51 protein-coding genes and 1 tRNA gene (1 of these 52 running past the window's edge) are annotated in these 57,326 nt (G+C 69.0%); 34 read left to right on the top strand and 18 right to left on the bottom strand.

The genetic code is table 11. The features are described 5' to 3' along the window. The 5 genes in view from HMPREF0043_RS01430 to HMPREF0043_RS01410 are tightly spaced (at most 48 nt apart) and all read right to left on the bottom strand, a layout consistent with a single transcriptional unit that may run on beyond the window. A protein-coding gene (locus tag HMPREF0043_RS01430) for a phosphoribosyltransferase (RefSeq protein ID WP_021601000.1) crosses the window boundary here: on the bottom strand, positions 1-242 show its 5' portion. The gene continues 250 nt to the left of window position 1, outside the view; the window shows 242 of its 492 coding nt (coding positions 1-242); it begins with the start codon at positions 240-242; its stop codon lies beyond the left edge, outside the window. Between the two features lie 48 nt (positions 243-290). Continuing rightward, complete coding sequence (hisN, locus tag HMPREF0043_RS01425) at positions 291-1,097, bottom strand: histidinol-phosphatase (protein WP_040317570.1); 807 nt, start codon at positions 1,095-1,097, stop codon at positions 291-293. A 2-nt stretch (positions 1,098-1,099) separates the two neighbouring features. Continuing rightward, positions 1,100-2,299, bottom strand: a complete 1,200-nt coding sequence (gene rsgA / locus HMPREF0043_RS01420) for a ribosome small subunit-dependent GTPase A (protein ID WP_021600998.1) — start codon at positions 2,297-2,299, stop codon at positions 1,100-1,102. Further along, positions 2,296-3,744 carry a 3-phosphoshikimate 1-carboxyvinyltransferase gene (gene aroA / locus HMPREF0043_RS01415; RefSeq protein ID WP_021600997.1) on the bottom strand — a complete coding sequence of 483 codons (1,449 nt, stop codon included), beginning with the start codon at positions 3,742-3,744 and terminating at the stop codon, positions 2,296-2,298. Before aroA ends, rsgA begins: the two co-directional genes overlap by 4 nt. Then, positions 3,741-4,223 (bottom strand): DoxX family membrane protein, encoded by a 483-nt coding sequence (locus HMPREF0043_RS01410; protein ID WP_021600996.1) that lies wholly within the window; start codon positions 4,221-4,223, stop codon positions 3,741-3,743. The genes aroA and HMPREF0043_RS01410 overlap by 4 nt, the downstream gene beginning before the upstream one ends. 300 nt (positions 4,224-4,523) lie before the next feature. On the opposite strand from HMPREF0043_RS01410, the gene HMPREF0043_RS01405 reads away from it, so the two are divergent. From HMPREF0043_RS01405 to rsrA, 5 genes are all read left to right on the top strand, one after another. Further along, complete coding sequence (locus tag HMPREF0043_RS01405; RefSeq protein ID WP_156897469.1) at positions 4,524-4,823, top strand: hypothetical protein; 300 nt, start codon at positions 4,524-4,526, stop codon at positions 4,821-4,823. A gap of 86 nt (positions 4,824-4,909) precedes the next feature. Next, the gene (locus HMPREF0043_RS10505; RefSeq protein ID WP_021600993.1) at positions 4,910-6,481 is read left to right on the top strand and encodes an alpha/beta hydrolase; all 1,572 of its coding nucleotides are present in this window, start codon (positions 4,910-4,912) and stop codon (positions 6,479-6,481) included. Positions 6,482-6,591: 110 nt separating this feature from the next. After that, positions 6,592-7,140: a hypothetical protein gene (locus HMPREF0043_RS10910; RefSeq protein WP_156897468.1), complete on the top strand. Its 549-nt coding sequence runs from the start codon at positions 6,592-6,594 to the stop codon at positions 7,138-7,140. Positions 7,141-7,483: 343 nt separating this feature from the next. After that, entirely contained in the window at positions 7,484-8,140 is a 657-nt protein-coding gene (locus HMPREF0043_RS01395) for a sigma-70 family RNA polymerase sigma factor (protein ID WP_021600991.1), read from the top strand. Further along, complete coding sequence (gene rsrA / locus HMPREF0043_RS01390) at positions 8,137-8,439, top strand: mycothiol system anti-sigma-R factor (RefSeq protein ID WP_021600990.1); 303 nt, start codon at positions 8,137-8,139, stop codon at positions 8,437-8,439. The genes HMPREF0043_RS01395 and rsrA overlap by 4 nt, the downstream gene beginning before the upstream one ends. Before the next feature lie 220 nt (positions 8,440-8,659). Here the strand turns inward: rsrA and HMPREF0043_RS01385 are convergent, their stop codons facing one another. The 6 genes from HMPREF0043_RS01385 to HMPREF0043_RS01360 form a co-directional block, all read right to left on the bottom strand. Beyond that, on the bottom strand, positions 8,660-9,331 hold the full coding sequence (locus HMPREF0043_RS01385; protein WP_040317567.1) for a hypothetical protein: 672 nt from the start codon (positions 9,329-9,331) through the stop codon (positions 8,660-8,662). A gap of 1,190 nt (positions 9,332-10,521) precedes the next feature. Then, positions 10,522-12,012, bottom strand: a complete 1,491-nt coding sequence (locus HMPREF0043_RS01380; protein ID WP_021600988.1) for a flotillin family protein — start codon at positions 12,010-12,012, stop codon at positions 10,522-10,524. Beyond that, positions 12,009-12,533 (bottom strand): hypothetical protein, encoded by a 525-nt coding sequence (locus HMPREF0043_RS11350; RefSeq protein ID WP_021600987.1) that lies wholly within the window; start codon positions 12,531-12,533, stop codon positions 12,009-12,011. Before HMPREF0043_RS11350 ends, HMPREF0043_RS01380 begins: the two co-directional genes overlap by 4 nt. 348 nt (positions 12,534-12,881) lie before the next feature. Beyond that, positions 12,882-14,639: an ABC transporter ATP-binding protein gene (locus HMPREF0043_RS01370; RefSeq protein WP_021600986.1), complete on the bottom strand. Its 1,758-nt coding sequence runs from the start codon at positions 14,637-14,639 to the stop codon at positions 12,882-12,884. Next, entirely contained in the window at positions 14,636-16,660 is a 2,025-nt protein-coding gene (locus HMPREF0043_RS01365; RefSeq protein ID WP_021600985.1) for an ABC transporter ATP-binding protein, read from the bottom strand. Before HMPREF0043_RS01365 ends, HMPREF0043_RS01370 begins: the two co-directional genes overlap by 4 nt. After that, positions 16,657-17,337: a TetR/AcrR family transcriptional regulator gene (locus HMPREF0043_RS01360; RefSeq protein WP_021600984.1), complete on the bottom strand. Its 681-nt coding sequence runs from the start codon at positions 17,335-17,337 to the stop codon at positions 16,657-16,659. The genes HMPREF0043_RS01365 and HMPREF0043_RS01360 overlap by 4 nt, the downstream gene beginning before the upstream one ends. A 217-nt stretch (positions 17,338-17,554) precedes the next feature. Between HMPREF0043_RS01360 and HMPREF0043_RS01355 the strand changes: the two genes are divergently transcribed. Then, the gene (locus HMPREF0043_RS01355) at positions 17,555-18,193 is read left to right on the top strand and encodes a MarC family protein (RefSeq protein WP_021600983.1); all 639 of its coding nucleotides are present in this window, start codon (positions 17,555-17,557) and stop codon (positions 18,191-18,193) included. 132 nt (positions 18,194-18,325) lie between these two features. Here HMPREF0043_RS01355 and HMPREF0043_RS01350 read toward each other — a convergent pair whose 3' ends face one another. Next, on the bottom strand, positions 18,326-18,739 hold the full coding sequence (locus HMPREF0043_RS01350; RefSeq protein WP_156897467.1) for a hypothetical protein: 414 nt from the start codon (positions 18,737-18,739) through the stop codon (positions 18,326-18,328). Positions 18,740-18,949: 210 nt separating this feature from the next. Here HMPREF0043_RS01350 and HMPREF0043_RS01345 point away from each other — a divergent pair, with 210 nt between their 5' ends. Together HMPREF0043_RS01345 and HMPREF0043_RS11935 are read left to right on the top strand one after the other, a co-directional pair. Further along, positions 18,950-20,386 (top strand): aldo/keto reductase, encoded by a 1,437-nt coding sequence (locus HMPREF0043_RS01345; RefSeq protein WP_232205978.1) that lies wholly within the window; start codon positions 18,950-18,952, stop codon positions 20,384-20,386. 124 nt (positions 20,387-20,510) lie between these two features. After that, entirely contained in the window at positions 20,511-20,585 is a 75-nt protein-coding gene (locus HMPREF0043_RS11935; RefSeq protein WP_379051184.1) for a 50S ribosomal protein bL37, read from the top strand. A gap of 114 nt (positions 20,586-20,699) precedes the next feature. Here the strand turns inward: HMPREF0043_RS11935 and HMPREF0043_RS01340 are convergent, their stop codons facing one another. Together HMPREF0043_RS01340 and HMPREF0043_RS01335 are read right to left on the bottom strand one after the other, a co-directional pair. Beyond that, positions 20,700-21,287, bottom strand: a complete 588-nt coding sequence (locus HMPREF0043_RS01340; protein ID WP_040317581.1) for a GDSL-type esterase/lipase family protein — start codon at positions 21,285-21,287, stop codon at positions 20,700-20,702. A gap of 123 nt (positions 21,288-21,410) precedes the next feature. After that, positions 21,411-25,148 (bottom strand): multifunctional oxoglutarate decarboxylase/oxoglutarate dehydrogenase thiamine pyrophosphate-binding subunit/dihydrolipoyllysine-residue succinyltransferase subunit, encoded by a 3,738-nt coding sequence (locus HMPREF0043_RS01335; protein WP_021600979.1) that lies wholly within the window; start codon positions 25,146-25,148, stop codon positions 21,411-21,413. Positions 25,149-25,532: 384 nt separating this feature from the next. On the opposite strand from HMPREF0043_RS01335, the gene HMPREF0043_RS11835 reads away from it, so the two are divergent. Further along, entirely contained in the window at positions 25,533-27,224 is a 1,692-nt protein-coding gene (locus HMPREF0043_RS11835; RefSeq protein ID WP_156897466.1) for a peptidoglycan DD-metalloendopeptidase family protein, read from the top strand. After that, complete coding sequence (locus tag HMPREF0043_RS01325; protein ID WP_021600976.1) at positions 27,224-28,009, top strand: glycerophosphodiester phosphodiesterase family protein; 786 nt, start codon at positions 27,224-27,226, stop codon at positions 28,007-28,009. Before HMPREF0043_RS11835 ends, HMPREF0043_RS01325 begins: the two co-directional genes overlap by 1 nt. Positions 28,010-28,225: 216 nt before the next feature. On the opposite strand, the gene HMPREF0043_RS01320 is transcribed toward HMPREF0043_RS01325, so the two are convergent. Further along, positions 28,226-28,819, bottom strand: coding sequence for a hypothetical protein (locus tag HMPREF0043_RS01320; protein ID WP_021600975.1), 594 nt, complete (start codon positions 28,817-28,819; stop codon positions 28,226-28,228). 501 nt (positions 28,820-29,320) lie between these two features. Then, a tRNA-Arg gene (locus HMPREF0043_RS01310) sits at positions 29,321-29,393 on the bottom strand. Positions 29,394-29,693: 300 nt separating this feature from the next. Here HMPREF0043_RS01310 and argS point away from each other — a divergent pair. Further along, positions 29,694-31,370: an arginine--tRNA ligase gene (argS, locus tag HMPREF0043_RS01305; RefSeq protein WP_040317564.1), complete on the top strand. Its 1,677-nt coding sequence runs from the start codon at positions 29,694-29,696 to the stop codon at positions 31,368-31,370. A 125-nt stretch (positions 31,371-31,495) separates the two neighbouring features. Further along, on the top strand, positions 31,496-32,878 hold the full coding sequence (lysA, locus tag HMPREF0043_RS01300) for a diaminopimelate decarboxylase (protein ID WP_021600971.1): 1,383 nt from the start codon (positions 31,496-31,498) through the stop codon (positions 32,876-32,878). Between the two features lie 187 nt (positions 32,879-33,065). Here lysA and aroD read toward each other — a convergent pair whose 3' ends face one another. Next, entirely contained in the window at positions 33,066-33,887 is an 822-nt protein-coding gene (gene aroD, locus HMPREF0043_RS01295) for a type I 3-dehydroquinate dehydratase (RefSeq protein ID WP_021600970.1), read from the bottom strand. Between the two features lie 214 nt (positions 33,888-34,101). On the opposite strand from aroD, the gene HMPREF0043_RS01290 reads away from it, so the two are divergent. From HMPREF0043_RS01290 to HMPREF0043_RS01190, 21 genes are all read left to right on the top strand, one after another. Then, a complete protein-coding gene (locus tag HMPREF0043_RS01290; RefSeq protein WP_021600969.1) occupies positions 34,102-35,379 on the top strand; it encodes a homoserine dehydrogenase in 1,278 nt (425 codons plus the stop codon). Further along, positions 35,379-36,479, top strand: a complete 1,101-nt coding sequence (gene thrC, locus HMPREF0043_RS01285; protein ID WP_021600968.1) for a threonine synthase — start codon at positions 35,379-35,381, stop codon at positions 36,477-36,479. Before HMPREF0043_RS01290 ends, thrC begins: the two co-directional genes overlap by 1 nt. Beyond that, on the top strand, positions 36,479-37,501 hold the full coding sequence (gene thrB, locus HMPREF0043_RS01280) for a homoserine kinase (protein WP_021600967.1): 1,023 nt from the start codon (positions 36,479-36,481) through the stop codon (positions 37,499-37,501). Before thrC ends, thrB begins: the two co-directional genes overlap by 1 nt. 183 nt (positions 37,502-37,684) lie before the next feature. Further along, positions 37,685-39,718 carry a transcription termination factor Rho gene (rho, locus tag HMPREF0043_RS01275; protein ID WP_021600966.1) on the top strand — a complete coding sequence of 678 codons (2,034 nt, stop codon included), beginning with the start codon at positions 37,685-37,687 and terminating at the stop codon, positions 39,716-39,718. 999 nt (positions 39,719-40,717) lie between these two features. After that, positions 40,718-40,936 carry a 50S ribosomal protein L31 gene (rpmE, locus tag HMPREF0043_RS01270; protein ID WP_021600965.1) on the top strand — a complete coding sequence of 73 codons (219 nt, stop codon included), beginning with the start codon at positions 40,718-40,720 and terminating at the stop codon, positions 40,934-40,936. Between the two features lie 834 nt (positions 40,937-41,770). Continuing rightward, the gene (gene prfA / locus HMPREF0043_RS01265; RefSeq protein WP_040317577.1) at positions 41,771-42,841 is read left to right on the top strand and encodes a peptide chain release factor 1; all 1,071 of its coding nucleotides are present in this window, start codon (positions 41,771-41,773) and stop codon (positions 42,839-42,841) included. Between the two features lie 296 nt (positions 42,842-43,137). Continuing rightward, a complete protein-coding gene (gene prmC / locus HMPREF0043_RS01260; protein ID WP_021600963.1) occupies positions 43,138-44,022 on the top strand; it encodes a peptide chain release factor N(5)-glutamine methyltransferase in 885 nt (294 codons plus the stop codon). Positions 44,023-44,039: 17 nt separating this feature from the next. Then, positions 44,040-44,795, top strand: a complete 756-nt coding sequence (locus HMPREF0043_RS01255; protein WP_021600962.1) for an L-threonylcarbamoyladenylate synthase — start codon at positions 44,040-44,042, stop codon at positions 44,793-44,795. Continuing rightward, a complete protein-coding gene (locus tag HMPREF0043_RS01250) occupies positions 44,795-45,946 on the top strand; it encodes an MraY family glycosyltransferase (RefSeq protein ID WP_021600961.1) in 1,152 nt (383 codons plus the stop codon). The genes HMPREF0043_RS01255 and HMPREF0043_RS01250 overlap by 1 nt, the downstream gene beginning before the upstream one ends. A gap of 1 nt (position 45,947) precedes the next feature. Then, positions 45,948-46,424 (top strand): hypothetical protein, encoded by a 477-nt coding sequence (locus HMPREF0043_RS01245; protein ID WP_040317562.1) that lies wholly within the window; start codon positions 45,948-45,950, stop codon positions 46,422-46,424. A gap of 110 nt (positions 46,425-46,534) precedes the next feature. Further along, positions 46,535-47,335 carry a F0F1 ATP synthase subunit A gene (gene atpB / locus HMPREF0043_RS01240; RefSeq protein ID WP_021600959.1) on the top strand — a complete coding sequence of 267 codons (801 nt, stop codon included), beginning with the start codon at positions 46,535-46,537 and terminating at the stop codon, positions 47,333-47,335. Between the two features lie 31 nt (positions 47,336-47,366). Further along, the gene (gene atpE / locus HMPREF0043_RS01235; RefSeq protein ID WP_021600958.1) at positions 47,367-47,576 is read left to right on the top strand and encodes an ATP synthase F0 subunit C; all 210 of its coding nucleotides are present in this window, start codon (positions 47,367-47,369) and stop codon (positions 47,574-47,576) included. 2 nt (positions 47,577-47,578) lie between these two features. Continuing rightward, positions 47,579-48,193, top strand: a complete 615-nt coding sequence (gene atpF, locus HMPREF0043_RS01230; RefSeq protein ID WP_021600957.1) for a F0F1 ATP synthase subunit B — start codon at positions 47,579-47,581, stop codon at positions 48,191-48,193. 3 nt (positions 48,194-48,196) lie between these two features. Next, complete coding sequence (locus tag HMPREF0043_RS01225; protein WP_021600956.1) at positions 48,197-49,012, top strand: F0F1 ATP synthase subunit delta; 816 nt, start codon at positions 48,197-48,199, stop codon at positions 49,010-49,012. Between the two features lie 36 nt (positions 49,013-49,048). Further along, positions 49,049-50,680 (top strand): F0F1 ATP synthase subunit alpha, encoded by a 1,632-nt coding sequence (gene atpA / locus HMPREF0043_RS01220; protein ID WP_021600955.1) that lies wholly within the window; start codon positions 49,049-49,051, stop codon positions 50,678-50,680. Between the two features lie 2 nt (positions 50,681-50,682). Continuing rightward, on the top strand, positions 50,683-51,618 hold the full coding sequence (locus HMPREF0043_RS01215; protein WP_021600954.1) for a F0F1 ATP synthase subunit gamma: 936 nt from the start codon (positions 50,683-50,685) through the stop codon (positions 51,616-51,618). Positions 51,619-51,638: 20 nt separating this feature from the next. Then, positions 51,639-53,096 carry a F0F1 ATP synthase subunit beta gene (atpD, locus tag HMPREF0043_RS01210; RefSeq protein WP_021600953.1) on the top strand — a complete coding sequence of 486 codons (1,458 nt, stop codon included), beginning with the start codon at positions 51,639-51,641 and terminating at the stop codon, positions 53,094-53,096. Continuing rightward, on the top strand, positions 53,096-53,377 hold the full coding sequence (locus tag HMPREF0043_RS01205) for a F0F1 ATP synthase subunit epsilon (protein WP_021600952.1): 282 nt from the start codon (positions 53,096-53,098) through the stop codon (positions 53,375-53,377). The genes atpD and HMPREF0043_RS01205 overlap by 1 nt, the downstream gene beginning before the upstream one ends. A 25-nt stretch (positions 53,378-53,402) precedes the next feature. Next, on the top strand, positions 53,403-53,828 hold the full coding sequence (locus HMPREF0043_RS01200; RefSeq protein WP_021600951.1) for a DUF2550 family protein: 426 nt from the start codon (positions 53,403-53,405) through the stop codon (positions 53,826-53,828). 11 nt (positions 53,829-53,839) lie between these two features. Beyond that, entirely contained in the window at positions 53,840-54,535 is a 696-nt protein-coding gene (gene nucS, locus HMPREF0043_RS01195) for an endonuclease NucS (protein ID WP_021600950.1), read from the top strand. Positions 54,536-54,542: 7 nt separating this feature from the next. Further along, on the top strand, positions 54,543-54,830 hold the full coding sequence (locus HMPREF0043_RS01190; protein WP_040317561.1) for a hypothetical protein: 288 nt from the start codon (positions 54,543-54,545) through the stop codon (positions 54,828-54,830). Between the two features lie 108 nt (positions 54,831-54,938). Here HMPREF0043_RS01190 and HMPREF0043_RS01185 read toward each other — a convergent pair whose 3' ends face one another. Continuing rightward, the gene (locus HMPREF0043_RS01185) at positions 54,939-56,357 is read right to left on the bottom strand and encodes a hypothetical protein (RefSeq protein ID WP_021600948.1); all 1,419 of its coding nucleotides are present in this window, start codon (positions 56,355-56,357) and stop codon (positions 54,939-54,941) included. A gap of 261 nt (positions 56,358-56,618) precedes the next feature. Between HMPREF0043_RS01185 and HMPREF0043_RS01180 the strand changes: the two genes are divergently transcribed. After that, a partial coding sequence (locus tag HMPREF0043_RS01180) for a hypothetical protein (protein ID WP_021600946.1) occupies positions 56,619-57,326 on the top strand: 708 nt, incomplete at its 3' end.

Here is a 57,326-nt window from a genome sequence, read left to right as displayed (position 1 = left end):
ACCGGATCGACCAGCCGCGGATCGAGAAGCGTCGTGCCGATGCCCGTGTAGAACTCGACGTTGAGCACCAGGAGGCTCTTGATGCCGAGTGCGTAGCCCATGGCTCCGGCGGGCAGGAGCCCGCCGCGGGCCACGCACACGATGATGTCGGGGTGATATCCGGAATCCCACACGGTCGCCGCCAACTCGCGGGATGCGGTGCCGAAATCGTCCCATGTGAGGATCTCGCGCTCGTCAACCATGCGTCAATTATGCCGTCTTCCCGACGCGGATCCGGCCAAGCCTGCGGCTCACCCGTCCCGGACGGAATCGAGCACCTCCAGGACGTCCGCGTGCAGGAGCCCGTTCGTCGCCAGAGCGCAGCCACCCCACGGGCCCGGCTCACCGTGAAGCGAAGTGAACGAGCCTCCCGCCTCCTCGACGATCGGCACGAGCGCAGCCATGTCGTAGAGCTGGAGTTCGGGCTCGGCCGCGACGTCCACGGCCCCCTCGGCCACGAGCATGTAACTCCAGAAATCCCCGTAGGCGCGGGTACGCCAGGCCTGCTGGGTCAGACGCATGAAAGCCCGCAACTGCCCGCGGGTCGCCCACCCCGACAGCGAGGAATAGGAGATGGACGCGTCGGCCAGGTCCGCCACCTCCGACACGCGGATCCGGCGCGCCCCCACCCAGCTCCTGCCGGTGAACGCGCCCAAGCCCTTGGCCCCCCACCACCTCCTGCCCAGCGACGGCGCGGAGACTATCCCCAGGACGATCTCGCCCTCCTCCTCCAGCGCCAGGAGCGTGGCCCACACCGGCACGCCCCGCATGTAGTTCTTCGTGCCGTCGATGGGGTCGATGATCCATCGCCGGGCGGCGCGCACCGTCACACCGCCCTCCTCCTCGCCGTAGACGGCGTCGCGGGAGCGCGACCGCCCGAGCATAGCCCGGATGACGCGCTCGGCTTCGCGGTCGGCGTCGGTGACGGGCGTGTCGTCCGCCTTCGTCTCGACCGCGAGGTCCCCGGCCGTGAATCGTTCGAGAGTGAGGCTGTCGACTCGGTCGATGATCGACCGGGCGAAGGCGAGATCGTCGGACAGCCGGGTGAGAGAGGCCATCGTCAACTCCAATCGTCGGTTCGTGCCGCCAGAAGCCTCCGGAAGGAGACGACGCGGGCGATCGTGTTCGGGTCCGCCGCCTGGCCGAGCGCGCAGTCGGGCTCGGCTTGGGCGTGGGTGCAGCCGCGCGGACAGGCCTCCGCCAGGCCCGCCAGGTCGACGAAGCCGCGCAGCACGTCGTCGGGGGAGACGTGGGCCAGGCCGAAGCCGCGCACGCCCGGCGTGTCGACGATGCGCCCTCCCTCGGGCAGCGCCAGCGAGACGGCCGACGTCGAGGTGTGCCTTCCCTTGCCCGTCACCCCGTTGACGCGGCCGGTCGCGCGGCCCGCGGTGGGGATGAGCGCATTGATGAGCGTCGACTTGCCGACCCCGGAATGGCCGACGAGCACCGTCTCGTGGCCGGCGAGGGCGCTGCGCACGGCCTCCAGCCCGTAGGCGACGCCCTCGGGCTGGGCGACGCTCGGGGGAGCGAGATGGGCGACAGCCGGAGGGGCGGATCGGCCGGCGTCCGGCGCGCCGCCTTCGCCGCCTGCGGGGGGCTCGCCCGCCGTCGTGCACCCGCCTCCCCCGTGGCCGGTGACGTAGGCGGCGACGCCGAGAGGCGCGTAGGCCGCCAGGAGATCCCCGGGATCCGCGAGGTCGGCCTTCGTCAGAACGAGGATCGGGACCATCCCCGCATCGTAGGCGGCGACGAGGCAGCGGTCGATCATGCCCGGCCTCGGCTCCGGCCGGGCCAGGGAGGCGACGATCGCGAGCTGGTCGGCGTTGGCCACGATGACGCGCTCGCGGCCCTCGCCGTCCTCGGGGGAGCGACGCAGCTCGGAGGTGCGCTCCTCGATGCGGACGAGCCGGGCCAGGGTGTCCTTGCGCCCCGAGATGTCGCCGGTGACGCGCACGCGGTCCCCCACGGCGACGGTTCCCCGCCCCAGTTCGCGCGCTTTGACGGCCGTCAACTCGATTCCCGGGGAGGCGCCGCCCCGCGTTCGCCCTCCTTCGCGCCCCGTGGGCCCGCCGCGGGCCTCCGACGGCCGAGCCCCGCCGCTCTCCGCGGGCAGCAGCAGGCGATAGCGGCCCCGGTCGATGCCGACGACTTCGGCGACGGGCGCCCCCGAATAGTCGGGCCGGATCTTCGTGCGCGGCCGGGAGCCCTTGCCCGGGCGGACTCTCACGCGCGGGTCGTCGGTGCCGATGTCGCGCCTCATGCGGGGAGCTCGCCGTCGGTGAAGCCGACGCCGGGCGCCGCGGGTTCGATGAGCCGGGGGCGCGACCCGCCCGGTGTGGGAGCTCGCTGTCCGCCGTCCGGGCAGAGCGCGGCCCCGGCTCCCGGCGCGCAGGCCAGTTCGCTCCACATGTCGGTGAACTGCGGGAAGGTCTTCGCCGTGGTCTCGACGCCGGCCACCTCGATTCCCTCGACTCGCAGGCCGAGGATCGCCCCGAAGGTCGCCATCCGATGGTCCGCGTAGGATTCCAGGCGCGCTCCGCGGAGGGGGCGCGGCTGGATGACGAGGTCGTCTCCCTCGATCCTCGCGCTACCCCCGGCGCGGGCGAGCTCGGCGGCGATGGCGGCCAGCCGGTCGGTCTCGTGGGCGCGCAGCTGACCGATGTTCCGCAGCCTCGAGGGGCCGTCGGCGAAGGCTGCGACGGCGGCGACGGTGGGCACGAGCTCGCCGACGTCGTGCATGTCCGCGTCCAGCGGCGCGATGCGGTGCGGCCCCTGCAGCCGGAGCGTCGAGGCGTCGGGGTCGTAGGCCGCCCGCCCGCCCATGGCCGTGAAGATTCCGCGCAGCGCCTCGCCCCCCTGGGCGGTGCGCGCGGGCCAATCCAGAACCGCCGTCCGCCCGCCGGTGACCATCGCCGCCGCGAGGAAGGGACCGGCGTTCGACAGGTCGGCTTCGACCGTCACGTCGCCGAGCCGGGGCGTGCCCGGTTCGACGGTCCACCGCGCGGCGGGACGCCCCGGGCTGGAGGGGGATCCGTCGTCCGCCAGGGCGGACACCGCGATGCCCGCCGCGCGCAGGACCTCGACCGTCATGGCGATGTGCGGGCTCGAGGGCACCGGCGGGCCGACGTGCCGCAGGTCCAGGCCGCGTTCCATGCGCGGGGCCGCCAGGAGCAGGGCGGAGACGAACTGGGAGGAGGCCGAGGCGTCGATCTCGACGCTGCCGCCCTCCACCGAACCGGTCCCGTGGACGGTGACCGGCAGGACGGCGCGGCCGGAGGCGTCGGCGGCGTGCTCGACCTCCACGCCCAGGTCGCGCAGCGCGCGGACGACGGGATCCATCGGGCGGGTCCGGGCCGCGGGGTCGCCGTCGACCGTGACGTCGCCGACGGCGAAGGCCGCGACCGCCGGAATGAAGCGCATGACGGTCCCGGCCAGTCCGGCTTCGATCCTGGCCGGGCCCAGCGGGCCGGGGGTGAACGTGAGAGTGCGGCCCTCATGGGACAGGGCGGCGCCCATGCCGGCCAGGCCCCGCGCCATGAGAACGGTGTCCCGGGCGATGAGGGGGCGGTGGATGCGGGCGGGCTCCTCGCCGAGCGCGGCGAGGACCAGATAGCGGTTGGTCAGCGACTTCGACCCGGGGAGCCTGACCGCGGCGTCGACCGGACCGGGATGGAAGGGCGCAGCCCACGCCCGAGGCTCCTTCATGCGACGCGCGCCGACAGCCGAGCCTCCGCAAGGGCCTCGCGATGTCTGCGCGCGGCGGCGATGCGCCAGGAGAGGGAGGGTTTGCCGGCGCGGTCGCCCGCGGCGATAAGCGCCCCGCCGACGAGCCCGGCCGAGACCGCCAGGCCGGCCAGGTCGGCTCGGCGCCGTTCGCCCCGATGCCTCCAGAAGGGATTGTTGGCCAGGGCGACCGGCACCTCGAGCGCGGCCAGCACGCCCCCTGCGACCCGGGGGCATTTGCCCGTGGCCAATGCAAGGCCGGCGAGGGCGAACCCGACCCCGAGGCCGCGCGTGGCCAGGTCCGCGGTCGTCTCGTCGAATTCCATCCCGGCTTTCTTCGCCAGCGGGGCGAAGGTCTGTGCGCGCTCGCGGTGACCTGCCGGGCGGGCGAACGCGTCGATCCCGGCGAGGACGAATGGGCAGGCGAGAAGGGGGCGGGCGACTGTGCGCAAAACACTCATGCTCCATTCCTACCGCAAAACGGCCGCCGGCGGTGGGCATTCCGCGGCGGAGCGGCACATCCCCCGAATGGATCCCGCGTGACGGAAAGCGGATGCCTCGCGATGAAATGCAGTTAATACATGACCCATCAAATGTCAAGACGGATGCTGTAATCCTTGAATATATCCAAATAACGGGAGAGTTCTTTCGCTGGCCACCCAAAGGCGTTATAGTTTAGATGTCTCACAAAGGGGGAGCGCCGACTTCGCTTCTCGTCGCAATACCGCAAAGGGAGAGGTGTGAAATTGTCTGAGCTATACGTGGAATCGGACAAGCTGGATGCTGCGGCCGCTAAATGCGACACAGCCAGTGGCGAAGCTGGAGCTGTGAAGATTTCCGATGGCATGAAGTGTTTCTCTACAGCCATGCCGGGAAGCACGTCCGCGAAGGAAGCGGCGGGTGCCGGAAAATTCGTCGATGATCGCGCGAAACAGTTGGCGAATGGCCTTGACGAGTACGGATCGGCCATTCGTTCGGCTAAGCAGGGTTATAATACCACCGATCATTCGGTCAGCTTGGACTTCAAGGCAGTGGACAAGACCCTGTCGGAGATCGCCTGATGGTTACCTGGTCGGATGTGGAAAGATGGCGAGGCCAGAATCTCGACCATACGTTGGATGTTCTGGCATGGTCCAGGAAACGGGCCGTGGCCTCGGCGGATGCCGTCGAAACGATGGATGTCTCCACCGGGTGGTCCGGAGCTGGTGCAAAAGCTGCTCAAAGCAGGCGCGAAAAGATCGAAGCGAAGCAGAAGCTCCTTTTGGCAAATATCGGTGCTTTGATAAGAGGCGCGTCCTCTGTGCAAAATCTGGTTGGCGACGTGGAAACTTTGGTCACTGAAGCCTATTCTATCGCCAACTTCCGGGGTTTCACCATCGCCACCGATGGCAGCGTGACCGATCCGAAATCCGATTCAGGTAATAAGGAGGCTTTGATTAAATGCAAAGAGGCTGTGTCTCAGGCCTTGAAAAAGGCTACTGAAGCCGATTTGAAGGCTAAAGCGCTCTTCTCCACTGTTGCCGGTGGAAAGGTCGATGTCGATGACGGGCCTCGCGACAAGATTCGCGGCCTGCCCGAGCTGCCGCCCAAGGGGGCGAGCACTGAGGAAATCGCCGCTTATTGGAAATCCCTGACGAAAGAGGAGCAAGACTTCCTCATCAGGTGGCATCCGGACGAGATCGGGAATCTCGACGGAATAGAAGGTTGGGCACGTGATAAAGCCAATCGCGCCTCTCTTCGTCTCAAGATGCAGAAATTGGAAAATGCTTACAGTATTAAAGAATTGAAAAACAATCAAAGATATCAGGAGATGGTATCGGTTCTGAAGGCTCTTGAAAAGAATGATGGAAAAACGCAACTTCTAGTATTCGATCCCGCAACCGGCGAGAATGGACATGAGCACACGCGAGCTGCCATTGCCGCGGGTAATATCGACACGGCCGACCATGTATCGACCTACGTTCCGGGCATGACAACTAATGTTCACGATAGTATGATAGATGTGACGCAAAGCATGGTAGATTTAAAAAATCGCGCTGAAAATATATCACATAGCAAGTCTGTCGCTATGGTAGGATGGATAGGATACGATGCTCCTGTCAATCCTGTAGAGCAGGCGAGTGCAATCAAACCCTCAGACTTATTAGGAACTCTCAAACCTGAGAATTTAGCCAAAGGTATACCCTATGCTCTATATAAATGGGGCGGGCAACATGTGGATTTTTCTGTTCTAGGGCCTGGAGAGGCGAAAATGGGCGGGAGAACCCTCGCCCGCTTCCAAGAAGGCATCCGTGATTCCCGTAACGTCGGAACTGAGGGTCTATCGAAAGTGCATCAGTCGGTTCTGGGCCATTCCTATGGCTCGACAACGGCCAGCTATGGCGTGGCACAAGTGCGCCCAGGCGTGGTCGATGAATTCGTCGTCTTCGGTTCCCCCGGAGTCAAGGACGGGTCCTGGCAGATGAACACACCGGTTCGTCACAATTACGTACTCCGTTTTGCGGATGATCCTATAAGTTCAGGTAACACATTTAAAAGATTCCTCGTGGGAAAAGATACTCGCGGATGGTTTGGCACTGACCCCTATTTGGATGGCGGTTTCAAGAAACTTGACCCCTACGGTCCAAACACGAAAGAAACCGGACACTCAGGATATTTAGCCGATAGGAGCGATTCACAGTTGCAATTAGCAAAAGTCATAACAGGGCAAGTAGAATGATAGGAAAACATTTGAAACGTAATATAGCACTTATAAACATAATATTAATATTAATTTCCGGATGTTTGGGAAATAATAGTTCTACTATGATAAAAACTAAGGAAAAATCCATGTATGACAATAATTTGAGTAAAAAAATAGCAACTCGATCATTTATTCATCGTACCGACATTATTACGGTTTATTGGCAATTACAAAATGCATTCACGAATATACGCAGTCGAATTGATGCTGAATTCGGTCAAAGAAAATGGGAAAATGCAGATCCTCCTGCGCAATATTTTTCCTATTGCAATGACGGTAATAAAGTAGGAAGAAATGATTCAAGAAAACAAGGAGCTTTTTATGGCTTGAATAAAGAAAATTTTCGTCGAATGAAACAAATAGTGAAAGAGGAGGTAGAACCGTATGGATTCACCGAAGTAGTCGATATCTCCGATAGTAATATTTTGTGGACTGATTTTTATAATACTAAAGATGGCGGTTATGTAGGTATAACTATGACACTTGATAAATTATATTTTGGTATGCTATATTCTACTGACTGTCGTCCCGTACCTAAAGGTTTAGATCCGGAGACGAGTCGTGTGGTTCCAGGTGATGGCCCTCCGTCCGGAACAGGATCGAGCACGGCGCCGAATGCCTCGCCTTCCTCGTAAACTGCGGCATCGCAGGTCGAATTGCGAGGCTGCGACCGAGGTTCGAGAATTCGGATGAGAAGCCCGAAGCCTTATCCGTGACTCGAGAAGCCGAAGATCCGCGAACCGACAGGCCGATGCCCGCGACTGAGAGGTCAGGGGCTCGCGGATTTAAGAGGCCAAGGGAATGACAAACCAAGGACATGCCGGCCCTGTGGTCGCCGATGCCCCAGGCGGGGGCAGCCACCCGCTCGTGAATAACAGCCGTGAAAAGAGGCACCCGGCCCGTGGAAAGCAGGGCGGGAATGAATCCGCGGCTGCGGCGTTCTCATCGACGCGGGGCCGAACCCCGCTAACCTAGATCATGATGAGCACAGATACGATTCCGCCGGCCTTCGACGAATCCGCTTCAGAGGATCCAGTCCACGAAGGCCCCGCGGCCCACGAGGACGCTGCCGCCCGTTCGGAGCGATTCGAACGGGATGCGCTGCCGTTCCTAGACCAGCTGTACGGTGCCGCCATGAGGCTGACCCGCAATCCTCAGGACGCTGAGGACCTGGTGCAGGAGACGTACGCTAAGGCGTTCGGCGCCTTCCACCAGTACCGGCCGGGCACGAATCTCAGGGCGTGGCTGTACAGGATCCTCAACAACACCTTCATATCGAACTACCGGAAGGCGCAACGCCAGCCCAAGCAGGCCGACGTCGCCGAGGTGGAGGATTGGCAGGAATACGAGGCGTCCACGCATTCCTCGCAGGGGCTCGTATCCGCGGAGGCCGAGGCGATCGAACGCCTGCCGGATTCGGAGATACGCGACGCCCTGACCAAGCTCCCGGAGGATCGACGGCTGGCCGTGTACCTGGCTGACGTCGAAGGCTTCTCCTATCAGGAGATAGCTGAGATCATGGACACTCCGATCGGTACGGTCATGTCGCGGCTCTATCGCGGGCGGCGCCAGCTGCGCGAGCTCCTGGCGGACTACGCGAAAGAGCTGGGTTACGGCACGAAGGAGAAGAAGTGAAAAGCGATGAAGAACTCGCCGGCGCCGTGGAGAAGGCGATGCGGGCCGGCGAAGCAGACTGCTCCTGCGAAGAGGTGGCGCGCCACCTCTTCGAGCTTCTGGACGCCCAGATGCCCGAGGAGATGGCGGCCAGACTCCGGCGCCACTGCGAAACATGCCCTCACTGCTCCGACCTCGCCAGCGCCGAAGCCCACATCCGGCACATCCTTCGCCGCTCTTGCTGCGGCGAGCCCGCTCCCGCGACTCTGCGCGTGAGGATCACCAGCCAGATCGCGGTCTACCGCCGGACCACAGCCTGACACCATGCGCGGGCCACACCGGTTCCGGCGCGGCTTGCCGTCGTCCTCGCCGAGCGGTTCCCGGACGTGTCCCGAGCGCGGGCGTCGGTCTCCCGGGCACGGGCGCCGGCCTCTCGGGCGTCGCATATTCCGCATATTCCGCGAGTTCCGGCTGCGGCCGTCCTTGCGACGGTGCGCCTCGTTCCTCAGACGCGGGCTGTGGTCGTCTTTCGGGCGGTGCCTATCGTCGCGATTCGTTCCGGCCGTGCTGGGAGGCGGCCTCCTCGCCTTCCTCACCGCCCGGTCCTTTAGAGTGCCTCCCTTCGCCAGCCTGATTCTCGGCGTCGTCGCGGCGGCGGGTGCGGGCTTCGCCGTCGGCCGCCTGGGAGCGGCTGGCGGGGCGGGAGGCGTAGGCCGCGTCGGCGGTGGTTGGAACGGAGCCTTCGCCCAGAGGGTAGGCGAAGCGGGACGGGACGCGGGGAGAAGACCCGGCGCGCGGTTCGGCGAGCGGAGAGAATTCGCAGACGTCCGCGGTTCCGCTGGGATCCCGCGCGCCCGGTTGGATGAAGGCTTGGCCGCCCTTCACGCCGAAGTGGCCCGGAACTCGGCGGTGCTGGGGCCCGATCGGATGATCGGATGGATGCACGTCCTCGACGATCTCACCGCGCTGGGATCGGTGTGGGACGAGCCGACGACTGACGAGCAGGTCCGCGTCGACGCCATTTCGTTGGTCGACGTCTATGCGCCTCGCCTGGTCCGCGCCCAGGTCGAATCCGTCCGGGGTCGCTCCGACTCGGTTCAGGCGCAGATCGACTCGACTCTTCAGGATGGGGCTGCTCAGGTTCAGGACGGGGCCGTGGGCTTCGATCCGCAGTTTGACGGTGGGTCTGGGACGGCCGCCGACGAGTCGCATTCTGACGGGACTCCGTCCGGCGGCGAGCTTGGATCTCCGTTTCGGTCAACTGAAAAGATTGGATCTTCTCTTTCTTCCGGTGAGGGGCTTGGATCCTTGCCTCCGTCCGCTAGCGAGCTCGGGAATGGGGGTGAGTTCAGCAGTGGCGAGCATGGAAGCGAATATGGAGACGGTTCCGCGAGCGAGAATGAATTCGCGAGCGGGGGTGACGGGCTTTCGCGGCAGTTTGATGTGCTCCGTCGGGCAGCTCAAGCGTTGAAGGCTCAGGGGGCGAAAGGCCGTCAACGCTTGGCATGGGCCGAGGGGGCCGCGTTGGAGGCCCGTTTCGCCCATCTCACCGAGCCTCCAGAAATGGACGATCTGCGTCAAGTGCATCGGGAACTAGGCGGGACGTCTGCCGGGGAGCGGATGCGGGACGGCCGGGGGCGAGGTTCGGCGGAGCAGGAGTGAGGTTCGGCCGAACCGAGGCCTGGCGACTGGGGGTGCCCAGCACTGGGGCGAGGCCCAGCGGAATCGGAGTGAGGCTCAGTGGAGCAGACATGAGGATCGATGGAACGTCGGGAATGAAGCCCAGCGGAACGTCGGGAGTGAAGCCAACGGGAATGCCAGGAGAAGTGAAAACTCGGCCGGGTTGGAGGCGACGGGGAGCGAGTCCGAGGCTACCGGTGAACTTCCAAGGCTCTGAGGCTTTGGAATTTGGGGTTTTGGGTGGTCGGTGAAAAGACTGTTCGGGTGACCGAGGTTTCACCAGGGGAGTGGCAGAAAATAAGTGGGTTTCACCGGGTGAGCGCTGGAGTGCGACGCTGACGGGCCCGAAAACGCACCAGAAAACGGAGGTTTCATCGGGGAGCGTGTAGGAATCGGGTGGGTTTCACCGGATGGGGCGGCGTATAGAGGTGCCGGAGGCGAGTGCCGACGCGCGGAAGGCAGGGGAAGCCGAAAGGTGAGAGATGCGGAGAAAGCGGGGGAGGCGAAAAGGTGAGAAAGGCGGAAAAGAGAGACGGAAAAAACGGAGGAAACGGCCGGGTAGTCGGCCTGTCGGGGGCGAATCAGACGTCTGATTCGCCCCCGACAGCTCCGGAGTCGGCCCGGGACCGCGAGGCTCCGGATTTCGTCTGCAGGCGCCTTAGGCTTTGGATCCGCCGAGGGTCTAGCTGTCCGCCGATCCGAGAGCCCCTGGAAGAGCTGCTCTAGGCCTTGGAGGAGCTGCCCGCTGATCCGCCCGGGACGCCGGGGGCGTTGGTTGCGTCGGTCGAAGCGTTGTGGAACAGGCCGGCCAGGTCCACTCCCGTCAAACCCTTGACCAACTCCGTGGTCTGGCCGATGCCCGACGCCACGGTCTTGACCAGAGGCGTCGCACCGTCGGTGGAGACCACGGACATCTGGTCGATGGAGGACAGCGGCGCCGCCATCTCCCGGACGATGCTGGGCAGCTGGTCGACGACCATCTGCAGGACGGCCGCCTCGCCGTAGGCGCGCATGGCCTCGGCCTTGGCGCTGGTGGCCTCCGCCTCGGCCTTGCCGACGTTCAGGGCCCGCTCCGCCTCGGCTCGGGCCATGGCGGCTGTCTTATCTGCTTCCGCCTGACCGGCCAGACGCACCGCCTCGGCTTCGGCTCCCGCTTCGGCGCGGCGGGCCTCGGCTCGGGCCTGGGCTTCGATCTTCGAAGCCGCGGCACGCGCTTCGGCTTCGATGGTGGCGGCTCGGGCGCGCGCCTCCGCCTGGGCGATCGCCTGGGATTTGGAGGCTTCGGCTTCGACCACCGTCTTGTACCTGGCGGCGTCGGCCGGGCGCTCGACCTCCGCGATGAGCTCGGTGGCGCGCAGTTCGGCGCGTTCCTTCGCCGCCTGGTTCTGGCTCGTGGCGATCTCCCGGTCCATCTGCGCCGCCTGGATCGGGCCGGCCGCCGAGGCCTGGGCGTCCGCCCTGTCCGTCTCGACCTTGATCGCCGCCTTCTGGAGGGCCAGGTCCTTGCTCTTGAGCACGACTTGGCGCTCCGCCTCGATGCGGGCCTCCTCGGACTTCTGATGCGCTGCGGCGTTGGCGATGTTGGCTTCGCGGCGCACCTCGGCCACCTTGGGGGCGCTCATGGACTCCAAATATCCGTTGGCGTCGGAGATGTCCTGGACTTGAAGCGTGTCAAGCGTCAGGCCCTGCTCGGTGAGCGACTCCTGAGCAGCCTGGAGCACCTTCGCCGACAGCGCCTCGCGGTCGGTGATGATCTCCTTGACGCTCATCGAGCCGATGACCGAGCGCAGAGAACCGGCCATCAGCTCCTGGACCGTGTCCGCCATCTGGTTCTGCTGGTTGAGGAAGCGCTGGGCGGCCGAGCGGATCGCCGTCTCGGTGCCGCCGATCTTGACCACGGCCACGGCCTTGACGTCGATGGGGATCGAGTTGATGTCGATGGCCTCGATCTGCATGACGATCTTGCGGCTGGCCAACGACAGACGGTAGAGCCGCTGGACGAACGGGATGACGAACACTCCGCCGCCGACGATCACGCGCTGATTGGTCAGATCCGCGATCTCACGCCCGGAGGCGTCGATCGAGGACTTGGTCTTGCGACCGGTGACGATCAGCGCCTCGTCGGGCGAAGCCACGTAGTAGCGTGAGGCGATGAGGTATCCCACGGCGACGATCGCGACGACCGCGATCACGATACCGATGGTCAAGTTCACGAGTTGGACTCCTTCGCATTCATGGGGGGAACGGGGACGACGACGGCTCTGCCGGGCGACATGAGCGAGACGACGCGCACGTTCTGCCCGGTTCGCAGGGGCTCCCCGTCTTGCGACCGCACGGCCAGCCGCAGGTAGGCGCCGTTGAAGAGCACGAGGACGCTGGGCCCCGCCTCGACGACGGTGTGCGTCCCGACGACTGAAGCGGCCAAGTCCGGCTGCGGAGACTCCGAGGAGCGCAGGGCTCGCACGAAGGCCACGGAGGCGGCGTATCCGACGGCGCCCGCCACCGCGGCCACCGGGATCGACCAGCGTTCGTCGGCCCCCACCGCCGTGGCGATGATCCCCCCTGCGCCGAAGAGGGTCAGAGCCGCCGCGAGGGCGGTGGTGGAGAACAGGCCTCCGGAGTCGATGTCCAAGAAGCCCTCCAAGATATCGTCCGCCAGGAAGGAGACGAGCATGAGCCCGAATCCAACGGCGGCGAGGACGATGTACAGGGTCATCTTCGGCGGTCCCCTCATGCCGTAGTTGTGCCCCGTGCGGTTTGGGGCCGCGCGGGTGCCGCGACGGGATGTGCGGTCCACACAAGCATGCCACGATCGAGTTCGCGGTGCCGGCCGCGTCCGGATTCGTTCATGGGGGAGCGCTGTCCGCCTTGGTTCGCAGAGTTCCAGGTGGGTCCGGCGCAGTGACGCCGCCGACCTGCCTTCGCCGCCGGCCGCGCCTCGCCGTCAGCTCGCGCTCGACGCGCGGCGGGCGGCGAAGGCCCCTCCGACGTGCGCGGCCCGCGCTCCCGGTGGCAGGCGACGGTTTCCGACGCCGTCGCGCGGTATCCGACGCGGCGGCCCCGTCAGCGGACTGTCGCCCGGTCAGCGGGCGATGTGCCAGCCGACCGCGCGCTCGCGGGCCTGGAGGAAGTGCTCGTACGTGCCGCCCGCTCTCGCGAGGTCCTCGTGGCGGCCCCTTTCGACGATGCGTCCGCCGTCCAGCACCAGAATCTGGTCGGCGGCGGTCACGGTGGCGAGGTTGTGGGCGATGACCACTTGCGTCTTCCCCTCGCACAGCTCCCGCAGCCCCTCCTGGAGCTCGCGTTCGTTCTCCGGGTCCACCGAGCTGGTCGCCTCGTCGAGGATGACGATGGGGGCGTCCTTGAGCAGCGCCCTGGCTATCGAGATGCGCTGGCGCTCGCCGCCCGACAGGCTCGCCCCTCCTTCGGCCAGGACGGTGTCGAAGCCATCGGGGAGGGCCTCGACGAAGTCCAGGCAGCGGGCGCGGCGCGCGGCCTCGCGCACCTCGTCGTCGCTGGCGTCGGGACGCCCGAAGCGGATGTTGTTCGCAACGGTGTCCGAAAAAAGGAAGACGTCCTGGAAGACGACGGCGAACAGGCTCAGCAGATCCTCGGGGTCCTGGTCCCGCACGTCCACCCCGCCGACGCTGATCGAGCCGGAGTCCACATCCCAGAAGCGCATCATGAGGTTGCACAGAGTCGTCTTGCCCGACCCCGACGGCCCCACGAGGGCGCAGACGGAGCCGGAGGGGATCGAGCAGTCCACGTGGTCGACAACCCGGCGGTCCTCGTAGGCGAAGGAGACGTCGGTGAAGACGATGTCCCGTCCCGCGGCCTCGGCCGGCTGCTTCCGCGAGCCGGGCTCCTCCCGGGAGGTGCGGGCCTCCATCACGGGCGCCGTGCGCACGGGCTCGATGAGGTCGAGGGAGGCGGCGACCAGCTCCAGCATCGTCACGTTGGAGTTCAGGCCCTCCAGGGTCTGGTAGACCACGAAGGCGGCGACCCCGAAGAGCAGGGCCCGCGGCAGGTCGATGTCGCCGTTTATGCGCAGCGTCGCTCCCAGGCCGAGCATCGCCACGGTGCCGATCTTGAAGACGAACTGGTACAGGGAGGAGAAGGGGATGATCTTCGCCTCCGCGGCCAGGCTGGTGCGGGAGACCTCCGCGGCCGCCCGATGCATGCGCTCGCGCGCCACGCCCGTCATGGAGAAGGCCCGGGAGACGGCGATGCCGCGGATGAATTCCAGCACCACGTCCACGAAGCCCGCCTGTACGCGCTGCCGTTCGCCCATCGTGGCGTCGGAGCGCCGGTCGACGATCATGAGCGCAGCGAGCGCGAGGACCAGGACGAGCAGCGACACGGCGCCGATCCGCCAGTCGAGCGCCAACAGGAACGCCGAGATGACGACGACGTCGATCACGCCCGTGACGACCTGCAGGAACTGCCAGACCAGCCACATCTCCGCGTCGACCATCGTGGTGGTCAGCACGCTGGCGATCTCCCCGAGCCGCGTGCGGTTGAAGTACCCCATGGGGGAGCGCCTCAGGCGCGCGCCGATCCGCATCCGCTCGTCGGCCATCGCGACGAAGCCCAGGGGGTTGATGCGCGTGGTGATGTACCAGCGGCAGGCGATCTGCCCGATGGCGCCCACGAGGAGCATGGCCGTGATCCCCCAGACGGTGGCGGCCGAGACGTCCTCGTAGCCGATGAGGAGCAGATAGAGCGCTCCGACGGGGAGGCTCATGAAGACCGCCTCGACGAAGGTGGCGAGGATCCCGCGGATCAGGAGAAAGCGGTGCCGGCCCATGACCCCCCAGATCCGGTGAAGCGTGGTGATCATCGTTCGATCTCCTTTCCGGTGGCGATGGCGCGGGCCGCGACGTGGGTGCGCCACAGGGAGGCGTAGAGCCCTCCTTCGTCGACGAGCTGTTCGTGCGTGCCGGATTCGACGAGCCGCCCGCGGTCGAGCACGTGGATGGCGTCGGCTCCCTTGACGGTCGACAGCCGGTGGGCGATGACGACGAGGGTGCGGCCTCCGGTCAGCCTCCCCAGGGCCTGCTGGATGCGGTCCTCGTTCTCCGGGTCGATGTAGGCCGTGGCCTCGTCGAGCACGACGACAGGCGCGTCCTTGAGCAGCGCCCGCGCCAGGGTGACCCGCTGGCGCTCCCCGCCCGACAGGTGCGAGCCCGAGCTTCCCACCGGGGTGTCGATCCCCTGGGGCAAGCGCGCCAGGAAGTCCTGGCATCCGGCCGCGACGAGCGCGTCGTGCAGCTCCTCGTCGGCGGCTTCGGGGCGGGCCACGCGGAGGTTGTCGGCGATGGAGGCGTCGTAGAGGAAGGTGTCCTGGGCGACGAGGCCGACCTCTGCCACCAGCTGGTCGAGGGGGATGTCGCGCAGGTCGACGCCGCCGAAGCTCACTCGCCCCGAGTCGGGGTCCCAGAAGCCGAGCATGAGCCTGGCCAGAGTCGTCTTGCCTGCGCCGGACGGGCCGACCAGGGCGACGAAGCGGTTCTCGGGGCATGCGAGGCTGACGTGGTCGAGCGCGTTGCCTTCGCCGGACGCGAGCGTGCCGGCGGGCGCCGGGGCCTCGCCGTCGGGGGAGTCCGGGGCTTCGGGCGTCTGGGGGCCCTCGGACGCCGGAGCGCTCCCCGTAGAGGATCCGGTCGAGGCGTGATAGGCGAAGTCGACGTCCTCCAGCAGGTATCCGCGGCCGGAGAGCTCGGTCCGGGCCGTGGGGCGTTCGAGCTCGGGGACGTCCAGCCAATCCATGACCTCGCGCAGCGCGGTGTCGACGCGGGCGGTGGAGTCGGCCAGGGTCAGCGCCGACAGGAGCGGCCTGGCCATGCCCAGGGAGAGGCACGCCGCTAGGAGGACGGTCGCGATGTCCACGCCGCCGCTGCGCAGCAGCAGCGCCGAGACGGGCAGGAGGACGAGCAGGCCGGCGGGCAGGAGGGCGAAGCCGGCGGCCATCCACCCCTGGGTCTGGCGCATCCACCTCAGCACGGAGTCGCGGTAGGCCCGCACGTCGTCCTCGTAGCGTCGGTAGGAGGACGAGGAGCGTCCGAAGGCCTTGATGACGGCGATTCCCCTGATGTACTCGACGGTCGTGGCGTTCATCCGCTTCTGGGCCGCGTCGAACCGGCCGTAGCGCTCGGCGTACTTGTAGAAGGCGCCGCACATGGCCAGCGCCCCCAGGACGATGGGCACGAGGCTCGCCAGGGCCAGGCGCCAGTCGACGACGACGAGGTAGACCAGGGCGGCGAACGGGCCGAAGAGGTTGCCGACCAGTTCGGGGACCATGTGGGCGATGGGGATCTCGCACTGCTGGATGTCCTCCATGAAGACCTTCTTCAGTTGCCCGGCCGGCGTGTCGACGACTCTGCCCAGGGGGACCCGGGTGAGCCTGTCCGCCAGGTCGCCGCGCAGCCGCTCCAGGATGCCGTAGGCAATGTGGTGGGATACCAGCGTGGAGGCGGTGAGCAGGACGGCCCGCAGCAGGTAGAAGCCCAGGGCCGCCAGGCACAGGACGAGGAGCCGCTCGGCGGTCAGGCTGCCGTCGATCAGGCCGGCCAGGACGCGGGCGCCCAGGCCGTAGGGGACGATCCCCGCGATCACGCCCAACGCCGCGAGGAGCGCCGAGAGCCTGAGCCCCCTCTTCTGCGCGGGGGAGCGGTCCAGCAGGCGTCCCAGCGCGGACTGCTGCCGTTGGCGCTTCGCGGACCGTCCCGACGATGCCGAGTCCCGCTTCGAGGAGGCGCGCTCGGAGGCTGCGGGCGTCGTAGGGGGATTCTGTTCGGCCGGCGCGCCGGCCCGTTCGGGGGTGGATCGCCGCCGGGATGTCGGGGATTGGGATTGCGTCATGATGCGGTCTCCTGTCGAGGTTCGGGAGAGGGGTTCTTCTTCGGCCACAGATCCAGGAGCGCGTTCCAGCCCGCCGTGTTGAAGCGGGCGAGGAGATCGGCCTGCTCCAGGGCCTCGTCGTGGTCGATGCGGCCGGAGGAGAGCCCTTCGAGCAGGTCGATGAAGGGCAGGGAGAACATGCGGAACGTGCTGGGCGCTATCCCGGGCGGCAGGCTGCCTTCCGCCAGCATGAGCGTGTAGGTGGACTCGAAGCGGTCCAGGAGCCTGTCCGTGAAGCCGGCGCGCGAGGACCCCTCGGCCTGGGCCATGAGGAGGTTCATCTCGGCGGAGTGCGCCGAGACGAACTCGAACAGTTCGACGGTCAGGCCGCGCTCCCTCTGCGTCGCCGTCTCGAAGCTGATGTCGTCCTTGGCGATGGAGACGTCCCGGCTTTCCAGATCCTCGTAGAACCGCCAGAAGGACTCCTCGATCGGGCCGGCGACCGCGTCGAACAGGCCGTCCTTCGAGGAGAAGTGGACGTAGATGCTGCCCACTGCGCAGTTCGCGGCCGAGGCGACCCTGCGCATGGACGCATTCCGGAAGCCGTAGGAGAAGAACTCTTCGCTGGCCGCGGTCAGCAGCGCTCGCCGGATGTCGGCGGGCGAGCCTTCGCCTTTGAATGAACGATGTTCAAGCACGTGAGTAAGGTACTCCTGACTGGGAGGCCGTGTAAAGGAGCGGAGGACGAAATCGGGCTTCGGTTGCGCCGGCGGAGGCTTGGGTCGCTCCGACGGGGCGGCTCGGAGGCGGCGGGAGGGCTCGCCGTTCGCGTCTGGAAGCCCATGGCCCGACGGCCGCCGCGCACCCGTCCCGGTGCGCTACACTGTCCTACACGGCCGTCGATCCGAGGAGCCCATGGACGTCTCTCTGTTCCTCCACTCCATGGCCGGTCTGTTCGCGATCATGAACCCCTTCGTCGCCCTGCCGATGTTCCTCGCGCTCACCGACGGGGCGGCCATCCGGGAGCAGCGGCGCGCCGCCCTTCGCGTCGTTCTGTACACCCTCGTCCTCACGGCGGTCGTCTTCGGATCGGGCACCGCCGTGCTTCGCTTCTTCGGGATCGGCATCACCGCGTTCCGCATCGCCGGAGGCATCGTGCTGCTCGTGATCGGCCTGTCGATGCTCAACGGCACCGGCTCGTCCGCCCACACCGGGACGAAGGGGGAGCAGGAGCACCTCTCCCAGACGCCCGACGTCGCCTTCTACCCGATGGCCTTCCCCGTCATCGCCGGGCCGGGGACCATCACCACGCTCGTCATCCTCACCGGACAGGCCAAGGGAGCCGCCGGCTACGCCTCCATCGCGGCGGCCCTCCTGGCGGTCTCGGCCGGGCTCGGGGTCGTCCTCTTCCTCGCGGGCAACATCGGGCACTACCTCTCGCAGACGCTCCGCTCGGTCATGACGCGGCTCATGGGCATGATCCTCGCGGCGATCGCGGTCCAGATGGTGATCGTCGGCTTGAAGGCCGCATTCCCGGTGCTCGCCGGGTCGTAAGAGCCCTACCGCCGGGCCGATCGGGGCGACGCACGCGGCACGGCCAACGCCTCGCGTGCGTGGCCGGGTCGGGGACTCCCCCTTCGCCGAGCGGAGGCGCGCCGCGCGTCGTCGGTTCGACGGCGGCCGGGTTTAGGACGCGAGGGAGGACGCCTGGGCGACTAAGAACACGACGTAGACGAGGGAGAGGACGCTCAGCACGATCCCGATGACTCCCAGCGCCGATCCGCGCTGGGAGTTCCTCGACGTCTGGCAGACGCCCCCGATCGAGCAGGCCAGGCCGATGATCCCGGTGATGCCGAACAGCGGCAGGAGCAGGGAGACGACTCCCACTACGGCGCCGACGACGCACAGTTCGTTCAACCCGGCGGGCTGCTGGTAGTAGACGACGCCCGGCCGCGGGTACGCCCGGATCGGCGGCCGACCGGAGGAGTACGGGTGCGTCGGCGAGCCGCCTGTGCCCGGGCCGGACCTCGCACGGTTGCCGCATGAAGGGCAGAAAGCGGCGTCTTCGGGCAATGCCGAATCGCATCGAGGACAGTTCACGGGAGTCTCCATCGTCGCTGGAACGAACGTGGCGTCAACCGCCGATTCGATCCTAGGGACATTGTAGGCGCCTCGCAAGGGACAAAACGATCTTCCGCCGAAGTTCCGCCGGAGCGAATGGGGACGAAGCGAACGGAGAGGGGAGGGCGGGAGCCCGGGCGGGGGCGGCTTGAGGTGAAGCGCGCTCCAAGGTGTAGCGTCGCGATCGTGATGGACATGGACGACGCGATGGGCATGGTCGACCCGGACGCGGCCGGGCTGCCGGGGCGCGACCTGACGATCGGAGAGGTCTCGGCCGTCGCCGGCGTCTCCGTCGACGCGCTGCGGTACTACGAGCGGACCGGGCTCATGCGCGACCCCGTTCCCCGCGACGAGTCGGGACGCCGCTCCTACGGGATCCGGGACCTGCGCTGGGTCGTCTTCATCACCAGGCTGCGGTGCTCGGGCATGCCCATCGGAATGATCCGCAGATACGCCGAGCTCGCCCGAAGGGGCGAGGAAACCGCGCTGGACCGGCTCACCCTCCTGCAGGAGCACCGCCGCAACGTGCGGGCGCAGCTGGACGAGCTGGCGCGGGCCATGGACGTCATCGATCACAAGATCTCGCTATACCGAGGGATGGGAGACACCTTCATGCTGGAGAAGACGACACTGGGCGCGACGGGCATCGACGTCGGCGTCATCGGACTGGGCTGCATGGGCATGTCCGCGTTCTACACCGGCGCCGGACAGGACGACGCCGAAGCCGTCCGGACGATCCGCCGCGCCGTCGAGCTCGGCTGCACGCTCATCGACACGGCCGAGGTCTACGGCCCCTACGCCAACGAAGAGCTCGTCGGGCGCGCGCTGAAGGGGATCCGCGACGAGGCGGTGCTCGCCACGAAGTTCGGTGTGCTCAGCCACCTCGAGGGCGGCGTCCGCCGCTACGACGGGCGCCCCGAGAACGTCCGACTCGCCGTCGAGGGATCCCTCCGGCGCCTGGACACGGACCGCATCGACCTGTACTACCAGCACCGCCCCGATCCGTCGACCCCCGTCGAGGAGACCGCCGGAGCGCTCGCGGAGCTGGTGGAAGAGGGGAAGATCCTCGCCTACGGCCTGTCCGAGGCCGACCCTGAGACGATCCGGCGCGCCCACGCCGTCCACCCGGTCGCCGCCGTGCAGACCGAGTACTCGCTGTGGACGCGCGACGTCGAGGAGGAGGTCCTGCCCACCCTGCGCGAACTCGGCATCGCCCTCGTCCCGTATTCGCCGCTCGGGCGCGGCTTCCTCACCGGGCGCATCCGCGACGTCGGCTCCCTCGACCGGACCGACTTCCGCCGCTCCAACCCGCGGTTCACGGGCGAGGCGCTCGAGGCGAACCTGCGCATCGTCGACCGGGTCGAGGAGATCGCCGCCGAGGCGGGCGCCGCGCCGGCCCAGGTCGCCCTCGCATGGCTCCGCGCCAAGGGAGGGGAGGGGCGCGACGTCGTCCCCATCCCCGGCACGCGCAAGATCGCCAGGCTCGAGGAGAACCTCACGAGCGCCTCCGTGGCGCTGACCGGGGAGCAGATCGCCGCCCTCGACGCCCTGCCCCGCCCCAGCGGCGACCGCTACCAGGACATGAAGCACCTGACCGGCATCGGCCCCGTCCGGGACGCGGACTGACACGCCGGCCGGGCGGCGAGCGGGCTGGGCCGCCCGCCGGGTGCATGACGGGCGCGACCGGCACTGGTACCATACCTATGTTCCGCATGCCCGCGGGGGTGTGCACAGCCGAAGGAGAATCGCCATGAGCCGACGTGGACGCAAGCGTCGCTCTCGCGCTGGGAAGCCCGCCAACCACGGCAAGCGCCCCAACGCCTGAGGGCCGCAGGCCCGGATCGGAAGGTCCGGGCCTGTCTCGCACGGCCGGCTCGCGATCGTTTCGCGCGGTCGGCGTTCGATTGCATCGCCGTCGGCGTCCCGCGAGTGCGGGCGGTCAGGACGCGCCGACCGGTGGGACGCCCAGCCATTCGTTCCAGCCGTTGTGCAGGACCAGCCAGGCGATGAGCCCGTACCCGGCCTGTCGCGGCTCGTAGCCTCCTGAAACCGACATGTCCGTGTTCCACTGTTCGTGGTCGACCAGGGGCGTGAAGGTGTCCACATAGGGCAGGTCCCGCCGTGCGCACACGTCGGCGAAGGCGCGCGTCAGGTCCTCCTGGATCTTGCGGGGGACGTCGCGCCGGGGCGGAGGCCCGACGACGAAGCTGCGCAGCCGCAGCCGCAGGGCGGCGTCGAGCGTGTTGGCCAGGTGCAGGCGAGCCCGGGCCAGGGTCTGACCCGAGTCCAGGTCGTGCGATCCGAGTCCCAGGACGAGCCGGTTGTCTTCTTCGGGGTGGATCCGCCGGCCCACCTCCTCGGCCCACCGCTTGGCCAGGGAGTCGGTGTTCTCGCCGGGGATGGCGAGGGTGAGCGGCATGAGCGGAGGCTCGTTCGACGTGCGCGCCAGCACGCGTCCGGTCCATCCGAGGGCGCGGGCGTCGCCGTAGCCCGCGACGAGTTCGTCGCCGACGAAGAAGATATTCACCACGTGCTACCTTCCTTTCGGCCGAGCCCGCTTCCCCCGGCGGCCGATCCGCCGGCCGCCCCCGGCGGCGAGGGGGGCGAAGCCACCGGTACCGTCGCCTCTCCTTGTGTCCACCCTAGCGAATCACCGCTGAAAAGCTCGTTCCATGAGCCGCGCGTTTTCCGCCGCGTGCGCTTTCGTCAGGCCTGCCGACGGCGAGGCCGACTCCGGCCGCGCGACCAGGCGCGGCGCGATCCCGAGTTCCGGGAAGAGCGTGGCCGCCAGGAAACGCCAGGCTCCCATGTTCTCCGGCTCGTCCTGCACCCAGACGACCTCGGCCCCCGGATACCGGGCGAGCTCCCGGCCGAGCTCCTCGCAGGCCAGGGGGTAGATCTGCTCCAGGCGGAGGATCGCCGTTCGCCGGTCGCCGCGCCGGGCGCGCTCGTCGAGCAGGTCGTAGGCGATGCGCCCCGAGCACAGCAGGACCCGGTCGGGGCGGGCCGGATCCCCGCCGGCTTCGAGCGCGGCGTCGCCGACGACCGGGCGGAAGGCGCCCGCCGTGAAGTCCTCTATCGCCGAGGTCACGCCCTTACGGCGCAGAAGCTGCTTGGGGGAGAACACGATCAGCGGGCGGCGCGGGCGGCCGTAGGCCTGGGTGCGCAGCAGGTGGAAGTGGTTGGCGGGGGTCGACGGCTGGCAGACCCACATGTTGCCCTGCGCGCACAGCTGGAGGTAGCGCTCCATGCGGCCCGACGAGTGGTCCGGTCCCTGTCCTTCGTACCCGTGAGGCAGGAGCATGACGAGCGAGGACCGCTGCCCCCACTTCTGCGTCGCCGAGGAGACGAACTCGTCGACCACCGTCTGCGCGCCGTTGGCGAAGTCGCCGAACTGCGCCTCCCAGACGACCAGGGCGTCGGGCCTCTCCACCGAATAGCCGTACTCGAAGGCCAGGACGCCGTACTCGGACAGCGGCGAGTCGTAGATCCACAGCCTCGCCTGGTCGGCGGTCAGGCTGTCGAGCGGAGTCCACTCCTCCCCGGTCTCGCGGTCGTGGGCCACGGCGTGCCGCTGGACGAAGGTGCCGCGCCGCACGTCCTGCCCGGACATGCGCACCGGTACGCCTTCGATCAGCAGCGAGCCGAAGGCCAGGAGCTCGCCCATGCCCCAGTCGACTCCGCCGTCGTGCGTCATCTTCGCGCGACGCTCGAAGAGCCGGGCGACCTTGGGATGGGGCGTGAACCCGTCGGGGATCTGGAGGTGGGCGTCGCCGATGCGGCGGATGATGGCGGCGGTCGTGCTGCTCGTCCAGCCGATCATCGTGCCCGCGTCGGGCTGCTGGGCCGCCGGCAGCTCCAGGCCCGCGATGGCGTCGAGGTCTCCGCCGTCGGCGGCGGCCTCGGCGTCTTTGACGTCCTGGAAGGCCCGGTCGAGGGTCGCGTGGTAGTCGCGCTCGAAGGCCTCCGCCTGCTCGGCCGTCATCTCGCCGCGTCCCAGGAGGGCCTCTTTGTAGAGCTGGCGGGTCGTGCGCTTGGAGTCGATGAGCGAGTACATGACGGGCTGGGTCATCGACGGGTCGTCGCCTTCGTTGTGGCCGCGGCGGCGGTAGCAGATCACGTCGACGACGGCGTCCTTGTGGAAGGCCTGGCGGTACTCGTAGGCCAGGCTCGCCGCGCGCACCACGGCCTCGGGGTCGTCGCCGTTGACGTGGAAGATCGGCACCTGGAGGCCTTTGGCGACGTCCGTCGAGTAGTTCGAGGAGCGGCCGGAGTTCGGGGTCGTCGTGAAGCCGATCTGGTTGTTGACGACGATGTGGATCGTGCCGCCCGTCCTGTAGCCGCGCAGCTGGGAGAGGTTGAGGACCTCGACGACCACGCCCTGGCCGGCGAAGGCGGCGTCCCCGTGGATGAGGATCGGGAGCACGGAGCGGCCGTCGTCGTCTTGTCCCTGGAGGTCCTGCCGGGCGCGGACGATGCCTTCGAGCACGCCGTCGGCGGCCTCCAGGTGGGAGGGGTTGGCCGCCAGGTAGACACCCGTCGTCTCGCCGGCGGGCGAGGTGTAGACGCCCTCCGTCCCCAGGTGGTATTTGACGTCTCCGGAGCCGTGGACGCCCCGCGGATCGACCAGCCCGTCGAACTCGGTGAAGATCTGCCGGTAGGACTTGCCGGCGATGTTCGTCAGGACGTTCAGCCGGCCGCGATGCGACATGGCGATGGCCACCGAGTCGAGGCCGTCGCGCGCGGCTCCCGCCAGGATCGCGTCGAGGGCGGGGATCAGGGACTCACCGCCCTCCAGGGAGAACCTCTTCTGCCCCACGTACTTCGTATGGAGGAAGGTCTCGAAGGCTTCGGCCTGGTTGAGCTTCCGGAGGATCTGGTGGCGTTCGGCGTCGGTGAGCCTGGCCCGCGGCCGCTCGAGGCGCTCCTGGAACCAGCGCCGCTGGGCCGGGTCGGTGATGTGCATGTACTCGAATCCGATGGACGAGCAGTAGGTGCTGCGGAGCTGGGAGAGCACCTCGCGCAGCGTCATCTCGCTGCCCGGCATGAAGTCCCCGGCGGGGAAGCGCCGGTCGAGGTCCCACGACGTCAGGCCGTAGCTCGACAGGGACAGGTCCGGGTGGCGGCTGGGCCGGAAGGCGATGGGGTCCAGGTCGGCGATGAGATGCCCGCGCGAACGGTAGGAGTGGATGAGGCTCGCCACCCGCGCGGGCTTGCCGAGCTGGTTGGACGGGTTGTATTCGACGTCGCGCTCCCAGGCGTACGGCTCGGTCGGCACGTGGAGGGACCGGAAGACCCGGTCGTAGAAGCCGTCCAGGCCCGTCAGCTTGGTCTCCAGCAGGCGCAGGAACTCGCCCGACGTCGCTCCCTGGATGATGCGGTGGTCGTACGTGGAGGTCAGGGTGAGGACCTTGGAGACCCCCATGCGCGCCAGCGCGAAGTCCGAGGTCCCGGCGAACCCGGCCGGATAGGCCATCGAGCCGACGCCGATGATCGCGCCCTGGCCCGTCATGAGGCGCGGCACCGACTGGGTGGTGCCGATCCCTCCGGGGTTCGTCAGGGACACCGTCGTCCCCTGGAAGTCCTCGACGCCGAGGCTGCCCTCCCGGCCCCTGCGGACGAGGTCCTCGTAGGCGGTGAGGAACTCGCGGAAGGTCATGAGCTCGGCGTCCTTGACCGAGGGGACGACGAGCGTGCGCGAGCCGTCGGGACGGTGGGCGTCGATGGCCAGGCCGAAGTTGACGTGCTCGGGCCGGTGGACGGCGGGCCTGCCGTCCTGCAGCGTGTAGGAGCTGTTCATGTCCGGCATCTGGACGAGCGCCTCGACCACGGCGTAGGCGATCAGGTGGGTGAAGCTCACCTTGCCGCCCCGCGTCGTCCTCAGGCGATCGTTGACGAGGGCGCGGTTGTCGAACATCGTCTTGACGGGGACCTGTCGGAAGGACGTCGCCGTCGGGATGGACAGCGAGGCGTCCATGTTCGCCGCGACCGACTTGGCGGTGCCCCTCATGCGGGTCGTCTCGCCCGAGGCGAGCGGGTCTGTGCTCGCGGCGAGGCTGAAGCGCTCGGCGTAGGGGGTCAGGGCCGGGCGCGCGGCCGCCAGGGGCGCAGGCGGCAGATCCGAGCGCGTGGAGACCGCCTCATCCGTGTCCTGGCGCGAATCCGACGTGGCGCGGATCTCGATCTGCGCGCGAGCCGTCTGAGGGTCGGATCGCCTGTGCGCCTCCGGCCCGCCGGAGTCCATCGGCGGGCGCCCCTCCGCCTTCCACCGCCGGAAGAGCTCGCCCCACTGCGGGGGGACCCCCGAGGGATCGTCGAGGAATGCGATATAGAGGTCCTCGATGAAACCTTGATTCGGCCCGAAGTCACTGTGCGTCTGCGATGACACTGTCCGCCTCGTCTGATAGTGGGAATCCGACGAGTCAAGGCTACGAGACTTTCGGCGGCGTTTCACACACGCCGCGACCATGTCGGAGGATTCCGCCCGTATCGAGGGGATCGCGGGCCCTCCCGCCGAGGCTCCGGCGGGTCTCAGGGGCCGGCCGAAGGGGCCGTGACCGAATTCGCTAACCCGCGCAAAGCGCGGAATTCCGCAGATGGGGACGGTTTACCGAGGCGAATGCGCTGAACCGTGTGGCCGGCCTGTGATCGTTCCGTTATCATTTCATGACAGCGGCGGCGATTGGCTGCCTGACACACATGAGGCGAAAACAAAGGACGATGAGTGGGTAAACATACGGCAGACAGCGGGGCTTGGGAAGAAGCCCAGCCGTTGCGCGCCCGTTCTCGCCGAGGCGAGCTTCGGGCAGGCGAATCGAATCCCGTCGAGCATCCTCCGGCTCGTCGGCGTGCGTACGGCGAGCGCGAAGGGGGAGAGACCCCGCCGCCCCGCGCAGGCGCTCCGTCCGAGCAACGGGAGGGAGCGGCTCCACCTCGCCGTTCCCACCGTTTCGAACAGACCGCCAGCGCCCCCGGCAAGGCCGACGCCGCCTCCCCCTCACCGAAGCATCCGTCCCGTCGGCGCCAGACTCAACTCTCCTCATCCCAGGAAACCGCCCAGCTTCAGGAGAGGCCGGCACCTGGGGCGTACACGCCCGCTTCCGCCCCGGCGGGTCAGGAACCCCCGGCCACGCGCCGTTCGCGGCGTCTCCAAGCCGCCGTCGACAACAGGATCCAGGCCGGCCAGCCGCATCGGAACGCCGGGAACCCGGCCGGCGGCGAAGGCGCCGAAGGGGATCAGACCCCCCGCCGTTCGCGCAGGGGCGCGGCGTATCCGCAGGCCCAGCAGCAGGCGGCTCCTCACGACGTCGGCCGCGACTACGCCGCGATGGCGCGCCGGGCTAGACGCACGCCGCCTCCCCGCCCGGAGCAGGTGGGCGACGACCCCAACGCCACGTTGGTGTTCGACGCCGTCGAGGATTCCGACGATTCGGGGGATGAGACGCCGGACTCGGCCGGGCAACGCGATTCGAACGGACGGGACCCGTCGGGCGGCGGCGAGACGGAGGCGGATGCCCGCGGGCACTCTCCGGCCAGGCGGGTCAGAAGCACCGATCGCCAGTTCACCGACGTCATGGTCGACACCGAGATCGCGGAGGTCATCTCCGAGGGAGCGGCGCTCTCCCGCGTCGAGCGCAGGAGGCGCATGGCCCTCCATACGCCCGAGAGGCCGATCCTCTCGGAGCAGGGCGCAAGTTTCGGCTCCCGCAAGTGGATGATGCAGGGCGTGGCCGCCGGCGCGATCACGCTCATCGCCGTCGGCGTGCCGATCCTCGGGAACTCGGGCGGGACGACGGCCAACGCGAGCCAGAACCTCACCGGCTCCTACGTCGGGGCCAACGCACGGCAGGCCAACGGCACCACACCCTCGGCACTCACCGGCGACCCCTCGGCGCAGGCGCGGTCCGCCGAGCAGGCCATCTCCTCCGAGGCGGAGAAGAACCCCTCGGGTTCTCTGTGCTCGGCCGAAGGCGCCCAGGGCGTGCGCGCCGCCCACGTCAAGGACACCTCCAACACGGTGGTCTCGCCTCTTCCGGAGGGGGTGTACCGGCTCACGTCGCCCTTCGGGTACCGAGTCGACCCGATCTCCGGCGGCTATTCGGAGCACGCGGGCCAGGATTACGCTGCCCCGATGGGCACGCCGATCCACGCTGTGGCCGAAGGCGTCGTCACCCACGCCGGCCCGGGAATCCAGGGGCGGTCGAACAACCTCATCATCATCCAGCACAAGATCAACGGCGAGACGTTCTACACGTGGTACATCCACATGTACGACAACGGCGTGCTCGTCAAGAAAGGCGACAAGGTCAAGGCGGGGCAGACGATCGGCTTGGTCGGCTCCAACGGGAATTCGACCGGCCCGCACCTGCATCTCGAGGTCCACTCCGCGGCCGACAAGCTCATGGATCCCGTCGCCTTCCTGAAGAGCCACGGAGCGCAGGACCCCACTAAGCTGTGCAACTGATGCCGCGCCTGTACTCCGTCGGAGAGCCCGTCATCCTCGCCCACCGCGGCGGAGCCGTCGACTACGCCGAGAACTCGCCCGAGGCCTTCGCCGCGATGCGCGATCTCGGCTTCCGGTACATCGAGACGGACGCGCGCGCCACGTCCGACGGCGTGGCCGTCCTCTGCCACGACGAGACCCTGGACAGGACCACCGACTCGAAGGGGCCGATCTCCGGCCGCACGTGGCGCGAACTGCAACAGGTCCGCGGCAAGGACGGGAACGGCATCCTGCGCGTGGACGAGGCGCTCAAGGCCTACCCCGACGTCGTGTTCAACATCGACGCGAAGAGCGACCGGGTGGTCGTCCCGCTGGCCCGCGCCATCCGCGTCGGCGATGCGAGAGACCGCGTGTGCGTCGCCAGCTTCTCCGAGCGGCGTCTGCGCAGGCTGCGCGGCTTCCTGCCCGGGGTCGCCAGTTCCCTCGGGGCGGGCTCGGTCGCCAGGATCGCCGCCGCCGCGCGGACGTTCGGCCCGGTCAGGAGCCGCCTGCTCGCTTCGGTTCCGGGGCCCGGCGACGGAGTGCAAGTCGCCCAGGTCCCCTTGAGGGCGCGCGGTGTGCCGGTGCTCACCCAGGGCTTCCTCAAGGCCGCCCACTCCCGGGGCATCGCCGTGCACGTGTGGACGATCGACGACGTCGCCGCGGCGACCCGCCTCCTGGACATGGGAGTCGACGGGATCGTCACCGACGTGCCCGAGCTCATGCGCGACGCCTTGCGCGACCTCGGATACGAGCTGGCGAGCTAGCCGGACGGAACGAGCTAGCCGGGAGGGGCCAGACAGCCGCCGGGCGGAGGGAGGGCGGTGTCATGCAGCCGGCGCCCGGGACCGCTCGGCCGGCCATTCCCCCTTCTCCGAAAATTCATCGGTCGCCGAGTCTTTCATTGCCGTTCCTCAGGGGGAGCGGGCCGCCGTCGTGAACCATACCACGACGACCCCGATGGGGTTCGTGCGAGAACCTCTTCAGATATATCCGAAGAATCTGTCCCTCCACGTGGACGGCCAGTCGTGATCGCCGTCGTATGGGTCGTCCAACGGATCCTCGCTGATATGAATGTAGCCGAGACGTCCGAGGGCGTCCTCGATGCGGGTCCTGTCGGAGGCCGCCATCGACTCCGCCGTTTCCGCATCGCTCCACGCCGCGGGATTCTCGAGTGCGACGATGGTCATTCTCCCGAAGTTGCTGATGGACACCACGATGCGGGCCGGGCTGTCGAGGACGGTCTCCGGGATCTCGATCCGGCCCAGCTCGGCGGTGTCCTGCATGCGGTCGTCATGCTTGCAGGAGCAGGAGAACTCCTCGTCGATGGCCTCGGCGAGGAGTTTGAAGCGCTTGTGCTCGGTGCGGTGACGGAAGTCCGCGGGCACCTCCGCATACCGCGGATCCGGATCGTCGAGGCTGCGGAGAAGCCTCAGGGTTTCCGAGGCGGACAGCATGACGGACGGCTCGCCCGTCGACACATCGATGCGCGGGTCCCAGCGGTTCCGACTGCGCTCGATGATCCTGCGGACGGCGTGACCGATCCGCTCGCGCCAACGTCGCAGGAAGAATGTCATATCGGTGAGTCTTTCTCGTGAATGCCAATGGGGCGCGGGGGAACAGATGGACAATGACACCAGGGGCCTCGACCGGCCCGCGTCCGTCTGGTCTCCACCTCCGAGAACGTCGACCAGACCCCCGACGGCATCATGAGCTCCATCGCCGAGGTTCTACAGCCGGAACCTGGCCAACGAGGTCATCGAGGGCATGAGCGAGAAGGCCAGGAACGGCGGCGCCAACGTCAAAGCGCCCCTGGGCTGCCGCAACGTTCGCGCCCGTGACGCCCAGGGCCACGAGATCCGCACCGTCGGGCTCGATCCCGAACGCGCACCGCTCATGAGACTGGCCTTCACCGAGTACTCCACCGGCAACTGGACGGTCTGCGCTCTGGCCAAGCACCTGACCGGCCTGACAACGTCGCCGACGCCGAACAAACCGGCTACGACCGTCCTCCACGGGGCGCTTGCAAAACCTGCTGCGTCACCCCTGCTACAAGGGCGTCGTCACCGGGCGTGGAGCACCCCAGACAGGATTCGAACCTGCGACCTTTTGCTCCGGAGGCAAACGCTCTATCCACTGAGCTACTGGGGCTCGTCGGATAACTGTAGCAGCTTTGGGGCGCTCCGGTCGCCGGGCGTGCGCGCCGCGCGTGCGGATCCTGTGTGCCCCCACGTGTAGCCGCCGGCGTAGAGGCGTCCGCGTCGCGTGCGGATCCGGTCCGTGCCACGTTATCGAGGTGCCGTCCGAATATGCGTCCGCCGCCTGCGGATTCGGCTCGTCGACGCGGCGGGAGCGGGTACCGGCGGACCGTCAGGGCACAGGCGGGCCGGCCGCGGGGCATGGGCATGGACCGAATACGGACCGGATGCCGAACCGCGTAGGATGAGGTGTGTGACTCCTGAAGAACTCAGTCGGCTGATCGCCGCAGTACTCGCCGAGGCCGTCGCGGACGGCTCGTTGACCGTTGAGGGGGAGCTCCCGGTGGTGCGCGTGGAGCGTCCGCGTTCCCGGGAGCATGGTGATTGGGCGACGAACGTCGCCATGCAGTTGGCCAAGCGAGCGGGGGTCGGGCCGCGCGATCTGGCCGGGATGCTGGCGGCTCGCCTGGCCGGGCATGAAGCGATCGCCTCCGCCGAGGCGGCGGGCCCGGGGTTCGTCAACGTCCGTCTGTCGGCCGCCGCTGCGGGGGAACTGGCGCGTACGATCGTGCAGGCCGGCCCGGATTACGGGCGCAGCGCCGTCCAGGCGGGCAGCGTGGTGAATCTGGAGTACGTCTCGGCCAATCCGACCGGGCCGCTGCACATCGGGCATGCCCGGTGGGCCGCCGTCGGCGACGCTCTGGCTCGGATCCTGGCCTTCACGGGCGCCGAGGTGGTGCGCGAGTACTACTTCAACGATCACGGCAATCAGATCGACCACTTCGCCGATTCCCTTCTGGCCAGCGCGGTGGGCCGTGAGATCCCGGCCGACGGCTACGGCGGCCAGTACATCGAGGACATTTCGCGGGCGGTGATCGACCAGTGCGTTCAGGCGGGCGAGCCGGATCCGCGCGCACTGCCCCAGGCCCAGGCTCGGGAGGTCTTCCGCTCGCGCGGCGTAGAGCTGATGTTCGAGGAGATCAAGGCCTCGCTGCACGAGTTCCGCTCCGATTTCGACGTGTTCTTCCACGAGCAGTCCTTGCACGAGTCGGGGGCCGTGGCCCGGGCCATCGAGCGGTTGCGCGAGCGCGGCGTGATCTTCGACCGGGAGGGCGCGGTGTGGCTGCGCTCGACGGATTTCGGGGACGACAAGGACCGGGTCATCATCAAGTCCGACGGTCAGGCCGCCTATTTCGCGGCCGACCTGGCCTACTATCTGGACAAGCGCGCCCGCGGGGCCGACCGGTGCGTGCACATGCTGGGGGCCGACCATCACGGATACATCGGGCGCATGTACGCAATGGCGCGTGCTTTCGGCGACACGGCCGGCCCGGGGCGGAACATGGACATCCTCATCGGCCAGTTGGTCAACCTCGTGCGCGGCGGCGAGCCGGTGCGCATGTCCAAGCGGGCCGGGAACGTGGTCACGATGGAGGACCTGGTCGAGATGGTCGGGGTGGACGCCGCCCGGTATTCGCTCGTGAGGGCCTCTGTGGACACCACCCTCGAGCTCGATTTGGACGTGGTGGCCTCGCGCACCGCAGACAACCCGGTCTTCTACGTCCAGTACGCCCACGCGCGGACGTGCTCGGTGGCGGCCAACGCGGCCGAGCACGGCGTGCGCCGCCAGGACGGCTTCGCCCCCGAGACCCTTACGGCGCCCGACTGCGATCTGCTCGGGGTGCTGGCCGGCTTCCCGGACGCGATCTGCACGGCCGCAGAGCTGCGCGAGCCCCATCGCGTGGCCCGCTACCTGGAGGAGCTGGCCGGGGCCTACCACGCCTGGTACGCCAAGACCCGCGTCACCCCGCGCGCCGGCCAGGACGTCACCGCCCTGCACCGCACCCGGCTGTGGATCAACGACGCCGCGCGCCAGGTCCTGGCCAACGGCCTAAACCTACTCGGCGTGCAAGCACCCCAACGGATGTAGCAGCACCGAGAGCACCGGCGAGCTCGGCGCCGCCGGCCCCTCGCCGGGCTCGCGTCTGCCCGGCCCCACTCCCGATCCCCGTCCACCACCGCTTCGCGGCCCCGTCATGTGCGAAAGGAACATCCATGATCAACCGCCTCGACATCCTTGCGGCTCCCGAACCCGACGGCGCGACGTCGGGCGTGTGGCCGACCACGCTCAGACGCCTCGACTCCGGTGAGTTCTCGGTGGGCGGGGTGCCTGTCGGCGAGCTCGTCGCCGAGTTCGGCACGCCCCTGTACGTGCTGGACGAGGCCGAGTTCGCCCGGCGCGCACGCGTCTGGAAGGCGGCGATGGGGGAGGCTTTCGCCGACCTGGCCGAGACCGACGTCTACTACGCGGGCAAGGCGTTCCTGTGCATCGCCGTGGCGCGCACCGCCGCGATGGAGGGGCTGGGAGTCGACACGTGCACGGAGGGCGAGCTGGCGACGGCGCTGGCGGCAGGCGTCCCCGGGTCCCGCATCGGGCTGCACGGCAACAACAAGTCGCGCGCGGAGATCAGCCTGGCCCTGGACCACGGGATCGGCCACCTGGTCGTCGACTCCCTGCCCGAGCTCGCCCTGGTCGATTCGATCGCGGCCGAACGCGGCGTCGTCGCCGACGTCATGCTGCGCGTGACGACCGGCGTCCACGCGGGCGGGCACGAGCACATCGCCACCGCCCACGAAGACCAGAAATTCGGCCTGTCGATCGCCGACGGGGCCGCCCGCCGCGCCGTCGAACGGGCCGTCGGAGCCGAGCACGTGCGCCTGACGGGCCTGCATTCGCACATCGGTTCGCAGATCCTGGCGGTCGCCGGCTTCCGGGCCGCCGCGGAGGCGGTCCTACGGCTGCGGGCCGAGGCTGTGCGCGAGCTGGGGATCGAGATCCCCGAAGTCGACTTCGGCGGGGGGTACGGGGTGCGCTACACGGTGCTCGACTCCATTCCGCCGTCGCCCGCGGAGTTCGCGTCGATTCTGGCGGAGGCGGCGGCCGCCAACGTCGAGGAGACGGGCGTGCCGGCTCCCCGCGTCTCCATCGAGCCCGGCCGATCGATCGTCGGCCCGGCCGGGATGACCCTCTACACGGTCGGGACGATCAAGACCGTCGAGGCCGAGGACGGCCCGCGCCGCTACGTCTCCGTGGACGGCGGCATGAGCGACAATCCGCGGCCCATACTGTACGGGGCAGACTACACGGCCGCCTTGGCGTCGCGTGCGCCGTCGGAGGGCGTGCGCACCCGGATCGTCGGCAAGCACTGCGAGAGCGGCGACATCGTGGTGCGCTCCGTCAGCCTGCCGGCCGACCTCGCCGCGGGCGACATCCTCGCCGTCCCCGCGACCGGCGCCTACGGCCGCTCCATGGCCAGCAACTACAACCACGTGCCGCGCCCCGGCGTGGTGGCCGTGCGCGACGGAAGGGCCCGCTGGATCGTCAGGCGCGAGACCGTGGCCGACATCCTCGCCCTCGACGCCGGATACGGGAAGTAGCAGGCGGGGTCGGGTCCGGCGCGCCGCGGGGACGGCGGGGCCGGTCAACCACGCACTTGCATACGGGCATCGCGCGGTGTGTGCTTACTTCCGTAGCTCCCCGCCGTTCGCAAGGACTGGCGGGGTTTGCTCTGCTCGCCCCTGTGCGGTCGGCCTCCCCTGCGCGGCGGGCGTCTTCGCGCCCCGGCTATCGCGCCGACGACCAGCGTGCGAAGGAGCGCAGGACCGGCTCTAGCTCGGCCAGGGGGACCTGCCCGGGAGCCGACGCCTCGCCGACGGCGGCGAAGGTCGCGCACGAGCCGAACTGCCCGGCCGCCGCCCGCGAGATCACCCCGAGCGGTCCCATCGAGACGGCGATGATCGGCGCGTCGAGCGTTCGGGACGCTTCGGACGAGGCCGCGAGCAAGGTCAGGACGTCCTCCATGCGCTTCGGCATGCAGGCGATCTTCGCGACGTCGGCGCCCGAGCCGGCCATGGCGGCCAGACGGGCGAGGATCCTCTCGCGCGGGGGAGTGGCCCCGAAATCGTGGTACGAGGCGACGACGGCGACTCCGGCCGCGTGCGCGGCCTCGGCCACGCGGGCGGTTAGGCCGGGGGCGCGGAAGTGCTCGACGTCCACCGCCTGCACGCCGCCGCCGCGGACGAGCGCGTCGAGGAGGGCCTCGTATTCTGCCGGCGAGATGGCGCTGGCCCCGCCTTCGGACGCCGTCCGGAAGGTGGCCAGGAGGGGGCGGCCCGCCGCGGCGGTCAGGTGAGAGGCCGCCTCGAGAATGGAGTCGACGCCTCCGGAACTCGGCGCGCCGCGGGGCGCGTCGCCGGGGGGCGCGGCCCGGAAGCCGGCGAAATGGTCGATCCGCCATTCGACGATGTCGCATTCGGCCGCGGCCGCGGCCGCGCATTCGGCCAGGAGCGCCTCCAGGCTCGAAGCCGTCAGCGGCACGATCGTCTTGGGGATCCCCTCGCCGAGGACGACCCTTCCGGGCACGCCGCCGAGCGTCACCGTGCGCATGAGGCCTCCCTCGTCCCGTCCGTTCGCGATCCCCCGTCGATCGCCGGCGAGGCGGCGGGCGCAGGCTCTCCTCACCCGCTTCCGCCGCGCCGCCCGCGGGTCAAGTCTAGCGTCGCGCCCCGATCCGGCGCTCCCGGAACCGGCCGGCGCGCGTGGACCGGTACTGACGCGGGGCGTCCGGCCGGGTAAGCTACTCCCAGCGAAAGGAGAATGCGTGAAAGACGTGAGGATCGGCCTGCTCGGGTGCGGGACCGTGGGCACTCAAGTGGCTCGCCTGCTCGAAGAGCAGTCGCAGGACTTGGCCGCGCGATCGGGCGCCAGGCTCAAGGTCGTCGCAATAGCCGTACGGGACCTGGAGGCGCCGAGGGACCCGGCGATCGACCGCGGCCTCCTGACCGACGACCCGCACCGCGTCATCTCGCAGGCCGACATCGTCATCGAGCTGATCGGCGGCGTCGAACCCGCGCGAAGCCTCATCCTCGAAGCGTTCCGAACGGGCGCCTCCGTGGTCACCGGCAACAAGGCGCTCCTCGCCGCCCACGGGCCGGAACTGTACCAGGCTGCGGCCGCCGCCGGCGTCGACCTGTACTACGAGGCCGCCGTCGCCGGCGCGGTCCCGGTCGTCTACGGGCTGCGCGAATCCCTGGCCGGCGACCGCATCATGGCCGTCCTCGGCATCGTCAACGGCACCACCAATTACATCCTCGACGAGATGACCACCAAGGGCATGGACTTCGGCGAAGCCCTCGCCAAGGCCCAGGAGCTCGGGTACGCGGAGGCCGATCCGTCCGCCGACGTCGACGGCCTGGACGCCGCCGCCAAGTGCGCGATCCTCGCCTCCCTCGCCTTCCACACGCGGGTGGCCCTCGACGACGTCCACGTCCACGGCATCCGCCACATCACCGCGGACGATGTCGCCACCGCCGCTCGGTCGGGCTGCGTCGTCAAGCTCATCGCCTCGGCCAAGCGCCGTCCGGACGGCATCGAGCTGCACGTGGGCCCCACCCTCGTGCCCGCCACGCATCCGCTGGCTTCGGTGCACGGGCCGTTCAACGCCATCGTCATCGAGGCGGAGGCGGCCGACCGGCTCATGTTCTACGGCCGCGGCGCCGGCGGGGCGCCGACCGCTTCGGCGGTTCTCTCCGACGTCGTCGCCGCGGCGTCGCATCGGGTGGACGGCGGGCACGCCCCCCGGGAGCTCGTGTACGCCGACCTGCGCGTGCTCGCCCCGCAGGAGGGGCGCTCCCGGTTCCAGGTGGAGTTCACCGTGCTCGACGAAGTCGGCGTCCTGACCAGGGTGACGAGCGCCTTCGCGTCCCACGGCGTGTCGATCCGCTCGGTCGTGCAGGGCGTCGGCGAGGGCGGACTCGCCCGCCTGACCGCCACGACCCACGAGGCCTGCCAGGCCGACCTCGAGGCCACCCTCGCAGAGCTCTCCTCCGCGCCCTTCGTCGCGGAGGTCCATCACGTCAATCGAGTGGAGGAGTCCTGATGGCGCACCAGTGGCGCGGTCTGATCGCCGAATACCCCGATCGCCTCCCCTTCGGCGAGGGAGATCCGGTCGTCACCCTCCGCGAAGGGGGGACGCCCCTCGTGCACGCCCCGGCGCTCGACGCGCGGACCGGCGCGACGGTCTACGTCAAAGTCGAAGGGGCGAACCCCACGGGCTCCTTCAAAGACCGGGGGATGACCACGGCCGTCTCCCGCGTCCTGCAAACCGGCGTCAAGGTCGTGGCATGCGCCTCGACGGGCAACACGTCGGCCTCGGCGGCGGCCTATGCCGTGGCCGCCGGGCTGCAGTCGGCCGTCGTCCTGCCCGCGGGCAAGATCGCGGCGGGGAAGCTGGCGCAGGCGATCGTCCACGGCGCGACGCTCGTCGCCGTGGACGGCAATTTCGACGACTGCCTGCGCATCGTCCGGGAGCTGACCGAGACCCACCCCGTGGCGCTCGTCAACTCGGTCAACCCCTACCGGCTCCAAGGCCAGAAGACGGCCGCCTTCGAGATCGTCGACCAACTGGGCGACGCCCCCGACATCCACGTCCTGCCCGTCGGCAACGCGGGCAACATCACCGCCTACTGGATGGGGTACAGCGAATACGCGGGCCGCACGACCCTCGCCTCCCTCGACGAGACCGCGACGCGCCTGCCCGCGGCCTCCACCAAGCTGCCCGAGATGTGGGGCGTCCAGGCGTGGGGGGCCGCGCCGCTCGTGCTCGGCGAGCCCGTCGACGAGCCGGAGACCGTCGCCACGGCGATCCGCATCGGAAACCCGGCCTCGTGGAAGTACGCCGAGGCGGCCCGCGACGATTCGCACGGGTGGATCGACCGCGTCACCGACGAGCGGATCCTGGCGGCCCAGGCGGTTCTCGCAGCCGAGGTCGGCGTGTTCGTCGAGCCCGCCTCCGCGGCCTCCGTCGCGGGCCTCATCCAAGCGGCCGAGGCGGGCAGGGTCCCGCAGGGCGCGACCATCGTGTGCACGGTCACCGGCAACGGGCTCAAGGACACGGCCACGGCGCTGGGCGGCCGCGAGGTCGACATCGACCCCATCGCCCCCACGGTCGAGGCGGCGGTCGCCGCTCTGGCACTCTGATGCGGTTCGCGCGCGCCACCGCCGCGGTCCGCGTCCCGGCGACGTCCGGCAACCTCGGCCCGGGATTCGACTCGATGGGCATGGCCCACAATCTGTGGGACGAAGTTCATGTCCGGCTCACCACCGGGGCGACCCGGGTGGTGATCCAAGGCCAGGGGAGGGCCAGCCTGCCCACCGACGAGTCGCACCTGATCGTCCGCGCCATGCGGCGCGGCTTCCAGGCCGCGGGGCTTCCCGAGGCCGGGATCGAACTGACCTGCAGGAATGGCATCTACCAGGGCCGGGGCCTGGGCTCGAGCGCGGCCGCCGTCGTCGCGGGGCTCCTGCTCGTGCGCGGACTCGTCGACCACCCCGAGGAATTCGACGACGCCGCGGTCCTCTCCCTGGCCACCGGATTCGAGGGGCACCCCGACAACGCCGCTCCCGCGCTGCACGGCGGAATCGTCCTCTCCTGGGTGAAGGACGACCCCGGCCGGGCGGCTCCGCCCGCCGAACCGGGCGCGGGGGAGGCCTCGGGCCCAGCGGGAGCGGACGGCTTCGCCCATGCGGACGGTCCGGCGCCCCCGGGCGAGGCCGGGGAGGGGTCTCCCAGCCCGGCCGTGGGCGTGGCGAGGATCGAGGTGGCGCCGGAGGTCAGAACGACTCTGCTCGTTCCCAACGCCGAGCTCGCCACGCGCGAAGCGCGTTCGGTCCTGCCCAGTGAAGTCCCCCACGCCGACGCCGCGTTCACCGCGGCCCGGGCGGGCCTGCTCGTCGTCGCCCTGGAGCGCTCTCCGGAACTGCTCTTCGAAGCCACGCGCGAACGCCTGCACCAGGACTACCGCGCCGATTCGATGCCGCAGTCCGCCGAGGTGCTCCGCGCGCTGCGCGAAGCGGGGTGGCCCGCCGTGATCTCGGGGGCCGGCCCCTCGATCCTCGTCTTCGACGAAGTGGACCGGAAAACGGCGGATCTTCTAGCCGATCGGGGCTTCCGCGCGCTGCGCTCGGGGGTCGGACGAAAGGCGCATCTCATAGACGTTTAGCAAAATGGAGTAAATTGCTGCTACGCTTAGCTCCAGCCCGGACTGTCGCAATGCGCCCCGGGTGTACCCCACCGAATTTACGCACATTCGGTGTCTTTTCTCCACTACGTTAGATTTCCGGGTGTGCCGGGAATCCGAGGAAGGAACCTCGTGAGTCAAGTCAATCTCGGGGCGATCTCGACCATGCGTCTGCCCGAGCTGAAGGAAGCCGCCAAAGCGCTGGGTCTTCAGATCGACCCCAAGGCCAAAAAGGCTGAAATCGTGGCGGCTATCCGAGGGGTTACAGGCCCAGCCCGCCGCGGGCGGCCGCCGAAATCGAAGAAGGATAGAGCGCAGGCCTCGCTGCAGGTCTCGAAGGCCGCCGAGGAGGCCGCTTCCGCGGTTGAGGCGCCATCGGAGCCGGAGAGCCCGGGGCACGCGGATGAGTCCGCGCACAACGGCGAATCCTCCGCCCGTCCCGAGCCGGAGGGGAGCGGCCAGCCCGAGCCGGAAGAGGGCGCCCAGGCATCACGCACGCCGGACGTCGAACCGGATCGCGACGCCGCTCCGCAGAACGCCGAACCGGCTCAGAATGCGGCCCCGCCGAACGCCCAGCCCGCGTCGAGCGGAGAGGCGGGCGGAACTCCCGCGGACTCGGGCCGCCAGGACGAACAGGGCGGCTCCCGGCAGGGGAAGGCTCAGCCGTTCAACGGCTCCGCCTCGGCGGGCAAAGGCGGCCGGCCGGGGAAGAAGCCCGACAGGAAGCCCGACCCCGCCTCGCTGGACCTCGATCTTCCCGATCCGAAGCCCGAGCGCGAGGTCCTCTCGCGCCGCCAGCGCAGGGAGCGCAACGAGCGCCTCAACAGGAACCGCAACAACCGCTCGGAGATGTCCGCCTCCGACAAGCGCGCGGCCCTCGACGCCATCGGGGAGGCGGCCGAGCGCCGCGCCGGCGGCGGCAACGAGGGCGGCGAACGCGGCCGCGGACGCCGCGAACGCAACAAAAACCGCAGCCGGGATCGCGAAAGCGGGTTCGCCCCGCGGGTTCGCGACGACGAAGAGCTGCTGCCGGTGGCCGGCATCCTGGACTTCGAAGGGAACAACGCGTTCTTGCGCACCGGCGGATACCTCCCCGGCGCCAACGACGCCGCCGTCCCCCAGCAGATCGTCAAGCAGTTCGGGCTCCGCCGCGGCGACGCGATCGTCGGCGCGGTCCGCCCGCGCGGCGAGAACGAGACGAACCACTACAACAACCGCGGGCGCAACCAGAATCGCAAGCACAACGCCTACAACCAGCTGGTCAAGATCGACACGATCAATTCGCTCGACCACGAGCGCTCAGCCCTGCGCCCCGAGTTCAACAAGCTGACCCCGCTCTATCCGCAGGAGATGCTGCACCTGGAGACGACCCCCAAGGCGATGACGCCGCGCGCCATCGACCTCGTCGCCCCGATCGGCAAAGGCCAGCGCGGCCTCATCGTCGCCCCTCCCAAGGCGGGCAAGACGATGGTCATGCAGCAGATCGCCATGGCCATCGCCTCGAACAATCCGCGCGTCCACCTCATGGTCGTCCTCGTCGACGAGCGGCCCGAGGAGGTCACGGACATGAAGCGCCTGGTCAAGGGCGAGGTCATCGCCTCGACCTTCGACCGCCCGGCCTCGGACCACACGATCGTCGCCGAGCTCGCGATCGAGCGGGCGAAGCGACTCGTCGAGCTCGGCCAGGACGTCGTCGTGCTCCTGGATTCGCTGACCCGGCTTTCGCGCGCCTATAACCTTGCGGCGCCGACGTCGGGCCGGATCCTCTCCGGCGGCGTGGACGCGGCGGCTCTCTACCCGCCCAAGAAATTCTTCGGGGCGGCCCGGAACATCGAGGACGGCGGCTCGCTGACGATCATCGCCTCCGCGCTCGTGGAGACGGGGTCGAAGATGGACGAGGTGATCTTCGAGGAGTTCAAGGGCACGGGCAACATGGAACTGCGCTTGTCGCGCCAGCTGGCCGATCGCCGCATTTTCCCCGCCATCGACGTCAACGCCTCCGGTACGCGGCGCGAAGAGCTGCTGTTCGCGACCGAGGAGCTCAAAGTCATCTGGCATCTGCGCCGCGCGCTGGGCACGCTCGACGTGCCGGAGGCTTCGGACTTCCTGCTGGGGCGGCTGCGCAAGACGGAGTCCAACGCGGAGTTCCTCGTGTCGATTATGAAGTCGATGCAGGCCAGCGGGGCGACCGCCGGCTGACGGGGTGCTCGGCGGGGTGTTCGACAGGCGTTCGATGGACGTTTGACGGGCGTTCGATGGGCGACGGGGCCGTTGCCCGCAGGGGGTTAGCGCCGAAATCGACCAACTGGACGCAGCCTGCAAACGGGCCTGCTGCTCGGGATGGTGGTCTGCGGGCTTGTTGCTCGACAGTCGGTTGTGCGGTTGGTTCCAGCGTTGGTCGGCTGGTTGAGTCGCTGACGGGCCTGCGGCCGGCCGTGAATGCAACCGCGACTAGGCGTCGTCGGCCGGCGGTCGAAACTGCCGGCGACTGCGATCTTGATGGATCGACGAAGCGACCCTGATCGAGGTCGGTCGGTGTGGGTGTCGTTCGACCCTCGCCCGCCCAAGGGCGGTCCCGACGCGTGGTTCGTCCCGGTGTTTCGGTTCGGCCGCGCCCGCCCAAGGGCGGTCCGCGTGACGTTCTGCAGATTCGCGGACATCATCCCGTTGCAGGCCTCGCCTTGCTCATGGGGCGGTCAGCCGGGTGGTCTGCGACGTTCTGCGGGTCGTGGACCGTCAACTCGCTAGGCCTCAGGCTTCGCCGTACCCCGGTCGCCTCGCAGTTCCTCGTCTGGCCCCGCTTCGCCTCAGTACCCAGCTTCGCCCTATCTCACGGCCCTTCGCCGCCCCGCCTCACTCCGCCTCGCGGATGCGCGTCGGTGCTTCGCCGTGGCATAATGGCACGTCGGTTTCCGGTTCACCGGTTCGCCGCCGCCTGCCCGCCCGAGAGGCGCCCGGTTCGTGTAGTCGCCTTCAATGGAGCGTTCCCGTCGTGGGACGTCAGCGGAGGGTGTCTCACTCGTCGGCGCTCTGCCGGGCGGCGCACTCTACGCTCTCTACAGGGCGACGCGCTCGTCCGGGGAATAAACCGCTCAAGGCGGGTATTCCACCTCGACGGGTTCGGGCGGCGGGGCGCTCCGCCTGGAGCGGCCCTCGGACTGGACCCGGGACGTCAAACGATCCAAGGAGAAGACCATTATGAAGCAGGGCATCCACCCCGACTACCACGCCGTCAAAGTCACGTGCACTTGCGGCAACGAGTTCGAGACCCGTTCCACCCACGAAGGCGACGAGCTCCGCGTCGATGTGTGCAACGCCTGCCACCCCTTCTATACGGGCAAGCAGAAGATCCTCGACACTGGCGGTCGCGTCGCCCGCTTCGAGGCACGCTACGGCAAGCGCACCAAGTCCAAGTAGGCTCTGCCCGGCATCGACGCAGGCCGTGCCCGTCTTCGCCGACGCCGCTCACCTGCCGATTAGCGATCATGCCGGTGCTGTGTCCTGCCCGCGTGCATGACGGCTCGACTCCGGTCCGACGGGTCAGGTCCGGCGGCCGCAGTCCTGTCCGCATGCGAGGCGGCTCGACCGCACGCACGGGGACTACGGCGCCGAGACGATCGGCCCATCCGCATGCGCGGCGGTTCGACGCCTGCGCGGTCAGTCGGTCGGCCGGGTCCGGTTCCCCTCGGAGAGCTCGACGCACCACCTGGGTGCGCGACGGTCCGCGCGCTTGCGCCCGTCTGCTCACGGGAATCAGCCCGTCGACGGCGCGAGCGAAGCCGCGCGGATTGACCGCGGCCCGGTTCGGACCTGGGCGATGGCTGCTCGACACCAGCCACGAAGGGGTCGAGGCGGCGCAGTCCGGTTCTGGCCTGGGCGATGGGCGATGGATTCGAGCCGGAGAGGTGAGTCCGCGCTGTTGGTCGAGGCCGGGACGGCGGCGATCCGGAAGTGCGGATCCGGATGCGCCGACGCGAGTTCGCGTCGACAGGGCGCATCGACGTCGGCAAGCGTGGAATCGACGCGGATCGGCAAATGGGCGAGTATGGGAACCGATGCGGATCCGCGAGCGCAGACCGTGAGCGATCCGCGAGCATGGCGCGCATGAGCCGGAAGCGTGGAAGCGCTGCCCGGGATGCGCAGGCAGGGTTCGGCCGGGATTCGGCCGAGTCGGGGATCCGAGGAGGAAACGTGAGCGATAGGGGCGGCAGGAAGGCCGAAGGGGACAAGCGGATCGAGCTCGCCGAGCAGATGCTCGACGAATACCGCCGAGTCGAGGTTGACATGTCCAGCCCCGCCGTGCTCGCCTCGCCTGAGAAGATGAGGGCTTTGGGGCGCCGCTACGCCGAATTGGGGAGGGTCGCGCGCGTCTACGGAGCATTCCTCGCGGCCCGCGCCGACTTGGACGAGGCGCGCGAGATCGTCGGGCTCGGAGGAGAGGACGCCGAGCTCTTCCGCCCCGAGATACCCGGCCTGGAGGAGGCCTTCGCCCAGGCCGAGTCGGCCCTTAAGGACGCGCTCATCCCCCGGGACCCCGACGACGCCCGCGACGCCATCGTCGAGGTGAAGGCCGGCGCCGGCGGCGAGGAGTCCGCCCTCTTCGCCGGAGACCTCCTGCGCATGTACCAGCGCTACGCCGAGGCCAAGGGCTGGATCACGCAGATCCTCGGCTCCATGCCGAGCGAACTGGGCGGGTACAAGGACGTTCAGATGGCGGTGCGCCTGCGCCACGCTCCCGAGGACCCGGCCGACGGCGTGTGGGCGCACCTCAAGTACGAGGCTGGAGTCCACCGCGTCCAGCGCATCCCCGTCACCGAATCGCAAGGCCGCATACACACGTCCGCGGCGGGGGTGCTCGTCTTCGCGGAGGTCGACGACCCCGGCGAAGTCGAGATCGCCGACGCCGACATCCGCGTCGACGTCTTCCGCTCCTCCGGCCCGGGCGGGCAGTCCGTCAACACAACGGATTCCGCCGTGCGCATCACGCATATTCCCACCGGCTTGGTCGTCTCCTGCCAGGACGAGAAGTCGCAGATCAAGAACCGCGAGTCGGCCATGCGCGTGCTCCGCGCGCGCCTGCGCCAGATCCAGCTGGAGCGTCAGGCCGAGGAGAACGCCGCCATGCGCCGCTCACAGGTCCGCACCGTCGACCGTTCCGAACGGATACGCACGTACAACTTCCCCGAGAACCGGGTCTCCGACCACCGCACGGGGTACAAGGCCCACAACCTCGACCAGGTCCTCGCCGGGGACCTCGAGCCGCTCATCGATTCGGCCCGCCGGATGGACGAGGCCGAGCGCATCGCCGCAGCCGAAGGCTGACTGGCCGGGCCCGGCAGACGCCCGCGGCCGAGACTGCGATGCGCGGCCGAAGCCGGCGACGGCGGACCGCCGGACGGCGGGAAGGCCGCATCGCGGACGCCCGCGAGTGCGCAGCCCGAAGCTCGACGGGGAGAGACCCGGCAGACGGCCCCGGCGAGGAGAGGCCCGAGGACCCGGAGCCGTGGGCAGCCGTGAGGCCGCACCGCGACAGGACGCGAAGCGAGTCGGAGCCGCGGCTGACTGGCGCGATTAGAGAACCGCGGCCGATTGGGAAAGTTGGAAGGGTAGTGGACCGAATGGGCTGGAACATGCTCGTCTTGGAGGCGACCGGCCGCTTGGCCGCCGTCGGAATCGACTCCCCGGCGTCCGACGCCCGGGAACTCGCCGAGCATGTCGCGGGCGAGAGGCTCGCCGTCGCCGCGGGTCCGACGCCCGAGCAGGAGAAGGCCTACCGCGGGCTCGTCGCGCGCAGGTGCGCCCGCGAACCCCTCCAGCACGTGACCGGCACGATGTACTTCCGCTTCCTCACGCTCGCCTGCACTCCCGAGGCCTTCATCGTGCGGCCCGAAACCGAGATGGTGGCGGGCGAGGCCATCGACGCCGCCCGCGAGGCCCTCGACGAACGCGGCGCGGCCACGGTCGTCGACCTGTGCACCGGCAGCGGGGCCATCGCCATAGCGGTCGCGACCGAAGTGCCGCGGGCCGAGGTGATCGGGGTCGAGAAGTCGCCCGGGGCGCTCGCCCTGGCGCAGCGGAACAACGCGGAATACGGCGGCCGCGTCAGACTCGTGGAGGGCGACGCCCGGGTGGCGCTGCGCGAGGAGGACGGCGGCGTGGACGTCGTCGTGGCCAACCCGCCGTACGTGTCGCCGCATCTGCGCCTGAGCCCGGAGGTCGAAGCCGACCCCGCCATGTCCCTGTGGGGGGGAGGCCCCGAGGGCCTCGACATGCCGCGCGCCGTCGTCGCACGCGCCGCCAGGCTCCTCAGGCCCGGAGGCGTCCTCGTCATGGAGCACGCGGAGAATCAGGCGAAGGCCCTGCGCGACGCGGCCTGGACTCGGGGTTTCTCCCTGGCCAGAACCGGGGCCGACCTGACCGGACGCCCCCGGTGGCTGTGGGCCCGGATGCCGCCGGCCGAGCTGATCGGCCGGCGGGCTGATCGGCCAGTCGGACTAAGCTAGTCGCGGAAGGAGCGAGAATGGGCAGTACGCGAACGGCAGGCACTTGCCGGGAGAAGGGCGGCGTGGAGGCGAATCCCGCTCTGAAGCGGGGGGGCGGCGGATCGGCGCCCGGCGCGCTCGCCTCGCAGGCCGCAGCGGGCACTTCGCAGGTTGCGGACGGCGCCTCGCGGCCCGCGGCGGAGGCGATCGACGCGGCGGTGCGCGCCATCCGCGCGGGAGAGCTCGTCGTGCTGCCGACCGACACCGTCTACGGGCTCGGCGCCGACCCTCGCGAGGAAGCCGCCGTCGACCGCCTCCTGACCGCCAAGGGCCGCGGCCGCGACAAGCCCTCGCCGGTGCTCGTGGCCTCCCTCGGGCAGGCGGAGGGCCTAGTCGAGCGCATCCCCGACGCGGCGGCCGCCCTCATGCGCGCCCACTGGCCGGGCGCCCTCACCCTCGTCCTGCCGGCGCGGCAGCTGGGATGGGACCTGGGAGAGACGAACGGGACCGTCGCGCTGCGCATGCCCGGCCATCCCGTGGCGCTGTCCCTTCTGCGCCGAACCGGGCCTCTGGCCGTCTCCTCGGCGAACCTCACGGGCCGGCCCCCCGCCACCAGCGTCGCCCAGGCGCGCGAGCAGCTCGGTGAGGCGGTGAGCGTCTACCTCGACGGCGGCGAGTGCCGCGGCGGCGCGCCCTCGACGATCGTCGGCTTCGACGGCGCGCGGATCCGCCTGTACCGCGAAGGCGCGGTCTCCCGGAGCGACCTCTCGCTCGTCGGGGAGGTGGCGGGCTAGTGCGCGTCTACCTGCTCATCATGATGGTCGCGGCGGCCGTCACCTTCGTCCTGGTCCCCGTCGCCAAGCGCCTGGCCCTGGCCCTGGGGGCGATCACCCAGGTGCGGGCCCGGGACGTGCACACCATCCCGATTCCCCGACTCGGCGGAGTCGCCATGTACGCGGGCTTCGTCGTGGCCTTCCTCGTCGCCTCGCAGATCCCCTACCTGGCGAAGGTCTTCGCCTTCGGGTCGGCTGCCTGGGGCGTGCTCGTCGGCGCGGGCCTCATGTGCCTGGTGGGCGCCGTCGACGACGTGTGGGAGCTCGACTGGTACGCCAAGCTCGCCGGCGAGATCCTCGCGGCGGGCGTCATGGCCTGGCAGGGCGTCCAGCTCGTCACCGTGCCGCTCATGGGCGTGACGGCCGGCTCGCCGCGCCTGACGATCTTCGTGACCATCGTCGCCGTCGTGCTCGTGGCCAACGCGGTGAACTTCGTCGACGGGCTCGACGGACTGGCCGCGGGCATCGCGGGGATCGCCGCCCTGGCCTTCTTCTTCTACTCCTACACGCTCACGCGCAACGCCTCCCCGGACGACTACGCCTCCGTGGCCTGCGTCGTGGTCGCGGCGCTCGTAGGGATATGCGCCGGCTTCCTGCCGCACAACTTCCACCCCGCCCGCATCTTCATGGGGGATTCGGGGGCCCTCACGCTCGGCGTGCTCATCGCGGCCGCGGGCATCCTCGTGACCGGCCAGATCGACCCCGCCAACGCGTCGGTCGGCTACCAGCTCCCGGCCATCATGCCGCTCATCGTCCCCGCCGCGGTGATCCTCCTGCCGCTCATCGACCTCGTGTGGGCGGTCGTCCGGCGGGTCTCCCGCGGCCAGTCGCCCTTCCACGCCGACGCCGGGCACCTCCACCACCGCCTGCTGCGCCTGGGGCACTCGCACACCGGCGCCGTCCTCGTCCTGTACATGTGGGCGACGATGGCCTCCTTCACCTGCGTCGCCCTCGTCCGGTATCCGGCCACGACGGTCGGGCCGGCGGCGATCGCCCTGTCCCTCGTGGGCGTGATCGTCACCGCCCGCCAGTTCCGCCCGCGCAGGTTCCGCCGCAACGGGAACGGCCGCGTCGACGCCACCACGCGGATCCCCGCCTCCGAGGCGAAGTGACGTGGGCGGCCGTGCGCGCGGCGCCGGGAGGCCGGCTTCGACCGGGCGCGGGTCGGCGTCGCCCGGCGCCGACGGCTCCGGGGTGCTGCTGCGCGTGGCGGCCTGGAATGCGGGAGTCGTCGGGGGAGCCGGGTCGGCGGTCGCCGTGGCCTTCGCCGCGGCCGGTCGCGCCGCGGCCGCCGCGGGGATCGGGATCGGGGCGTGGCTCGTCGCCGGATCGGCGGCGCTGTCGGCCGCGGTCGCCGGGCGCGCCGGCCACGCGGGCGCGGCGGCCGGCTTCGCCTACGCGGTCAAGCTCCTGCTCCTCGTCGGGGTGGCCTTCGCCGCCTCAAGGATCGGGTCGGTCGACCGCCTCGCCCTGCTGGCGGCGGTCGCCGTCGGCCTCGTCGTCTCCCTGGCGGTCGACGCGCTTGTCGTCTTGCTCTCACGCCAATCGGACTTTCGTGAAACCCATGACGACGACAGCCAGCCGCGGTAACATAAGATCGTCTATGCCTCGCGGGGCTTGTATTTCTTCTATAGCATTGAACGGGCGCCGTCAGCGACGCTGAGCCGAGAGTGAAGGAGCACGGAGTGGCACACGCGGTCATGGCAACGGCGGCAGGCTCGGTCCTCGCTTCGGGGGACGGCGGCTTCGAAGCGCCCAAGTTCAGCGTCTTCTCGCCGGAGCCCTTCCTCTTCAAGGGAACTCCCTTCGAGATCAACCAGATCGTCTTCGTCCGCCTCGTCGCCACCCTGGCGTTCGTCGTGGTCTTCACCCTGTACGCGAAGCGGGCCCGCCTGGTGCCCGGGCGCGCCCAGGGGGTGGTCGAGTCCATGCTCGAGTTCTCCAAGCGCCAGGTCGGCGAGGAGATCCTGGGGGAGAGGGCCAAGCCTTACCAGCCTCTGCTCGCCACGGTCTTCCTGGGGCTGCTCTTCATGAACATCACGGGCGTGATCCCCGGGCTGCAGATCGCCTCGACCTCGATCGTCGGCATGCCCCTCGTCTACGCCCTCGTCGCATACGTCGGCTTCATCTACGCCGGGATCAAGGCCAACGGGTTCGGCCGCTTCTTCAAGGAGCAGCTCTTCCCCCCCGGCGTGCCCAAGCCCATCTACATCCTCATGACGCCGATCGAGCTCCTGTCGACCTTCGTCATCCGCCCCGTCACCCTGACCATCCGACTCCTGGCCAACATGATCTCGGGGCACCTGCTCCTTCTGCTGTGCTTCGTCGGAACGCACTACCTCTACCTGTCGCTGAGCGGAGGGCTGGGGATCTCCCTGGGCTCGCTCACCCTCCTCGCCGGGATCGTCTTCACGCTCTTCGAAGCCTTCGTCGCCGCCCTCCAGGCCTACATCTTCGCCCTGCTGACGGCCGCGTACATCTCCCTGTCCATCGAACACTGATCCATCAACCAAACCAGCAAAGGAACTCAAAATGAGCGGTAACATCGCCACCATCGGTTACGGACTCGCTGCCCTCGGCCCCGGCATCGGCATCGGCCTCATCGGCGCCAAGAACCAGGAAGCCACCGCTCGCCAGCCCGAGCTCAAGGGCTACCTGCGCGTCAACATGTTCCTGTCCATCGCCTTCACCGAGGCCCTCGGCCTGCTGGGCTTCGTGGCCGGCTTCGCCTTCGCCGCCTGATCATGATCGTCGACGCAGCTGAGAAGACACCCCTGCCCATCCTGCCGGAAGTGCCGGACCTGGTCTGGGGCTCAGTGTCGTTCGTCATCGTCGCCCTGGTGATCTTCAAACTCGCCTGGCCGACCTTCACCCGCACGCTCGACGAGCGCACTCGGAAGATCGACGAGGGGCTCAACGCGGCCGCCCGCGCCCGGGACGAGGTCGCACAGGAGCGGGCGGCCCTGTCTGACGAGATCGACCAGGCCCACCGGGAGGCCGCCCAGATCCGCGAGAAGGCGCAGGCCAACGCCGTTGCCATCGTCGACGAGGCGAAGAAGGCGGCGGGCGTGGAGGCCTCTCGCGTGACGGAGGCGGCCCAGCGCCAGATAGCCGCCGACACCCAGATCGCCAAGGCCCAGCTGCGCCGCGACGTCGGATCCCTGGCCACGGAGCTGGCCGGGCGCATCGTCGGGCGGCAGGTGCTCGACCCGAAGGTATCCCAGACGGTCGTCGACGGCTTCCTCGACGAGCTCGAGGCCGACGTGGCCGCGCCGGCCGGCGCGGCTTCCCAGGGAGGTGCCGCGAACGGCGCGGGATCGCGCGACGCGGGGCGGACGAAGGGCGACGGGAGGAACTGACCGATGCGCGCTGCCAGTCAGGAGGCCCTGGACAGGGCACGCGACCGCTGGGAGGCCGTCCTGCGGGAGTCCTCCGGGAGCGAGACCGAATTCGGGATCCAGCTTTTCGCCGTCGCGGACCTCTTCCGGGGCGAGGGCGCCCTGTGCCGCGCCTTGAACGACGCCAACCGCAGCTCGGACGACCGCGGCGCGCTGGCCTCGCGGCTCCTCGACGGGAAGGTCGGCGGCTGCGTGCGCGACCTCGTCGTCGGCCTCGTCCGCGAGAGATGGGCTCAGGACGCCGACCTCCTGGACGCCCTGGAAGAGCTCGGAGTCGATTCCGTCCTGGCCGGCGCGCAGCGCTGCAAACGCCTGGGGGCGACCGAGGAGGAGCTCTACCGCCTCATGCGCCTGCTGGCGGACGAGCGCTCTCTGCGCCTGACGCTCTCGGACGAGTCGCTTCCGGCCTCGCGCCGGGTGCGCCTGGCCTCCTCGCTGTGGGCGCAGTCCCTGGGCCCGGAGACCCTGGCCCTGGCCCTCCGGGCCGTCGAGCGGGTGCCCCTGCCCACGCTCGCCTCCTCGCTGCGGGCGTACGTCGACGCCGCCGCCGCGCGCCAGAGCAGGCTCGTGGCCGCCGTGACGGTCGCCTCGCCTCTGAGCAGGGCCCAGGAGGAGCGCCTGACTCGCATCCTCTCCGCGAAGTACGGCGGAGACGTCTCGCTGCACGTCTCGGTCTCGCCCGACGTGGTCGGCGGCATGCGCATCCGCATCGGCGACGACGTCGTCGACGCGACGCTCGCCACACGAATCAAGGGCGTCTCGGACGCCATCGGAAAGTAAAAGCAACTGGGAACCCCCACGACGAAGGAATGATGAATGCCTGAGCTGACAATCCGGCCCGAGGAGATCCGGGCGGCGCTCGACAACTTCGTGAGCTCCTACGAGCCCGCCGAATCCACGGGCGAGGAGGTAGGCCACGTCACCCTGACCGCCGACGGCATCGCGCGCGTCGAGGGCCTGCCCGGGACGATGGCCAACGAACTCCTCACCTTCGAAGACGGCACCCTCGGCCTGGCCATGAACCTCGAGGAACGGGAGATCGGCGTCGTCGTCCTCGGCGAGTTCTCGGGCATCCAGGAGGGCCAAGAGGTGCGCCGCACGGGAGACGTCCTGTCCGTCCCCGTCGGCGAGGGCTATCTGGGCCGCACCGTCGACCCGCTCGGCAAGCCCATCGACGGGCTGGGCGAGATCCAGGGCGTCGAGGGCCGCCGCGCACTGGAGCTCCAGGCTCCGGGCGTCATGATGCGCAAGTCCGTCCACGAGCCGCTGCAGACCGGGCTGAAGTCGATCGACGCGATGATCCCCATCGGCCGCGGGCAGCGGCAGCTCATCATCGGAGACCGCCAGACCGGCAAGACGGCCCTGGCCATCGACACGATCCTCAATCAGAAGACCGAATGGGAGACCGGCGACCCGAAGAGGCAGGTGCGCTGCATCTACGTGGCCATCGGCCAGAAGGGCTCGACCATCGCCTCGGTGCGCTCCGCCCTGGAGAAGGGCGGCGCCATGGAGTACACAACGATCGTCGCCTCCCCGGCTTCCGACCCGGCGGGCTTCAAATACCTCGCCCCGTACACCGGGTCGGCCATCGGGCAGCACTGGATGTACGGCGGCAAGCACGTGCTCATCGTCTTCGACGACCTGTCCAAGCAGGCCGAGGCCTACCGGGCCGTCTCCCTCCTCCTGCGCCGTCCGCCGGGCCGCGAAGCCTATCCGGGCGACGTCTTCTACCTGCACTCGCGTCTGCTGGAGCGCTGCGCCAAGCTCTCCGACGACCTCGGCGGCGGCTCGATGACGGGCCTGCCGCTCATCGAGACGAAGGCCAACGACGTCTCGGCCTACATCCCCACCAACGTCATCTCGATCACCGACGGGCAGATCTTCCTCCAGTCGGACCTCTTCAACGCCAACCAGCGCCCGGCGGTGGACGTGGGCATCTCCGTCTCCCGCGTCGGCGGCGACGCCCAGATCAAGGCGATGAAGAAAGTCGCCGGAACCCTGAAGATCACGCTCGCCCAGTACCGGGCGCAGGCGGCCTTCGCCATGTTCGCCTCCGACCTCGACGCGACCACGCGCCAGCAGCTGACCAGGGGCGAGCGCCTCATGGAGCTCCTCAAACAGCCCCAGTACACGCCGTACACCGCCGAGGACCAGGTGGTCTCGGTGTGGGCCGGGACGCAGGGCTACCTCGACGACGTCCCGCTCGACCTCGTCCACGCCTACGAGGCGGGCCTGCTCGACTACGTCCGCCACAACACGAAGGCGCCGGAGACGATCGCCCAGACCGGCAGGCTCGAAGAGGACACCGAGGAGGAGTTGAGACGGGCCGTCGAGGAGTACACCCGCAACTTCCTCGTCTCCCAGGGCCTGGTCGCCGAGGAGGAGCCCGGCGACCAGGTCGAAGCCGAGGTCGCCCGCGAGCGGATCGTGCGCGCGAAGCGGGGCTGACGGTGGCCGGAGCACAGAGGATCTTCAAGGAGAAGATCAGAACGACCTCCACTCTGGAGAAGGTGTTCAGGGCCATGGAGCTCATCGCGGCGTCGCGCATCGCCAAGGCGCGCAACGCCGCCGAGGGCTTGGACCCCTACACCCGCGCCCTCACCCGGTCGATAGCCGCCGTCGCCCTGCACGACTCCGAGTCGGATCACCCGATGCTCACCGAGCGCACGGACACGAACAGGGTCGCAGTGCTCGTCGTCACCTCGGATCGCGGTATGGCCGGCGCCTACTCCTCTTCCGTGCTGCGCGAGGCCGATCGCCTGGTGGGCCAGCTGCGGGAGGAGGGGCGCGACCCCGTCCTGTACGTGTGCGGGCGCCGGGGCGAGTCCTACTACCGCTTCCGCGGCGTCGAGGTCGTCAAGTCGTGGACCGGGGAGTCCGACAACCCGAGCATCGCGATGTCCGACGACGTCGCCTCGACCCTCCTCCGCCGCTACCTCGCTCCGGCCGACGACGGCGGGGTCGCGGAGCTCATCGTCGTGTGCACGCGCTTCGTCTCGATGGTCTCCCAGGTCGTCCAGGTCCGCCACATGCTGCCCCTGGAGGTCGTCGAGGCCGAGGCCGAGGAGGCCGAGCCCGCGGCCGTCGACGAGCTCGGCGACCCGGTGGCCGCGGCCCGGCCGCTCTACGAGTTCGAGCCCTCCGCCGAGGAGGTCTTCGACACCCTCTTGCCGATGTACGTCAGCCAGCGCATTCGCTCTGTGCTGCTCATGGCCGCCGCCTCCGAGCTGGCCGCGCGACAGCAGGCGATGCACTCGGCCACGGAGAACGCCCAGAAGCTCATCGAGGACTACACCCGCATGGCCAACAACGCCCGCCAGGCGGAGATCACCACAGAGATCACTGAAATCGTCTCGGGCGCAGACGCGCTCAAGCAGGACGCGTAAACCCGCCGCGAAGGAGAGACATGACCGCCACGCTCGTATCCACCCCCGGAACCGGACGCATCGTCCAGGTCATCGGCGCCATCGTCGACGTCGAGTTCCCGGCCGACTCCCTGCCGGAGATCAACAACGCATTGACGACCCACGTCGACCTGTCCACCCAGGGCGAGGGCGAGAACTCCTACGAGATGCCGCTGGAGGTCGCCCAGCACCTCGGAGACAACATCGTCCGATGCATCGCCATGAAGCCGACCGACGGGCTCGTGCGCGGCGCCGTCGTCACCGACACGGGGGCCCCCATCGTCGTCCCCGTCGGAGACGTGACCAAGGGCCACGTGTTCAACGTGTTCGGCGAGTGCCTCAACCTCGACGGCGACGAGCCCCTTCAGGTCGAGGAGCGCTGGCCGATCCACCGCAAGCCGCCGGCCTTCGACGAGCTCGAGCCCGAGACGCGGATGTTCCAGACGGGGATCAAGGTCATCGACCTGCTCACCCCCTACGTCCAGGGCGGCAAGATCGGCCTGTTCGGCGGTGCCGGCGTCGGAAAGACGGTCCTCATCCAGGAGATGATCCAGCGCGTGGCCCAGGACCACGACGGCGTCTCCGTGTTCGCGGGAGTGGGGGAGCGCACCCGCGAAGGCAACGACCTCATCCGCGAGATGGGCGAGGCCGGGGTCCTCGACAAGACCGCCCTCGTCTTCGGCCAGATGGACGAGCCGCCGGGCGTGCGCCTGCGCGTGGCGCTGTCCGGCCTGACCATGGCCGAGTACTTCCGCGACGTCGAAAACCAGGATGTCCTCCTTTTCATCGACAACATCTTCCGTTTCACCCAGGCGGGCTCGGAGGTCTCCACCCTGCTGGGCCGCATGCCCTCGGCCGTCGGGTACCAGCCGACCCTTGCCGACGAGATGGGCGCCCTTCAGGAGCGCATCACCTCCACGCGGGGGCATTCGATCACCTCGCTGCAGGCGATCTACGTGCCCGCCGACGACTACACCGACCCCGCTCCGGCCACGACCTTCGCCCACCTGGACGCCACGACCCAGCTCTCCCGCGAGATCGCCTCGCGCGGCCTGTATCCGGCCGTCGACCCGCTGACCTCCACCTCGCGCATCCTCGACCCGCAGATCGTGGGCCAGGCGCACTACGACGTCGCCACCCGCGTCAAGGCCATCCTCCAGAAGAACAAAGAGCTGCAGGACATCATCTCCATCCTCGGCGTCGACGAACTCTCCGAGGAGGACAAGGTCACGGTTGCCAGGGCCCGGCGCATCCAGCAGTACCTGTCGCAGAACACCTACACGGCTGTGAAGTTCACGGGCGTGGAGGGCTCGACCGTGCCGGTGGACGAGACCGTCGAGGCCTTCCGCCGCCTGGCGGACGGCGAATACGACCACATCCCCGAGCAGGCCTTCTTCAACATCGGCGGAATCGAGGACATCGAGCGGGCGTGGCACAAGCTTGAGAAGGAGCAGGGCTGATGCCCGCGGACGCGGCGCTCATGAAGGTCGAGATCGTCGACAGGAGGGGACGCGTGTGGGCCGGAGAGTCCGGGCACGTCTCCGTGCCGTCCCACGACGGCGCCATGGGCGTCCTTCCGGGGCACACGCCGCTCATGGCCCTCCTGAGCCCCGGAAGGGTCGAAGTCCTCCAGGGCGACGGCCGCCACCTCGTCTTCGAAGTCGACGGGGGCTTCGTCACCGTCGACGAGGACCTCGTGTACGTGGTCGTCGAGCAGTCCGACAAGGGGCATTCGGAGTAGGGTCGAAAGACACGAGAGGAGGCATATGGGTCCACTGGGGTACGTGTCCGCGATCCTGTGCGCCGCGCTGGTCTTCGCCCTGCTCGTGGTGATCGCCTATACGCTGCGGCTGCGCGCCCTCCTGTCCAAGTACGGCGCCGTCCAGTGCGCCCTGCGGCCCATCGGCGGGCGGTGGCGGACCGGCATCGCGACCTTCCAGGGGCACGCGATCGTCTGGTACCCCCGCAAGGCCGCCAACCTCAAGCCCGCCTTCGTGTTCTCCCGCGAAGGCCTCGAACTCGCGGGAAGCCACAGGGTGCCGTCCGACGCCGGTTCGCCAGAGATGTCGATCGTGGACATCTCCTCCGGCGGGAGACGCTACGAGCTGTTCATGCCCACCCTCGCGTTCGCGGGACTCGTCTCCTGGATCGACGCGGCGGCCCCCTCGGAAGAGCCGACCGACCTCGGGTAGGCTTGCTCGGTATGCGCGTCGTTTTCGCTGAATGCTCCGTGGACTACTCCGGCCGCCTCGATGCACACCTCGACAGGGCGGCCAGGCTCCTGATGGTCAAAGCCGACGGCTCGGTGCTCGTCCACGCCGACGGCGGCTCGTACAAGCCGTTGAACTGGATGAGCGCCCCGTGCTCCCTGAAGGTCCGCACTCCCACCGACGTCGAAGCCGAGGAGGGGGTCGCCGAGGTGTGGGAGGTCAGCCACAGGAAGGCCGACGGCAGGCTCGTCGTCCGGATCTACGACGTCCTCGGCGATCACAGCATGGACTTGGGCGCAGAGCCCGGGTTGGTCAAGGACGGCGTCGAGGCGCATCTGCAGAGGCTGCTCGCCGAACAGGTCGAGCGCGTAGGGGAGGGGGTCAGCCTCGTCCGCCGCGAATTCCCGACGCCGATCGGACCCGTGGACCTCATGCTCCGCGACGGGGAGGGCGGCCACATCGCCGTGGAGGTCAAGCGGCGGGGCGAGATCGACGGGGTCGAACAGCTGACGCGCTACCTCGACCTGCTCGGGCGCGACCCGCTCCTGACTCCGCTGCGCGGAGTCTTCGCCGCGCAGGAGATCAAGCCCCAGGCCCGGGTGCTCGCCGAGGACCGGGGGATCGACTGCCTCGTCCTCGACTACGACGAGATGCGCGGGCTCGACAACCCCGAAGACCGCCTCTTCTAGGGCTGCGATGCGACGATCGAAGAAGCACTCCAGGCCTTTCCGCCCGATCGACGAACGGGCGGCTATGGGCGGCGTCAGACGCGAGACGGGCCGGGACGGAGTCGAATACAAGGTCCGCCGCATCCCTTCGGGCGCCAAGGACTACGTGTGCCCGGACTGCAACCAGAGGATCCCCGCCGGCCAGGACCACGTCGTCGTGTGGACCGAGGACACGCTGTGGGGAGCCCAGTACGGCATCGACTCGCGCAGGCACTGGCACTCCTCCTGCTGGCGGAGGTACCGCGCACGCGTGTGAGACACGCCTGCACCGCCACGGCTCCCGTCGGTATCGCGGATGCGTAAGACGCACCCGCATGCGTGAGGGCCCGGAACGCTCCGAGCCCTCACGCGCATTCGCGGTTTCTCAGCTGACCTTCTTGATGGCCGGCTTCGACCCCTTGGCGCTCTTCGCCTTCTTGGCGTTCTTCGCCTCGGCGGGCTTGGCGTCCTTCGGCGTCTTCTTCGCCTCAGGCTCCTTCTTCGCCTCGGCGGGAGCGGGCTCGGCGTCCTCGACCGGTGCGTCCTCGACCGCCTCGACGACCGCCTCGTCCTCGCCGGCGTCGCCGCCTTCCGCGACCTCGTCCATCCACGCCGGCCGCTGCGCGGCGACCGGGGCGGGCTTCAGCCCCGCGGCCTCCATGATGTTGGAGAGCACCAGCCCCGACTCGTTGGGGGCGAGCATGGCGCGCATGTCGTCCAGATAGGACGTCAGGGCGTCGCACTGCGCCTGGAGCGAAGCGACGTGCTCGTCCGCCTCGGCGGTGCGCGCGGCGGCCTTCGTCGCAGCGGCCTGGCGGATGCGCTGGGCCTCCTCGCGCGCGGCCGACAGGAGCTCCTCGGCCTCGTGCTGGGAGTCGGCGATCCTCGTGGCCGCTTCCCGCTTGCTCGACTCCGTCAGGGCTGTCGCGCGCTGGGTGGCGATGACCAGGCGACGCTCGGCGTCCTCGGCGCGGGATTCGGCGTCGGCGACCATGTTCTCGGTCTGGCGGCGGGCTTCGGCGTCAGCCGCGGCGCGCTCGGAGGCAGCCTCCTCGCGCATGGTCGTCACCTCTCGATTGGCGGCGGCCCTCAGGGCGGCGACCTCCTCGTTGGCCTCGGTGCGCAGGCGGTTGACCTCGCGTTCGGTCTCGGCGCGCAGCGTGGACATCTCCTGCTCGGTCGACGTGCGCATGTCCGCCAACTCGGCGTCCAGGCCCGCCTTCATGTGCTCGATCTCGTGGGCGGTCTGCGAGCGGAGCGTGGAGGACTCGTTGGTCGCCAGCGCCCGGACGCGGTCGGCCTCGCGCTCGGCCGAGGAGACGAGCTCCTCCGCCGTGTGCTGGGCATTCGCGGACAGCGCATCCGCCTCTTTGCGTGAATTGTTGCGGAGCTGTTCGGCTGCGGAGCGCGCCTTGGCGAGCGTCTCCTGGGCTTCGGACTCGGAGGAGGCGGCCAACTCGGCGGCCTGGGCCTGGGCGCGCGAGACGATGGCCCGTGCGTCCGCATTGGCCTGGGCCATGACGTCCATGGCCTGCTTCTCCGTCGAGCGGAGAAGGCGTTCGACGCGCGATCCGAGGCCTCCGTAGCTCGGCCGGTCGTTCTCCCGCAGTTGGCGCTGCGTGTCTGCGAGCTCTCCCGAGAGCCGCAGGACCTTCGAGTCGAGGTTGGACACCTGCGTGCGTGCTTCGTCCAGTTTCTCCTGAGTTTCCTCGAGCTGTACCTCGAACGAGTGGATCTGCTCGTCGACCTGAGCCCGGTCGTATCCACGGCGCACGACGGGGAATCGTGCGATTTCCTCAACCATTGTTTGGCCTTTCCAGATTGTGGCAGGGGGGTGTGTAGGCGCCGGCAACTCGTGCACATGGCTGAGAGACTCGGCTTCATCCCAACATGACTAGAATACGAGGAAGGAGGGTGATGTACCTAACCCGTTCCAGTGAATGTGAGACGGTATCGTTATTGAAACGTTATAAACTGAGGGTTGACGTTCCCGGGCGGACCGCCGCCGCGACGGCCGGCCTCACGACACACACGCGGAACACCTTCGGATGACGAGAGGGAGAATATGCGAAAGATCGCCGGCATCGCGCTATGCGTACTGGGCCTCATCGTTGCGATAGCGGGTTTTGCCACGGGAATACTGGGCAAGTCCGACGGCGAGGCCAAGGCCGTGGCCAAGGGTGGATCGACGCCTTACGTCTACACCGCGCCCGGCGTCCTAGACGCCGCCGACTCGAAAGTCAAGGTGCGAGTGGCCAGTGTGGATGGATCCAATGTCACTGTGGCGTTCGGAACTTCCCAGGACGTGGAGGCCTGGGTCAAGGGCGTCAAAGCGACCCGCATCACGGGTCTGAAGAGCTGGAAGGAGCTTGCGACCAAGAGCTCGCAGGGAACCGTGGAGGGGATCCCTGCGCTCAAGGACTCGGACATGTGGTTGGAGACCAAGACCGGCGGGAAGGTCGTCGAGGCCGTCTACGACGTCAACAAGCCGGGAGCCATCTCGCTCATCGCCACGACGGACAAGGGCAAGGCCCCGGAGGTCTCCCTGACGTGGCAGCTCGAGGAGAAGCGCCCGACCACCGTGCCCGTCATGGTCATCGGAGTCTTGCTCGCGCTCCTCGGCGTCGTGCTGCTCGTCCTGGCGGCTCAGGACGGGCGCCGGCGGAAGGAGCGCCTGGCGGTGCGCGAGCGCAAGGAAGCCCGCCGCGCGGCCAGGGCCGGCGCGGCCACGACGGTCTTGCCCTCGGCGGGCGGGTCGCGCGGACGGGACGGC

It is taken from the genome of Actinobaculum sp. oral taxon 183 str. F0552, from assembly GCF_000466165.1.
GTDB lineage: Bacteria > Actinomycetota > Actinomycetes > Actinomycetales > Actinomycetaceae > Peptidiphaga.
Note: the sequence above shows the minus strand (reverse complement) of the source record. Positions and strands in the feature narration are given on the sequence as shown.

Excerpts from the sequence above, each read along its gene's own strand:
- hisN (WP_040317570.1), bottom strand. The coding sequence starts at position 1,097 with ATGGCCTCTCTCACCCGGCTGTCCGACGATCTCGCCTTCGCCCGGTCG.
- rsgA (WP_021600998.1), bottom strand. The coding sequence starts at position 2,299 with ATGAGGCGCGACATCGGCACCGACGACCCGCGCGTGAGAGTCCGCCCG.
- aroA (WP_021600997.1), bottom strand. The coding sequence starts at position 3,744 with ATGAAGGAGCCTCGGGCGTGGGCTGCGCCCTTCCATCCCGGTCCGGTC.
- HMPREF0043_RS01410 (WP_021600996.1), bottom strand. The coding sequence starts at position 4,223 with ATGAGTGTTTTGCGCACAGTCGCCCGCCCCCTTCTCGCCTGCCCATTC.
- HMPREF0043_RS10910 (WP_156897468.1), top strand. The coding sequence starts at position 6,592 with ATGTATGACAATAATTTGAGTAAAAAAATAGCAACTCGATCATTTATT.
- HMPREF0043_RS01395 (WP_021600991.1), top strand. The coding sequence starts at position 7,484 with ATGATGAGCACAGATACGATTCCGCCGGCCTTCGACGAATCCGCTTCA.
- HMPREF0043_RS01385 (WP_040317567.1), bottom strand. The coding sequence starts at position 9,331 with ATGCGACTCGTCGGCGGCCGTCCCAGACCCACCGTCAAACTGCGGATC.
- HMPREF0043_RS11350 (WP_021600987.1), bottom strand. The coding sequence starts at position 12,533 with ATGAGGGGACCGCCGAAGATGACCCTGTACATCGTCCTCGCCGCCGTT.
- HMPREF0043_RS01370 (WP_021600986.1), bottom strand. The coding sequence starts at position 14,639 with ATGATCACCACGCTTCACCGGATCTGGGGGGTCATGGGCCGGCACCGC.
- HMPREF0043_RS01365 (WP_021600985.1), bottom strand. The coding sequence starts at position 16,660 with ATGACGCAATCCCAATCCCCGACATCCCGGCGGCGATCCACCCCCGAA.
- HMPREF0043_RS01355 (WP_021600983.1), top strand. The coding sequence starts at position 17,555 with ATGGACGTCTCTCTGTTCCTCCACTCCATGGCCGGTCTGTTCGCGATC.
- HMPREF0043_RS01345 (WP_232205978.1), top strand. The coding sequence starts at position 18,950 with ATGGACATGGACGACGCGATGGGCATGGTCGACCCGGACGCGGCCGGG.
- HMPREF0043_RS01325 (WP_021600976.1), top strand. The coding sequence starts at position 27,224 with ATGCCGCGCCTGTACTCCGTCGGAGAGCCCGTCATCCTCGCCCACCGC.
- HMPREF0043_RS01320 (WP_021600975.1), bottom strand. The coding sequence starts at position 28,819 with ATGACATTCTTCCTGCGACGTTGGCGCGAGCGGATCGGTCACGCCGTC.
- lysA (WP_021600971.1), top strand. The coding sequence starts at position 31,496 with ATGATCAACCGCCTCGACATCCTTGCGGCTCCCGAACCCGACGGCGCG.
- aroD (WP_021600970.1), bottom strand. The coding sequence starts at position 33,887 with ATGCGCACGGTGACGCTCGGCGGCGTGCCCGGAAGGGTCGTCCTCGGC.
- thrC (WP_021600968.1), top strand. The coding sequence starts at position 35,379 with ATGGCGCACCAGTGGCGCGGTCTGATCGCCGAATACCCCGATCGCCTC.
- thrB (WP_021600967.1), top strand. The coding sequence starts at position 36,479 with ATGCGGTTCGCGCGCGCCACCGCCGCGGTCCGCGTCCCGGCGACGTCC.
- rho (WP_021600966.1), top strand. The coding sequence starts at position 37,685 with ATGCGTCTGCCCGAGCTGAAGGAAGCCGCCAAAGCGCTGGGTCTTCAG.
- rpmE (WP_021600965.1), top strand. The coding sequence starts at position 40,718 with ATGAAGCAGGGCATCCACCCCGACTACCACGCCGTCAAAGTCACGTGC.
- prfA (WP_040317577.1), top strand. The coding sequence starts at position 41,771 with ATGCTCGACGAATACCGCCGAGTCGAGGTTGACATGTCCAGCCCCGCC.
- prmC (WP_021600963.1), top strand. The coding sequence starts at position 43,138 with ATGGGCTGGAACATGCTCGTCTTGGAGGCGACCGGCCGCTTGGCCGCC.
- HMPREF0043_RS01255 (WP_021600962.1), top strand. The coding sequence starts at position 44,040 with ATGGGCAGTACGCGAACGGCAGGCACTTGCCGGGAGAAGGGCGGCGTG.
- atpB (WP_021600959.1), top strand. The coding sequence starts at position 46,535 with ATGGCAACGGCGGCAGGCTCGGTCCTCGCTTCGGGGGACGGCGGCTTC.
- atpE (WP_021600958.1), top strand. The coding sequence starts at position 47,367 with ATGAGCGGTAACATCGCCACCATCGGTTACGGACTCGCTGCCCTCGGC.
- atpF (WP_021600957.1), top strand. The coding sequence starts at position 47,579 with ATGATCGTCGACGCAGCTGAGAAGACACCCCTGCCCATCCTGCCGGAA.
- HMPREF0043_RS01225 (WP_021600956.1), top strand. The coding sequence starts at position 48,197 with ATGCGCGCTGCCAGTCAGGAGGCCCTGGACAGGGCACGCGACCGCTGG.
- atpA (WP_021600955.1), top strand. The coding sequence starts at position 49,049 with ATGCCTGAGCTGACAATCCGGCCCGAGGAGATCCGGGCGGCGCTCGAC.
- atpD (WP_021600953.1), top strand. The coding sequence starts at position 51,639 with ATGACCGCCACGCTCGTATCCACCCCCGGAACCGGACGCATCGTCCAG.
- HMPREF0043_RS01205 (WP_021600952.1), top strand. The coding sequence starts at position 53,096 with ATGCCCGCGGACGCGGCGCTCATGAAGGTCGAGATCGTCGACAGGAGG.
- HMPREF0043_RS01200 (WP_021600951.1), top strand. The coding sequence starts at position 53,403 with ATGGGTCCACTGGGGTACGTGTCCGCGATCCTGTGCGCCGCGCTGGTC.
- nucS (WP_021600950.1), top strand. The coding sequence starts at position 53,840 with ATGCGCGTCGTTTTCGCTGAATGCTCCGTGGACTACTCCGGCCGCCTC.
- HMPREF0043_RS01190 (WP_040317561.1), top strand. The coding sequence starts at position 54,543 with ATGCGACGATCGAAGAAGCACTCCAGGCCTTTCCGCCCGATCGACGAA.
- HMPREF0043_RS01185 (WP_021600948.1), bottom strand. The coding sequence starts at position 56,357 with ATGGTTGAGGAAATCGCACGATTCCCCGTCGTGCGCCGTGGATACGAC.